The organism is Streptococcus bovimastitidis (assembly GCF_001885095.1).
Classification (GTDB): domain Bacteria; phylum Bacillota; class Bacilli; order Lactobacillales; family Streptococcaceae; genus Streptococcus; species Streptococcus bovimastitidis.
Genome location: NZ_LZDD01000002.1, coordinates 403,701 through 461,371, shown reverse-complemented (window position 1 = coordinate 461,371; position 57,671 = coordinate 403,701). Strand labels below are relative to the sequence as shown.

Annotated in this window: 54 protein-coding genes and 1 tRNA gene (2 of these 55 cut by a window edge); 44 read left to right on the top strand and 11 right to left on the bottom strand. The window is 38.0% G+C overall.

Going from position 1 to position 57,671, the window contains the following annotated elements:
- The 6 genes from A9Q68_RS07985 to A9Q68_RS07960 form a co-directional block, all read left to right on the top strand.
- Window positions 1–290 carry the 3' portion of an acyl-CoA dehydrogenase family protein gene (locus A9Q68_RS07985; protein ID WP_071794183.1) on the top strand. The gene continues 928 nt to the left of window position 1, outside the view, so 290 of the gene's 1,218 nt are visible here — the last part of the coding sequence; the start codon falls outside the window, past its left edge; the stop codon is at window positions 288–290.
- Between the two features lie 84 nt (window positions 291–374).
- Window positions 375–1,625, top strand: coding sequence for a thiolase family protein (locus A9Q68_RS07980; RefSeq protein ID WP_071794182.1), 1,251 nt, complete (start codon window positions 375–377; stop codon window positions 1,623–1,625).
- A 23-nt stretch (window positions 1,626–1,648) separates the two neighbouring features.
- A complete protein-coding gene (locus tag A9Q68_RS07975; protein WP_071794181.1) occupies window positions 1,649–3,697 on the top strand; it encodes a 3-hydroxyacyl-CoA dehydrogenase/enoyl-CoA hydratase family protein in 2,049 nt (682 codons plus the stop codon).
- A 40-nt stretch (window positions 3,698–3,737) separates the two neighbouring features.
- The gene (fadD, locus tag A9Q68_RS07970; RefSeq protein ID WP_071794180.1) at window positions 3,738–5,273 is read left to right on the top strand and encodes a long-chain-fatty-acid--CoA ligase FadD; all 1,536 of its coding nucleotides are present in this window, start codon (window positions 3,738–3,740) and stop codon (window positions 5,271–5,273) included.
- A gap of 26 nt (window positions 5,274–5,299) precedes the next feature.
- Window positions 5,300–6,871: an acyl CoA:acetate/3-ketoacid CoA transferase gene (locus tag A9Q68_RS07965; RefSeq protein ID WP_071794179.1), complete on the top strand. Its 1,572-nt coding sequence runs from the start codon at window positions 5,300–5,302 to the stop codon at window positions 6,869–6,871.
- 123 nt (window positions 6,872–6,994) lie between these two features.
- Window positions 6,995–9,196, top strand: a complete 2,202-nt coding sequence (locus tag A9Q68_RS07960) for a helix-turn-helix domain-containing protein (protein ID WP_071794250.1) — start codon at window positions 6,995–6,997, stop codon at window positions 9,194–9,196.
- A 30-nt stretch (window positions 9,197–9,226) separates the two neighbouring features.
- Here A9Q68_RS07960 and A9Q68_RS07955 read toward each other — a convergent pair whose 3' ends face one another.
- Window positions 9,227–10,069: a DUF368 domain-containing protein gene (locus tag A9Q68_RS07955; RefSeq protein WP_037593090.1), complete on the bottom strand. Its 843-nt coding sequence runs from the start codon at window positions 10,067–10,069 to the stop codon at window positions 9,227–9,229.
- Window positions 10,070–10,271: 202 nt separating this feature from the next.
- Between A9Q68_RS07955 and A9Q68_RS07950 the strand changes: the two genes are divergently transcribed.
- Complete coding sequence (locus A9Q68_RS07950) at window positions 10,272–10,856, top strand: helix-turn-helix domain-containing protein (RefSeq protein WP_071794178.1); 585 nt, start codon at window positions 10,272–10,274, stop codon at window positions 10,854–10,856.
- Window positions 10,857–10,886: 30 nt separating this feature from the next.
- On the opposite strand, the gene A9Q68_RS07945 is transcribed toward A9Q68_RS07950, so the two are convergent.
- The 4 genes from A9Q68_RS07945 to rpmF form a co-directional block, all read right to left on the bottom strand.
- Window positions 10,887–11,381 (bottom strand): NAD(+) diphosphatase, encoded by a 495-nt coding sequence (locus A9Q68_RS07945; RefSeq protein WP_071794177.1) that lies wholly within the window; start codon window positions 11,379–11,381, stop codon window positions 10,887–10,889.
- An 82-nt stretch (window positions 11,382–11,463) separates the two neighbouring features.
- Complete coding sequence (locus A9Q68_RS07940; RefSeq protein WP_071794176.1) at window positions 11,464–12,024, bottom strand: GNAT family N-acetyltransferase; 561 nt, start codon at window positions 12,022–12,024, stop codon at window positions 11,464–11,466.
- A gap of 161 nt (window positions 12,025–12,185) precedes the next feature.
- Window positions 12,186–12,335, bottom strand: a complete 150-nt coding sequence (rpmG, locus tag A9Q68_RS07935; RefSeq protein ID WP_071794175.1) for a 50S ribosomal protein L33 — start codon at window positions 12,333–12,335, stop codon at window positions 12,186–12,188.
- A gap of 15 nt (window positions 12,336–12,350) precedes the next feature.
- Window positions 12,351–12,533, bottom strand: coding sequence for a 50S ribosomal protein L32 (gene rpmF, locus A9Q68_RS07930; protein ID WP_003085054.1), 183 nt, complete (start codon window positions 12,531–12,533; stop codon window positions 12,351–12,353).
- A gap of 255 nt (window positions 12,534–12,788) precedes the next feature.
- On the opposite strand from rpmF, the gene hisS reads away from it, so the two are divergent.
- From hisS to A9Q68_RS07905, 5 genes are all read left to right on the top strand, one after another.
- Window positions 12,789–14,066 (top strand): histidine--tRNA ligase, encoded by a 1,278-nt coding sequence (hisS, locus tag A9Q68_RS07925; RefSeq protein ID WP_071794174.1) that lies wholly within the window; start codon window positions 12,789–12,791, stop codon window positions 14,064–14,066.
- A gap of 133 nt (window positions 14,067–14,199) precedes the next feature.
- A complete protein-coding gene (gene aspS / locus A9Q68_RS07920; protein ID WP_071794173.1) occupies window positions 14,200–15,948 on the top strand; it encodes an aspartate--tRNA ligase in 1,749 nt (582 codons plus the stop codon).
- The gene (locus tag A9Q68_RS07915; protein ID WP_071794172.1) at window positions 15,941–16,882 is read left to right on the top strand and encodes a YitT family protein; all 942 of its coding nucleotides are present in this window, start codon (window positions 15,941–15,943) and stop codon (window positions 16,880–16,882) included. Before aspS ends, A9Q68_RS07915 begins: the two co-directional genes overlap by 8 nt.
- Before the next feature lie 24 nt (window positions 16,883–16,906).
- Window positions 16,907–17,785 (top strand): YitT family protein, encoded by an 879-nt coding sequence (locus A9Q68_RS07910; protein WP_071794171.1) that lies wholly within the window; start codon window positions 16,907–16,909, stop codon window positions 17,783–17,785.
- Window positions 17,786–17,838: 53 nt separating this feature from the next.
- Window positions 17,839–18,720, top strand: coding sequence for a YitT family protein (locus A9Q68_RS07905; RefSeq protein ID WP_071794170.1), 882 nt, complete (start codon window positions 17,839–17,841; stop codon window positions 18,718–18,720).
- 51 nt (window positions 18,721–18,771) lie between these two features.
- Here the strand turns inward: A9Q68_RS07905 and argS are convergent, their stop codons facing one another.
- Window positions 18,772–20,460, bottom strand: a complete 1,689-nt coding sequence (gene argS / locus A9Q68_RS07900) for an arginine--tRNA ligase (protein ID WP_071794169.1) — start codon at window positions 20,458–20,460, stop codon at window positions 18,772–18,774.
- 286 nt (window positions 20,461–20,746) lie between these two features.
- Here argS and argR point away from each other — a divergent pair, with 286 nt between their 5' ends.
- The 19 genes from argR to nrdG all read left to right on the top strand — a co-directional run bounded on the left by argR (window position 20,747) and on the right by nrdG (window position 39,535).
- Window positions 20,747–21,184 (top strand): arginine repressor, encoded by a 438-nt coding sequence (gene argR, locus A9Q68_RS07895; protein ID WP_071794168.1) that lies wholly within the window; start codon window positions 20,747–20,749, stop codon window positions 21,182–21,184.
- Window positions 21,181–21,534, top strand: coding sequence for a YlbF/YmcA family competence regulator (locus A9Q68_RS07890; RefSeq protein ID WP_071794167.1), 354 nt, complete (start codon window positions 21,181–21,183; stop codon window positions 21,532–21,534). The genes argR and A9Q68_RS07890 overlap by 4 nt, the downstream gene beginning before the upstream one ends.
- Window positions 21,521–24,070, top strand: coding sequence for a DNA mismatch repair protein MutS (mutS, locus tag A9Q68_RS07885; protein ID WP_071794166.1), 2,550 nt, complete (start codon window positions 21,521–21,523; stop codon window positions 24,068–24,070). The genes A9Q68_RS07890 and mutS overlap by 14 nt, the downstream gene beginning before the upstream one ends.
- 303 nt (window positions 24,071–24,373) lie before the next feature.
- The gene (mutL, locus tag A9Q68_RS07880; RefSeq protein WP_071794165.1) at window positions 24,374–26,341 is read left to right on the top strand and encodes a DNA mismatch repair endonuclease MutL; all 1,968 of its coding nucleotides are present in this window, start codon (window positions 24,374–24,376) and stop codon (window positions 26,339–26,341) included.
- 10 nt (window positions 26,342–26,351) lie between these two features.
- Window positions 26,352–27,575, top strand: a complete 1,224-nt coding sequence (locus A9Q68_RS07875) for an MDR family MFS transporter (protein ID WP_071794164.1) — start codon at window positions 26,352–26,354, stop codon at window positions 27,573–27,575.
- A gap of 1 nt (window position 27,576) precedes the next feature.
- Window positions 27,577–28,170 carry a Holliday junction branch migration protein RuvA gene (gene ruvA, locus A9Q68_RS07870; RefSeq protein WP_071794163.1) on the top strand — a complete coding sequence of 198 codons (594 nt, stop codon included), beginning with the start codon at window positions 27,577–27,579 and terminating at the stop codon, window positions 28,168–28,170.
- A gap of 3 nt (window positions 28,171–28,173) precedes the next feature.
- On the top strand, window positions 28,174–28,728 hold the full coding sequence (locus A9Q68_RS07865) for a DNA-3-methyladenine glycosylase I (RefSeq protein ID WP_071794162.1): 555 nt from the start codon (window positions 28,174–28,176) through the stop codon (window positions 28,726–28,728).
- 121 nt (window positions 28,729–28,849) lie between these two features.
- A complete protein-coding gene (locus A9Q68_RS07860) occupies window positions 28,850–30,103 on the top strand; it encodes a competence/damage-inducible protein A (RefSeq protein ID WP_071794161.1) in 1,254 nt (417 codons plus the stop codon).
- Window positions 30,104–30,193: 90 nt separating this feature from the next.
- Window positions 30,194–31,330: a recombinase RecA gene (gene recA / locus A9Q68_RS07855; RefSeq protein WP_071794249.1), complete on the top strand. Its 1,137-nt coding sequence runs from the start codon at window positions 30,194–30,196 to the stop codon at window positions 31,328–31,330.
- Window positions 31,331–31,670: 340 nt separating this feature from the next.
- Complete coding sequence (gene spx / locus A9Q68_RS07850) at window positions 31,671–32,069, top strand: transcriptional regulator Spx (protein WP_071794160.1); 399 nt, start codon at window positions 31,671–31,673, stop codon at window positions 32,067–32,069.
- 112 nt (window positions 32,070–32,181) lie between these two features.
- Window positions 32,182–32,451 (top strand): IreB family regulatory phosphoprotein, encoded by a 270-nt coding sequence (locus A9Q68_RS07845; RefSeq protein WP_071794159.1) that lies wholly within the window; start codon window positions 32,182–32,184, stop codon window positions 32,449–32,451.
- Window positions 32,448–32,867, top strand: a complete 420-nt coding sequence (ruvX, locus tag A9Q68_RS07840) for a Holliday junction resolvase RuvX (protein ID WP_071794158.1) — start codon at window positions 32,448–32,450, stop codon at window positions 32,865–32,867. The genes A9Q68_RS07845 and ruvX overlap by 4 nt, the downstream gene beginning before the upstream one ends.
- A 10-nt stretch (window positions 32,868–32,877) precedes the next feature.
- Window positions 32,878–33,189: a DUF1292 domain-containing protein gene (locus A9Q68_RS07835; protein ID WP_071794157.1), complete on the top strand. Its 312-nt coding sequence runs from the start codon at window positions 32,878–32,880 to the stop codon at window positions 33,187–33,189.
- Window positions 33,190–33,334: 145 nt separating this feature from the next.
- On the top strand, window positions 33,335–34,888 hold the full coding sequence (locus A9Q68_RS07830; RefSeq protein ID WP_106404007.1) for a glycosyltransferase family protein: 1,554 nt from the start codon (window positions 33,335–33,337) through the stop codon (window positions 34,886–34,888).
- A gap of 102 nt (window positions 34,889–34,990) precedes the next feature.
- Complete coding sequence (gene nrdD, locus A9Q68_RS07825) at window positions 34,991–37,186, top strand: anaerobic ribonucleoside-triphosphate reductase (protein ID WP_420806788.1); 2,196 nt, start codon at window positions 34,991–34,993, stop codon at window positions 37,184–37,186.
- A 104-nt stretch (window positions 37,187–37,290) separates the two neighbouring features.
- Window positions 37,291–37,446 carry a hypothetical protein gene (locus A9Q68_RS10785; protein ID WP_165605230.1) on the top strand — a complete coding sequence of 52 codons (156 nt, stop codon included), beginning with the start codon at window positions 37,291–37,293 and terminating at the stop codon, window positions 37,444–37,446.
- Window positions 37,447–37,469: 23 nt separating this feature from the next.
- Complete coding sequence (locus A9Q68_RS07820) at window positions 37,470–38,402, top strand: Gfo/Idh/MocA family protein (protein WP_071794248.1); 933 nt, start codon at window positions 37,470–37,472, stop codon at window positions 38,400–38,402.
- Window positions 38,403–38,410: 8 nt separating this feature from the next.
- The gene (locus tag A9Q68_RS07815; RefSeq protein ID WP_071794154.1) at window positions 38,411–38,908 is read left to right on the top strand and encodes a GNAT family N-acetyltransferase; all 498 of its coding nucleotides are present in this window, start codon (window positions 38,411–38,413) and stop codon (window positions 38,906–38,908) included.
- A gap of 12 nt (window positions 38,909–38,920) precedes the next feature.
- A complete protein-coding gene (nrdG, locus tag A9Q68_RS07810; RefSeq protein ID WP_071794153.1) occupies window positions 38,921–39,535 on the top strand; it encodes an anaerobic ribonucleoside-triphosphate reductase activating protein in 615 nt (204 codons plus the stop codon).
- 124 nt (window positions 39,536–39,659) lie between these two features.
- On the opposite strand, the gene yaaA is transcribed toward nrdG, so the two are convergent.
- Window positions 39,660–40,391 carry a peroxide stress protein YaaA gene (gene yaaA / locus A9Q68_RS07805; protein WP_071794247.1) on the bottom strand — a complete coding sequence of 244 codons (732 nt, stop codon included), beginning with the start codon at window positions 40,389–40,391 and terminating at the stop codon, window positions 39,660–39,662.
- On the opposite strand from yaaA, the gene A9Q68_RS11155 reads away from it, so the two are divergent.
- Window positions 40,346–40,447, top strand: coding sequence for a glutaredoxin domain-containing protein (locus A9Q68_RS11155; RefSeq protein WP_420806780.1), 102 nt, complete (start codon window positions 40,346–40,348; stop codon window positions 40,445–40,447). The genes yaaA and A9Q68_RS11155 overlap by 46 nt on opposite strands.
- Here A9Q68_RS11155 and A9Q68_RS07800 read toward each other — a convergent pair.
- Window positions 40,444–41,298, bottom strand: a complete 855-nt coding sequence (locus A9Q68_RS07800; protein ID WP_071794152.1) for a VOC family protein — start codon at window positions 41,296–41,298, stop codon at window positions 40,444–40,446. The two genes, A9Q68_RS11155 and A9Q68_RS07800, sit on opposite strands and share 4 nt — an antisense overlap.
- A gap of 204 nt (window positions 41,299–41,502) precedes the next feature.
- Between A9Q68_RS07800 and A9Q68_RS07795 the strand changes: the two genes are divergently transcribed.
- Complete coding sequence (locus A9Q68_RS07795; protein ID WP_071794151.1) at window positions 41,503–41,826, top strand: winged helix-turn-helix transcriptional regulator; 324 nt, start codon at window positions 41,503–41,505, stop codon at window positions 41,824–41,826.
- 97 nt (window positions 41,827–41,923) lie between these two features.
- On the opposite strand, the gene treR is transcribed toward A9Q68_RS07795, so the two are convergent.
- Window positions 41,924–42,637 (bottom strand): trehalose operon repressor, encoded by a 714-nt coding sequence (gene treR / locus A9Q68_RS07790; protein ID WP_071794150.1) that lies wholly within the window; start codon window positions 42,635–42,637, stop codon window positions 41,924–41,926.
- A gap of 215 nt (window positions 42,638–42,852) precedes the next feature.
- Here treR and treP point away from each other — a divergent pair, with 215 nt between their 5' ends.
- From treP to A9Q68_RS07750, 8 genes are all read left to right on the top strand, one after another.
- A complete protein-coding gene (gene treP / locus A9Q68_RS07785) occupies window positions 42,853–44,853 on the top strand; it encodes a PTS system trehalose-specific EIIBC component (RefSeq protein ID WP_071794149.1) in 2,001 nt (666 codons plus the stop codon).
- A 64-nt stretch (window positions 44,854–44,917) separates the two neighbouring features.
- Window positions 44,918–46,546: an alpha,alpha-phosphotrehalase gene (gene treC / locus A9Q68_RS07780; protein WP_071794148.1), complete on the top strand. Its 1,629-nt coding sequence runs from the start codon at window positions 44,918–44,920 to the stop codon at window positions 46,544–46,546.
- Between the two features lie 205 nt (window positions 46,547–46,751).
- Complete coding sequence (locus A9Q68_RS07775) at window positions 46,752–48,794, top strand: BglG family transcription antiterminator (RefSeq protein ID WP_071794147.1); 2,043 nt, start codon at window positions 46,752–46,754, stop codon at window positions 48,792–48,794.
- Between the two features lie 4 nt (window positions 48,795–48,798).
- The gene (locus tag A9Q68_RS07770) at window positions 48,799–49,083 is read left to right on the top strand and encodes a PTS sugar transporter subunit IIB (RefSeq protein ID WP_071794146.1); all 285 of its coding nucleotides are present in this window, start codon (window positions 48,799–48,801) and stop codon (window positions 49,081–49,083) included.
- A gap of 12 nt (window positions 49,084–49,095) precedes the next feature.
- The gene (locus tag A9Q68_RS07765; protein ID WP_071794145.1) at window positions 49,096–50,439 is read left to right on the top strand and encodes a PTS ascorbate transporter subunit IIC; all 1,344 of its coding nucleotides are present in this window, start codon (window positions 49,096–49,098) and stop codon (window positions 50,437–50,439) included.
- A 2-nt stretch (window positions 50,440–50,441) separates the two neighbouring features.
- Window positions 50,442–51,299 (top strand): transketolase, encoded by an 858-nt coding sequence (locus A9Q68_RS07760; protein WP_071794144.1) that lies wholly within the window; start codon window positions 50,442–50,444, stop codon window positions 51,297–51,299.
- Window positions 51,296–52,222 (top strand): transketolase family protein, encoded by a 927-nt coding sequence (locus A9Q68_RS07755; protein WP_071794143.1) that lies wholly within the window; start codon window positions 51,296–51,298, stop codon window positions 52,220–52,222. The genes A9Q68_RS07760 and A9Q68_RS07755 overlap by 4 nt, the downstream gene beginning before the upstream one ends.
- Before the next feature lie 225 nt (window positions 52,223–52,447).
- Window positions 52,448–54,343 carry a M13 family metallopeptidase gene (locus A9Q68_RS07750; RefSeq protein WP_071794142.1) on the top strand — a complete coding sequence of 632 codons (1,896 nt, stop codon included), beginning with the start codon at window positions 52,448–52,450 and terminating at the stop codon, window positions 54,341–54,343.
- A 78-nt stretch (window positions 54,344–54,421) separates the two neighbouring features.
- Here the strand turns inward: A9Q68_RS07750 and tsf are convergent, their stop codons facing one another.
- Both tsf and rpsB read right to left on the bottom strand, forming a co-directional pair.
- Window positions 54,422–55,462 (bottom strand): translation elongation factor Ts, encoded by a 1,041-nt coding sequence (gene tsf / locus A9Q68_RS07745; RefSeq protein WP_071794141.1) that lies wholly within the window; start codon window positions 55,460–55,462, stop codon window positions 54,422–54,424.
- 133 nt (window positions 55,463–55,595) lie between these two features.
- The gene (gene rpsB, locus A9Q68_RS07740) at window positions 55,596–56,363 is read right to left on the bottom strand and encodes a 30S ribosomal protein S2 (RefSeq protein ID WP_071794140.1); all 768 of its coding nucleotides are present in this window, start codon (window positions 56,361–56,363) and stop codon (window positions 55,596–55,598) included.
- A 344-nt stretch (window positions 56,364–56,707) separates the two neighbouring features.
- Here rpsB and A9Q68_RS07735 point away from each other — a divergent pair.
- The 3 genes from A9Q68_RS07735 to A9Q68_RS10955 all read left to right on the top strand — a co-directional run.
- A tRNA-Cys gene (locus tag A9Q68_RS07735) sits at window positions 56,708–56,778 on the top strand.
- A 258-nt stretch (window positions 56,779–57,036) separates the two neighbouring features.
- On the top strand, window positions 57,037–57,582 hold the full coding sequence (locus tag A9Q68_RS10960) for a DNA/RNA non-specific endonuclease (protein ID WP_240494215.1): 546 nt from the start codon (window positions 57,037–57,039) through the stop codon (window positions 57,580–57,582).
- Window positions 57,579–57,671 carry the 5' end (the start) of a hypothetical protein gene (locus A9Q68_RS10955; protein ID WP_240494214.1) on the top strand. 312 nt of this gene lie beyond the right edge of the window, so only the first 93 of its 405 coding nucleotides appear in the window; its start codon is at window positions 57,579–57,581; its stop codon lies off the right edge, out of view. Before A9Q68_RS10960 ends, A9Q68_RS10955 begins: the two co-directional genes overlap by 4 nt.

Sequence of the window (57,671 nt, the reverse complement as noted above, 5' to 3'; positions counted from 1 at the left end):
CTATGAATGCTCAAGCTACCTTAGCAATTGCCGTTCGTCTTGCTGAGCAACAAGAACAAGGTATCTACCGTGAAGAAGCTTCATCAATGGCTAAACTTCATAATGGTTTCCGTGCTCGTGAAACAGCAGCTTTAGCGCGTGAGGTTGGTGGTGGTAACGGAATCTTACTAAAATACGATATTCCAAGATTCTTTGCCGATATCGAAGGTATGTACACTTATGAAGGAACTCATGAAGTGAATTCATTGATCATTGGTCGTCACTATACTGGACTTTCTGCCTTTATTTAAAACTTAAAGAAAAAGTGAGATTGTGTCGGGTCTAAAAAGCTCGACCAATCTTGTCATTAGATAAAATAAGAGAAGAGGATAAAAATGTTAACTACTAAACAAGAAGAAATCGTAATCGTTGGTGCTGCAAGAACTCCTGTTGGAGCTTACCTTGGTGATTTAAAAACAGTTCCTGTTGAAGTTCTTGGTGAAGTGGCTTTGAAAGAAGCCGTTGACCGTGCTAAATTAACTGTTTCTGATATTGATGAGGTTATTGTTGGACATGTTACAGGTTCACAAACAACTAACAACCTTGGAAATATTATCGGTATCAATAGCGGTCTTCCAGATACTTCAACTGGTATGACTGTTAACCGTATTTGTGGTTCAGGTATACAATCAGCTGTCTCTGCATCACTTGAACTCTTACATTCAAATAAAAAAATCATCGCTGCTGGTGGTGCTGAATCTTTATCACGTGCCCCTTATCAACTTCCTGACAGTGCTCGTTATCAAGCCTTCCGTATGGGGGATGTCCAAATGATCGATGCTAACTTAGAAGGTCATCGTTCAGCATCAGGTCGTAATTCTGGTATTGCACACATGGGTAATACAGCTGAAAACGTTGTTCGCAAATACAATATTTCACGTGAAAAACAAGATCAATTTGCTTATGATTCACAACAAAAAGCAGCTAAAGCTATTGAAAGTGGACGCTTTGCTCAAGAGATTGTTCCAGTTGAAGTTCCTGGACGTAAAGGTCAAGTAACTGTTGTTGAAAAAGATGGACATCCACGTCCTGATACAAGCTTGGAAAGTCTTGCTAAATTACGTCCTGCTTTTGAAAAAGATGGTAGCGTAACTGCTGGTAATGCATCTGGTTTAAATGATGGTGCTGCCTTTGAAATCTTTACAACTGAATCATTAGCTAAAGAAAAAGGCTTAGAAGTTATGGCTAAAGTTGTTGACTATCAAATTTCTGGTTGTGCTCCTGAAACAATGGGCTTAGGACCTGTTTATGCAATTAATGACTTATTAGAACGTCAAGGACTTGACCTTGTTAAGGATATCGATGTTCTTGAAATTAATGAAGCCTTTGCTGGTCAAACAATTGGATGTTTAATCGAGCTTGGTATTGATATGGATACTGACTTCTATAAAAACAAATTCAATCCACATGGAGGAGCAGTTGCTCTAGGACACCCACTTGGTATGTCAGGTGCACGGATTATTACATCACTCTTATATGAGTTCAAGAATAACCCAGATAAACGCTATGCCATTGCTTCAGCATGTATCGGTGGTGGACAAGGTATTGCTTTACTTCTAGAAAATGGCTACTACACTGGTAAATAAGATTTAGAGAAGGGAGAGGTTTTATGTCACAAGAATTTACAGTTGCCGTAATTGGCGCAGGAACTATGGGCTCAGGAATCGCCCAAAAAATCGCTCAAGAAGGCATTAAATGTTACTTAGTTGACGTTTCGCAAGAGGCTGTTGACCGTGGTATGGGCATTATCAAGACAATGTTGGACCAAGGGAAAGAACGTAAAGTTTTCACAGATGCTTTTGTTGAAGCAACTTTAGGTAATCTTATTCCAACAACAAACTATGAAGATGTGAAATCAGTTGATTTTGTTATCGAAGCTGTTTTTGAAGATGAAAAAGTTAAAGCTGATGTTTTAAGCAAACTTGATCAAATTTGTGATGAAAAAACTATTTTAAGTTCAAATACATCAAGTTTCTATATTAAAAACTTGGCTAAAGCAACTAACCGTCCAGACCGTTTTATCGGAATGCACTATTTCTTCCACCCAGCTAAAAACCGTTTATTAGAAATCATTTCGCATGAAGGAACAAGTCCAGAAACTGTCGCAATTGCTAATAAATTCTCTGATATGCATGGTAAAACAGCTATTACGGTTAAGGATGCTCCTGGTTTTGCGGTAAACCGTTTCTTTGTTCCTTGGTTAACTGAAGCTGTTAAACTTTTTGAAGAGGGAGTTGCTAATAAAGCAACAATCGATGCAGCGGCGCGTGCTGCTTTCAAAATTGGCATGGGCCCATTTGCCTTGATGAATGCTACAGGTATCCCAGTAGCTTACCACTCAGCAAATACCCTTGGTCGTGAAGTTAGTGATTCATACTACCCATCACAACTTTTGAAAGAACAAACAGAATCTCGCCAACTTTGGGATTTGGAAGATGGTCCTATTGACGAAAGCAAATTCCAAGCTGTTCAAGATCATTTACTTGCAACTGTTATCAGTGTTGCTGGTAAATTAGTTGACGAAGGCGTGGCATCAATTGAAGATGTTAACCGTGGTGCCGTTGTTGGTCTTCGTTGGAAAGTTGGACCATTCCAATTAGCTAACCAAATTGGTGTTAAAAAAGCTTATGAAATGGTTGAAAAACTTGCTGAAAAACGTCCAGGTTTTGAAGTAAGTAGTCTATTGAAGAAACAAGCAGAACTTGATAAAGACTTTGACTTTAGCTTTGTTGACTATTCAGTCGTTAATGGTATTGCTCGCATTCGCATCAACCGTCCAGAAGCAATGAACGCTCTTAACCCAACTGTCGTTGGTCAAATTGAAGAAGCCTTTAACAAAGCTGAATCAGATGATGCTGTTCGTGCAATTGTCTTCTCAGGAGCTGGTAAAGCCTTTGTCGCTGGAGCAGACTTAAAATTCTTCGTAGATGCTATTAAGACGAATTCACTTGATAAAAACTATGCTTTCACTTCAGGTGGACATAAATTATTACGTCGCATTGAATTAAGCAAGAAATATACGATTGCTTTACTTGATGGCTTGTCATTAGGTGGGGGTTCTGAATTAGCACTTGCTTGTCAAGCAATAATCGCTACTGAAAAAGGTTCTATGGGATTCCCAGAAAGTGGACTTGGTATTTACCCAGGTTTAGGTGGAATGCTCCGTACCAACCATCAAATTGGTAAAGAATTGACTAAATACTATGTGCTTACTGGCCGTGGAATTACAGCTAAAGATGCAGCAGATTTAGGAATTGTTACAAAACTTGCTGAAGCAGGAAATCTTAACGAAGCGATTGAAGAACTGATAACTGCAGGACGTCCTGATAAATACCGTGACCGTCCATTACCAGAAAAATATGCTGAAATTAAAGCCGCCTTCTCAGATGCAAACTTTGCTAATACGGTGAATGGCCAAGCTTCTGAGGGAGTTAGTCCTGAATTTGCAGCTAAAATGGCGAAAACAATTTCATACAAAGGGCCTGGCATTGTGAAATTAATTCCTGAAATGATTGATCAACAAGCTGAATTAACTTTGGATGAAGGTATTGCTTACGAACTTTCACTTTTAAATGAAACATTTGCTAAAGAAGAAGCATTGATTGGTTTAGAAGCATCCTTAGCAGGTAAACGTCCAGACTACAGTGGATTAAAATAGAAAGAAGGGTTAAGCCCTTATAGAGATAAAGGAGCCAATAGTGAAAAATGATTGGTTAGCTGAAAGAGCTCGCTTAAGCGGCTCAAGAATCGCAATAATAGAAGCTGAAAAAGGCCATCGTTGGACTTTTCAGCAAATGAATCAGCGTGCTATTAATCTAGCATACTATTTACAATCGCAAGGTATTGAACCTGGTGATCGCGTTGCTCTTTTTTCATCAAATGATATTGCCCATTTTGATTTACTCTTTGCTTGTACCAAAATTGGTGCTATCTTCATTCCACTGAATTGGCGGTTAAGAGATACTGAAGTCGAACATATTGTTGAGGATTCGGCTCCCAAAATCATTCTTTACTCGCGTATTCATAAAACAAGATTGTCTTTAGTTAATGAACAGTTACTTGACCTTGATATTGATTCCGAAGAATACAATGATGTTGTCCATCCTGATATCAAACATGAGATAGAGCAAAAGGCATTTCCTCAGGAAGACATTGCCGTACTCATTTACACCAGTGGAACAACTGGTCAACCCAAAGGTGCTATGATTAGCCATAAGGCAATCATTACTAATGCTTTGACCAGTATTCCAAGCTGGCATTTATCTGCTAAAGATCGTGGTATGACAACAACACCAATGTTCCATACAGCAGGTTTGTTTTGCTTCACGATACCTATCCTGGTAGCAGGTGGTCAAATTGTTATACAGCGCTTTTTCTACACCGATGAAACCATAAAGATCATTAGAGACTTTAAGCCGACAAAAGCTTTCTTTGTTCCGACTATGTGTTACATGTTAGCTGACTCGGATTTATTTGTTAAAGAAAATTTCGAATCTTTAGAAATGGTTATATCGGGTGGAGCTCCGCTTTCGGAAAAAGTTTATCGCTTATTTGCAGACCTTGATTTACCACTGGTTAATTCCTATGGATTGACAGAAATTGGTCCAAATAATTTCTCAATTCACCCAGCTTTACAAAAAAGTAAACCAACTTCAGTTGGTAAACCAATTCTTTTCAACACAGTTCGTTTAGTAGATGAGAATGGTCAAGATGTGGCTGATGGGGAAATTGGAGAATTGATTATTAGTAACGAGGCGCGTTTCTCGGGTTATTGGAATAAACCTGAAGAAACTGCTAAAACGCTTAAAGAGGGTTATGTTTATACAGGGGATCTAGCAAGAATAGATGCTGATGGAGATTATTTTATCGTTGGCCGCAGTAAAGATATGATTATTACGGGTGGTGAAAATGTATACCCTAGTGAAGTAGAAACAGTTTTGAACAAATTCCCTCAAGTCATGGATTCCACGGTCTTTGGAATTCCAGCGGAACAATGGGGAGAGAGTGTTGTAGCAGCTATTATTCTAAAAGAAGATAGCGGTGATATTCTTGAAGAATTGAAAGAATTTGCTAGAGAACACTTAGCTGGCTACAAAACACCAAAACGCTATTATATCTTAGCAGAGTTTCCAAAATCACCAGTTGGAAAAATAGATAAAAAAGCTTTAATTGCAATGGCTAAAGAAGAAGAAAGACATGCAAGTCGTGAAAAAGTACAACAAATTATTATGTAAAAGAAAATATCTGAAGAGGGATAACTATGGAAAAATTGATTAGCTACAGAGAAGCAGCCAATCTCATTAAAGACGGTGATTTACTTGCAACCTTGACCTTTGGTCTAGGTGGTTTGCCTGAGCAATTACTTATTGGTGTTGAAGAACGTTATGCAGAAGAACAACATCCAAAAGATATTACTTTTATGTGGTCATGTGGTATTGGGAATAACCAATATGGACGTGGTGCCGATCATATGACTGCACCAGGTATGGTTAAACGCATTATCGCTGGACACGTTGGTTCATCACCAGGTATGGTTGAGAAAATTGTTAACAACGAATATGAGGTTTATTTGTGGCCACAAGGTGTTATCACTCAACTGTATCGTTCAATTGCTGGACGTAAACCTTATCTTTCAAAAGTAGGTCTCAAAACATTCGTTGACCCTCGATTGGAAGGTTCAAAATCAACCTCTATCACCAAAGAAGAATTGATTAAACTCGTTGAATTTAATGGTGAAGAATGGTTACATTATCCTAACCTAAAAATTGATGTTGCCTTTATCCGTGGAACATATTCTGATGAAAATGGAAATATTTCACTAAAAGATGAAACATGTAAACTAGAACAATTAGAACTTGCAATGGCTACTAAAAATTCTGGTGGCATTGTTGTCTGCCAAGTTAAAAAAGTGGTTCAAAATGGTCAAATTCATCCGAAAGATGTTCAAATTCCATTTGGCTTAGTTGACTATGTATGTATTGGTGAAGACGAATACCATAAACAAACAATGGGAACTATCTATGACCCAGTTCTATGTGGTGACGTTAAAGTACCAGTTAACCAAGATAAAGTTGTTCCTGCACCATTAACAACACGTAAAATTACTGCACGTCGTGCAGCCATGGAATTACGTCCTGGGGATACCATTAATTTAGGTTTTGGTTCACCAGATATGGTTGCCCAAGTGGCTGCCGAAGAGGGTGTTAGTGACCGTTATAATGCAACTCTTGAAATGGGTCTTTGGGGAGGAATCCCTGCAGTTGGTTTAGACTTCGGTTCGGCATTGAACCATGAAGCTTCTATTCCAATGACTAACCAGTTTGACTTCTATGATGGTAATGGATTAGACTTAACAGTTCTTGGTATTGGAGAAATTGACCAATATGGTAATAATAACGTTACTAAATTTGGTCCTAAAGTTCCTGGACCTGGTGGTTTCATTAATATCTCTCAAAATACCAAACGGATTGTCTTTATCGGAACCTTTACAGTAGGTGGTAAAGTTCACTGTGAAGATGGTAAATTGGTCATCGATGATCAAGGTCGTGGACCAAAATTCATCAAAAATGTTGAGCAAGTAAGCTTCTCTGGTGAATACGCAACTGAATCTGGTCAAGAAGTTCTTTATGTTACTGAACGTGGTGTCTTTGATTTACATAATGGTCAAGTTCGCTTGATTGAGATTGCTCCAGGTGTTGATTTACAAAAAGACATTTTGGATCAAATGGAATTCGAGCCTGCAATTTCTGAAGACCTAAAAGTAATGGATTCTGGTATTTTCAGTGAAAACTGGGGTAAACTAGCTAACATTATTGATTCTAAAAATGCATAAATGAAATAGTGAAAAACAGCTTCCTCTTAAGTAAAGGAAGCTGTTTTTCCATGCTAAATAGTTGTTGAAACGGCTTTCATTGTTTACAATAGAAGAGAATGATGAAAAAGGATGGCTTTAAAAATGACAAAAGTAATAAATAGTAAAAGCCGTGAAAAATTTATTGAGAACATTGAAACTCACTTAAAAATGACTTCACGTCAATTATTAAATCGGAATTCTCGGGATGAAATTTTAACAATAGTTGGCCAAAGTTTTAGGGAGCTTCTCTCAGCTGATTTTGTTTGCATTGGCATTAATGTCAAAGATTATTTGCGACTTCATTACCTAAGCGGGGTTGAGTCTATTCGGGAATTATTCCCTTATCCTACTGATCAAGTAGATCCAATTCTTTATCAGCAAAGTATTAAGTCAGATGATAATCTCCTAAGAGAAGATTCCGTCCTAACACAGTATTTCAGAAATCATCAGGTTGATTCATGGTTTACCATTCCAATTACTGAAAATCAATCTAATCAAGGTTTAATCATCGTCGGTTATTATGATGAAAGACCTTTCATTGATGAAATGCGGACGGTTTTCAAGGAATTGGGTGAGTATGTAGCCATTGCTATGGACATGATTCAAAAGAATGAAAATAGTCAGAAGAATTTACGTCTGATTGCCCATTCAGCCCACCAGTTGATGATGCAAGATTCCATCGAGGACCTCTTAGCTCAGATTGTCAACTTGTCAGGCCGGGAAGCAAAAACCCACTATACTGGCATCTATTTATTAGATGAAAGTCGGGAAGCTATGCTCTTGCAAAAACCAACTTTTGGTTATGTACCAAAGGACCATTATATCCGCCTCAGTCGTGGTAACGCCCTACGTGATTACTTTCCTCACGTGGAACAAATTGGTTTCCGGGAAATTACCCTGCCCATCAGTTTAAACGGTCAATTAGTTGGAGCTCTTTACTGCAAAAAATCAGGAAATAACATCTTTTCTGCAAAGGATTTTGAACTCCTTCAGACCTATACCAATTATTTTAGCGCCATGTACGAGAACTTGTCTCTGCGTCGGAGTGAATATGAACGTCGTCAGGCCTTGGAAGAATTGCTAGCGCTGCAAACCAATTTAATCAAAAAATCCATAGATCAAGTTGACATCGATGAGATGAACCGAGTACTGTCAGAATTTATAATGAACGATGTACTGGTTTTTGATCCATTTTTTAACCTGTCAGCCTATAATCAGTTAAAGGATAGCCAATTGCCCTTGGATTTAGTGGTGGCAGAAATACAAAAGGAAAAAAGCTCCTATCAGAATAAACCAGCAACCTTTACGTTACAAGTAGCTGAAGAAGAACTGGTCTTTAATAAAATAGAAGGGGACCGTGAAGTTCTAGGTTATTTAGTTTATAGCCAAAAGAACCGTCCAAGAAATCAAGAGAACTTTAGCCTAGCCATTTCCATGGCTATTAGTATTTACGCCACCTTCTTCATGAAATATAAGATTGAACGCGAGGCTCTCAATCAATTGAAAAATTCCTTTGTTGGGGCTCTCTTATCAAGCAAGGCGCGTGATGAAATGGACCAAATCATTGATTATGCTTCTTATTTCAATTTTGATATCAATCAATATCATACAGTGGCTGTAGTTGATGTTCACAGCCAAGAAGTTGACCACCAAGATCTCATTAATCAACGAATCCAGCGCAATAAACTCTTTAACGAGATGGTTTACCATCTCAATAAGTATGACAAACACCTGGTTTCAGCCATTTTTAAAGGAAAACTCCTGCTCTTTAAACCACAAGAAAGCCTGTCAGATAATACATACTGGGAAAAACTTTATGATTATCTGCAAGACCACCAATCTGAACAAGTCAATCTTTGGTTGGCGGTTGGTAGTAGCGTTAAACAAATCGTGGATTATCGAGACAGCTATAAAAAAGCTCAACATGTTCTAAATGTTATGCAGAATACGGCTTATGGAAGACAGGTGGCTTCCTTTAGCGAGCTTGGTTCTTATTCTCTGCTAAATACCTTAACCCGTAGTGATGATTCCAAACTCTTTGTAAAAGCCCAATTGGGTGGCATTTGGTCATTTTCAAAAGAGCAATCCTTAGATTTATTCCAGACCCTCCGTGTCTATTTGGAAAATCAGTGCCAGATTAAAGCCAGCTCTGATCAACTCTATATCCACCGTTCAACCCTGCTTTATCGCTTGGAAAAGATTAAAGATATCCTTGGTTTTGATATCAATGAGGATCACTCACATTTTAATCTCTTACTGGCCTACCATTTGTTTGACTTGTATGGCCCAAGCATCTTCGACTAAAGAAAAAAAGTTGGAATTTATTCCAACTTTTTATTTGTATTTACTTTCTAATTGACTCATCCAAAGTCCTAGCCAGATGCCTAGGCCAAATAGAAGCAAAGCTAATCCCCAGGTCAGTAATCCTGCTCCGCTATAGTCAATAGCCTCAGGACTATTAGGAACGGGAATCAGAATCAACAAGGTACTGGATAAAATGATCCCGATAATCAAGTGATAAACCCGGGAGTGGTAGTGGTCAAGGGCGTAATCCATGACTTTTGAGAAGGCAGCCATAGCTAATAGCCCACCAATGGCGATAGGTAAAAAGGTTCCAGTTAAGTCAAGTCCTTTAAAGCCTTTGAGCATGGGAGTGTAGAGCCCCATAATCAATAAAAGATTAGAAGGACTTAAACCAGGAACAAGGACACCCAGTGCAATCAAAGCTCCTGCTAATATGAAGGTCATAAAATTAGCTGGAATTGTTCCAGTCAAGTCGTTGAGGAAATAGAGAAAAAGTCCAGAAATGACAAAAGTTGCCACTAAAAAGATGATATCGACCTTATCTCTTTTTGATTTTTGTGTTGATTCTTCAAATAAACTTGGTAGGGTTCCAATAATGGCCCCCGCAAAGCCCCATAAAACTGGAACTTGGTAATGGCTAAGCAAGTATTCTACTGGAAATGAAAAGAGGGCAATTCCCAAGATACCGCCGATACCAACGGGGAAAAAGAAGATAAGATTCTCCCAAAAATTATCACGGATATGGGCAATAAAGCGAATTAAGCGTTCATAAATGCCTAAAACAGCTGCCAGAACACCACCAGAAACACCGGGTAATATAAAACCTAAGGCAATAATCATACCTTTAAGAAGACGACCTAAAAATGAAACCATTATTTCCTCCTAGATGATAGTCTATTTATTGTAACATATTGTTTTTATTAAATACATTTTGGACTAGGCTTGTCAATTAGTTGACGATGGTGTAAAGTAAAAGCAATTAGACAAGAAATAAGGTCTGAATCAAGCCAATGTCAAAGACATTTGATAGTTAAGAAACCTCCACTAAGATAAACTTAAGCTGAAAGGAGAAAAAATGGAACTTGGAAAGAAACTGAGCTCTTGTCGTAAAAAGGCTGGGCTCTCTCAAGAAGACTTAGCAGAAAAAATATATGTTTCACGTCAAACCATTTCAAATTGGGAAAATGACAAATCCTATCCGGACATTCACAGTTTGATTGTTTTGGCGAACCTCTTCCAGCTAAGTTTAGATCAATTAGTAGAAGGAGATATTGACGAAATGAAAAAACTTGTTCAAAGTGACGATTTAAAACAATTTAACCGAGATGGCTGGGTCATGACCATAGGTTCTCTTTTGATGGCTATTACTGCCTATCCCTTAGTTCATTTTTGGGGGAAATCTGGCTTTTTGGTTCTTGTTTTAGAATGGCTTGTCCTCATGTACTTTGCTTTAAGGTTAGAAAAATTCAAAAAAGAGAATAAGGTCCAAACTTATAAAGAAATTTTAGCCATATCTAAAGGAGAAACTCTTGATAAGGTTGAAAGTATTGAAGAAAAAGCCAAATATCCCTATCAGAAACCACTGATAGTAGTTGCTTACACCCTTGTCTTTTGTCTAATTATGGGACTGTCAACTTTTATCATTAATAGTTTTTTCTAAATAGAAATAGGTGCCTTTAGGCACCTTTTTTTAACTCTTTTTCTGATCTAAATAATGATTTAAAAAAGCCGCTGCTAAACTATTTGGGAATATGTTTTGACGGGCTTCTTCAGGGCTGTACCAGTAGTAGGCATCAATCTCGTGATTGGCTTTAAAGTCGCTATCATCTTTAACAAAGACTGTAAAGTTACACATAAGCGTGTTGGACGGCTCAAAGAACTGGCTTTTGTTAAAAGAGATTGACAAGCCTGTCAAACCGGTTTCTTCCTTTAATTCACGTAGGGCAGTTTCTTCAAGGTTTTCACCTTTGCCAACATATCCGGCCACTAAAATTTTACGAGGACGACCATATTGTTGGATGAGCAGAATCTTATCGTTGCTTTGATTAACAACAATTAAGCTAACGGCAGTATTGAAACCTGGGAATCGAAATTGGTCGCAAGACTCACAAAAAGGGATTTGCCCTTCATTTTCCAATTCTTTAGCAATGAGTATAGTACCGCATTCTTGACAGTGTTTTTGCATGAGTAACTTCCTTATATTATTAATGTCTTTGATTATTATAGCATTTTTGCAAAAAAGAAGCCCTAAAGGACTTCTTCAATAACTAATCTAAAGGCTGCTCATGTAAATTCTTACTGTAAATATCCTTGTCAACCCACTGACCTGCTTCAAAGGCAAACTTGGGACGGCGACATTCATAGACAAAACCTAATTTCTCAGCCAATTGCTGTGACGCTCTATTCTCCGGGGAAATCTGAGCTTCTAAGTGATGAAAGCCCAGCTCCTTCCAGCTGGCCTCTACTAAAGCTGATAAAGCCTCGTAGGCAAAGCCTTTACGCCAGTGCTGGTTATGAATGAAATAGCCCAGTTCGCCCCACTGCATGTTGGTGCGGGCTAAGGTGGCGATATTGAGCATGCCAAGGTGCTGGCCACTCTTATCAAAAGCAGCAAAGATATAGGTATCATCCTTATCCCAAAGCTCCTGATGCCGTGCCACTAAGCTCTGAAACCACTGGGGATCACAGACGGTCATGTCCAGACGACCGTCATCAAAAGCATGTTGTGAAACCTTACGACTATCAAAGCCTTGATACCAGGCATCATAATCTCCTAGAGCAAGTGGGCGAATAACTAGGCGGTCTGTTTCAATTGAAAATTTTTCCAAAAATAATCCTCTTTCTTCATAAAACTATAAATTATTGAGTCCGTTTTCTTTGAATGTCATTGAAACATAGGCTTGCCTCCGTAATATTATTGCTTTAATTGTAGCATAAGGAGCACAAAAAAGTCCTTGAAAGAATCTTTCAAGGACTTTTTGTGTTTCAATTATTTGATCTCAGTAAAAGTTACGTGTTTACGTAATTTTGGTGAGTATTTTTTCAATTGAAGACGGTCTGGAGTGTTACGTTTGTTTTTTGAAGTAAGGTACAAGCGTTCACCAGATTCTTTGTGTTCAAGTGTAATATTTACGCGCATGGTATCTCCCTTCTATTATTTAGCTTCGTTAGCTTTAGCGATTTTACGTCCTTTGTAGTATCCTTTAAGTGATACGCGGTGAGAACGTGAGAAATCTCCAGTGGTTTCGTCGAATTGTACAGACGGTGCTGTTAATTTATAATGTGTACGACGTTTGTTCTTTTTAGCTTTTGACGTGTGACGTGCAGGAACTGCCATTTTTTCTATCCTCCGATTAAAATGTTTGAGCCTTTATAGTAGGCTTTAAGGCCTTTGGCTTAGTCTAATGTTTGTGTCTATGGCTTTCGCCAACTTTAATATAGTAACACAACTTTTTTGTAAAGTAAAGTTACTTGACAAAAAAGTTTTTTAAAAGCGCAGCTATTCCCAAAAAGCCTAGAAAAATGCTAAAATAGTATAGATTACTGTCAAAGAAAGGATGGGTCGGAGTTTTTGCGGCCTTGTATCGTTATTATGAAATTACAAAAACCTAAGGGAACTCAGGATATTCTGCCTCAAGAAGCTGCTAAATGGCAATATGTGGAAAATCTTGCACGTGAAACTTTCAAAAAATATAATTATGGCGAGATTCGCACGCCTATGTTTGAGCATTATGAGGTCATTAGTCGTTCGGTTGGCGATACTACTGATATTGTGACAAAGGAAATGTATGATTTCCACGATAAGGGTGATCGTCATATTACCCTTCGTCCGGAAGGGACTGCCCCTGTTGTTCGTTCTTTTGTTGAGAATAAACTTTTTGCACCAGAGGTTCAAAAGCCTGTCAAAATGTATTATATCGGCTCTATGTTCCGTTACGAGCGCCCTCAAGCGGGTCGTTTGCGCGAGTTCCACCAAATTGGTGTGGAGTGTTTTGGTTCTGCCAATCCTGCCACTGATGTGGAGACCATTGCCATGGCTAAAGACCTTTTTGAAACCCTCGGGATTAAAGATATTACGTTACATATCAATAGTTTGGGAAATCCTTCTAGTCGTGCGGCCTACCGTCAGGCCTTGATTGATTATTTGACGCCGATGCGTGAGCAACTGTCAAAGGATAGTCAACGCCGTTTGGATGAAAATCCTTTGCGTGTTTTGGACTCTAAAGAAAAAGAAGATAAAGTGGCAGTTGAAAATGCGCCATCAATCTTGGATTATCTAGATGAAGAAAGTCAGGCTCACTTTGAGACTGTGAAAGCTATGTTGGCAGTTCTTGGTATTGAGTATGTGATTGACACCAACATGGTTCGTGGTTTGGATTATTATAACCACACTATTTTCGAATTTATGGCGACTGTTGATAAATCAGAGTTGACCATTTGTGCCGGTGGTCGTTATGACGGATTGGTGAGCTACTTTGACGGGCCGGAAACGCCAGGTTTTGGTTTCGGTCTTGGTCTTGAGCGCCTTTTGCTGATTTTAGAAAAGCAGGGCATCACATTGCCAGTTGCATCTGAGATGGATGTTTATATCGCTGTATTGGGAGATGCTGCCAACAGCAAAGCTTTAGCATTAGTGCAAGCACTTCGCAAACAAGGCTTTAAAGCGGAACGGGATTACTTAGGGCGTAAAATTAAGGCTCAATTTAAATCAGCAGACAGCTTTAAAGCTAAGGTGATTATGACTTTAGGGGAAAGCGAAGTTGAAGCTGGTAAAGTCAGTCTTAAGAATAACCAAAGTCGTCAAGAAATTGAAGCGACATTCGAACAAATTAGTCAAGATTTTGCTGGCTTGTTAAGTCAATTAGTATAAAGTGAGTCTTCGGCTCGTTCTACATAATAAAAAAGTCCAATAGAATCAAGAATCTCACCCCAAATGGGTGGGGTTTTTGTGTGCTTTTTGTTATAATAGAAATTGACAAAAAATGTATGGGAGATATATACAGATGAAACGTAGCATGTATGCTGGTCATGTGCGATCAGAGCACATTGGACAAGAACTTACTTTAAAAGGTTGGGTTGGACGTCGTAGAGACTTGGGCGGCCTTATTTTTATCGATTTACGCGACCGTGAGGGCATCATGCAACTTGTTATTAATCCTGAAGATACAAGTGCAGAGGTGGTTGCTCTTGCTGAGAGTATTCGTAGCGAGTACGTCATTGAAGTGACTGGTTTGGTTCAGGCCCGTCAACAGGCTAATGACCAATTGGCTACTGGTGCGGTCGAACTAAAAGTAACTGCTTTGGCAATTTTGAACGCTTCTAAAACAACACCTTTTGAAATTAAAGATGATGCTGAAGTGAGTGATGAGACGCGTTTACGCTACCGTTATTTGGACTTACGTCGTCCGCAAATGTTAGAAAACTTCAAGTTGCGTGCAAAAGTAACCCATTCTATCCGCAATTACCTTGATGGTTTAGACTTTATTGATGTGGAAACACCAATGTTGACTAAATCAACACCGGAAGGTGCGCGTGATTATTTGGTTCCTAGTCGGGTTAGCCAAGGTCATTTCTATGCCTTGCCACAAAGTCCACAGATTACCAAACAATTATTGATGAATGCTGGTTTTGACCGTTACTATCAAATCGTTAAGTGTTTCCGTGATGAAGACTTGCGTGGTGACCGTCAGCCTGAATTTACTCAGGTCGATTTAGAAACATCATTCTTATCTGAGCAAGAAATCCAAGACATCGTTGAAGGCATGATTGCTAAAGTCATGAAAGATACAAAAGGAATTGAAGTTACCTTACCATTCCCACGCATGGCCTACAATGACGCTATGAATCTTTACGGATCTGATAAACCAGATACCCGTTTTGAGATGCTTCTACAAGATGTTACAACTGTAGTAAAAAGTGTAGACTTTAAAGTCTTTTCGGAAGCTGAAGCAGTCAAAGCTATTGTTGTCAAAGGCAAAGCAGACCAATTCTCTCGTAAAGATATTGATAAATTGACTGAATTCGCTAAACAGTTTGGGGCAAAAGGCTTAGCTTGGGTTAAAAAAGTCGATGGCTCCCTAACAGGACCAGTAGCCAAATTCCTAACGGAAATTGACCAAGATTTGACAGACGCTTTACAACTAGCTGAAAATGATTTAGTCCTATTTGTCGCTGATGCATTAGAGGTTGCTAATAACACACTAGGTGCCCTCCGCAGCCGCCTTGCCAAAGAACTTGACTTAATCGATAACAGCAAGTTCAACTTCCTATGGGTTGTTGATTGGCCAATGTTTGAGTGGTCAGAAGAAGAAGGCCGTTACATGTCGGCACACCACCCATTCACATTACCAACTGAAGAATCAGCCCATGAACTAGAAGGTGATTTGGCCAAAGTTCGTGCCATTGCCTATGACATTGTACTCAATGGTTATGAATTAGGCGGCGGTAGTCTCCGGATTAACCAAAAAGAAATGCAGGAACGCATGTTTAAAGCCTTAGGCTTTACAGCGGAATCGGCAGCTGACCAATTTGGTTTCTTATTAGAAGCTATGGATTATGGGTTCCCACCACACGGTGGTTTGGCAATTGGTCTTGACCGTTTTGTCATGTTGTTAGCTGGAAAAGATAACATTCGTGAAGTTATTGCTTTCCCCAAAAACAATAAAGCAAGTGATCCAATGACCCAAGCGCCTAGCTTGGTATCTGACAAACAATTAGAGGAATTAAGTCTTCAAGTAGAAAGTCATGATTAGAAAAACAACTTACAAGAAAAAAGTTAAATACGTTATTAGCCGTGGTGCTAAAAAGGTAGGATTATTAAAAGCCTTACGCAGTATCTCTAAAGAGAAATATGCTGAAAAAATTTCAGCCTCAATCTTATATGGGATTTTGTCTAGTATTGCCGTCAACTTCTTCTTTCAACCTGGTCATGTTTATTCCAGTGGAGCAACAGGTTTAGCCCAAGTTGTTTCGGCAATTTCGGGACGTTTTCTTGGATTTACGATTCCAATTTCACTAGCTTTTTACGCTATTAACATTCCACTATTGTTGTTAGCTTGGTATAAAATTGGTCATAAATTTACCATTTTCACCTTCATTACAGTTTCCATGTCCTCCTTCTTTATCCAAATCATGCCCCAGGTCGTTTTAACTAAGGATCCTCTCATTAATGCCATTTTCGGTGGATTAATCATGGGTCTTGGTATTGGACTTGGCTTGAAATCTCGGATATCAAGTGGTGGGACTGATATTGTCAGCTTAGCTATTCGCAAGAAGACTGGCAGTGACGTTGGTAAGATTGCTTTAGTTGTTAATGCAACCATTATGGTTTTTGCCGGCCTCCTGTTTGGATGGCAATATGCTCTTTATTCTATGGTGGCAATCTTTGTAAGTACTCGTATCACTGATGCTATTTACACCAAACAAAAGAAAATGCAAGCCATGATTGTGACAGAATATCCTGAGAAAGTCATCAAAACAATTCATCACAAGCTGCATCGTGGGGTGACCTGTATCAATGACGCTGAAGGAACCTATAAACATGTTCATAAGGCAGTCTTAGTTACCATTTTGACGCAAGAAGAATATAATGATTTTAAATTTTTAATGTTAAGAACCGATCCAACGGCCTTTATCTCCGTTGCTGAAAATGTCCGCATTATCGGGCGCTTTGTAGAGGATGATTAGCATTTAGAAAAACTGGAGGTTGGGATGCCATTCGATAGTAAAGTTGAAATCAAAAAATTTGCATATATATTAGCTGGTTCAGCGGTCTACGCCTTTGCCTTTGTTTATTTTTACATGGCAAATCGTATTGCCGCAAACGGCATGGCTGGTTTAACTCTTGTTGGGAAAGCTGTTTTAAATATTGATCCAATTATTTCCGGTTATGCTATTAACCTGCCTTTAGTTTTTATTGGCGCCCGGTTTTTTGGAAGACGTTCAACCATTTATACGGTATTTGGTGTTGTATCACTCTATTTCTTTATCTGGCTCTTTCAAAGGTTACCATTAGCCATCGATTTAGATCACGATAAGTTGGTCATCTCTTTAATGGCCGGGATTATTGGTGGTCTTGGGGGCGGACTAGTTTTCCGAAGTGGTGGCACCATCGGCGGTGCTGATATTATTGGTAAGCTGATGGAGACTAAGTTAGGTTTACAACTCAATCAGGCACTTCTAGTCATCGATATTTTTGTGATGATCCTATCCTTAACCTATATTTCCATTCCAGATATGATGTATGCTTTAATTGCCAGTTTTATGTATGGCCGTATTGTTCATCTGGTGCAAAATGGAGGTTACTCTGTTAGAGGTACTATTATTGTCTCAGATAATGCTCTCGAGATTGCTAAATTCATCATGGAAGAGTTAGGGCGAGGAGTAACCTATCTCAATGGTGAAGGTGCCTACTCTGCAAGAGAGAAAAAAGTTATCTATACTGCCCTTAGTCGTACAGAAGTCAGGGAAGTTAAAGAAGTTATTAACGTGATTGATCCTAGGGCCTTTGTTTCTATCTTTGATATGGATGAAATTAATAGCCCAGATTTCTTCATTCCCAAGAAGAAAAAACGAAAGAAAAAGATATAGCTAGTTTGCTTCTTTTTGAAGCAACTAGTTTTTTGTAAAAATAAGGAGTTGAAATGACACAATTTAATCTTTGGTTATCTCGGATACGCGCTTTAGTAATTATTACTATTGGGGTTGCCATCTATTCGTTTGGCTTTGTAAACTTCAATATGGCTAATAAATTAGCCGAAGGCGGCGTATCGGGCTTAACCTTGATGTTACACGCACTTATGGGTATCAACCCTGCTTATTCTTCATTAATTCTGAATATTCCATTATTTATCATTGGAGCTATGATTTTTGGTCGCCGTTCACTAGCCTTAACCATTTATGGCACAGTAACCATGTCTATTTTTATTTGGATTTGGCAAAAAATTCCAATTGAGCTGGGACTTGAGCATGATATGATGTTGGTCTCTGTGGTAGCAGGTCTTTTTGCAGGTGTTGGTTGTGGCCTAGTTTTCCGATATGGGGCGACAACTGGTGGTACTGATATTATTGGTCGTATTGCAGAAGAAAAAATGGGAATCAAACTTGGGCAAACCTTGCTTGCCATTGATGCTGTTATTTTAACGGCCTCATTAACCTATATTGACTTGAAACACATGCTTTATACTCTGGTTGCTAGCTTTGTTTTTAGCCAAGTCTTGACTGTTGTTCAAAATGGTGGTTATACCATCCGTGGGATGATTATTATTACTAAACACTCCAAGGCTGCCGCACAGGCAATTCAAACAGAGATTAATCGTGGTGTTACTTACTTGAAAGGTGAAGGAGCATACTCAGGTAATGAATACAATGTCATGTATGTCACAATGAGCCCAAATGAAGTCAGAGAAGTGAAACGCATTTTAGCAGACTTAGATCCAGATGCCTTCATCTCCATCGTTGATGTGGATGAAGTTGTTAGCTCAGATTTCAAAATTCGTCGTAAAAATTATGATAAACCAGTATAAGAAAAAAAGTTCTATTCTTTCAAGAATAGAACTTTTTTGTATTAAGATGGATTACATTTTTTCTGGAGCTTGAACACCTAAGAGGCGAAGAGCTTCTTTGAGGACGATTGCTGTAGAATAGCAGAGCGCCAAACGGCTTTCGCGTTCATCAGATTCGTCAAGGATGCGAGTATGGGCATAATATTTATTGAAAGCTTGTGCCAATTGAATAGCAAATTTAGCAATGATAGATGGGTCATATTTATCTGCAGCACGTTCAACGTTAGCAGCAAAGCTTTGAAGCAATTTAACGATTTCCCATGATTCAATGTCGTTTAAAGAATAATCTTTGTTAGCATCGGGTGTGAAATCAGCTTTACGAAGGATTGATTGGATACGTGCATATGTGTATTGAACGTAAGGTCCAGTTTCTCCTTCAAATGAGACCATAGCTTCTAAGTCGAAGTCATAACCATTGTCACGGTCTGTTTTCAAATCGTAGAACTTAACAGCCCCAACCCCAACAGCATGAGCAACAGCTTCTTTGTTTTCTAAGTCTGGGTTTTTAGATTCAATTTGTGTTAAGGCACGAGCAACAGCCTCGTCAAGAGTTGGTTCAAGACGGATGATATTCCCTTTACGTGTTGATAATTTTTTCTTGTTTTTAGTTACAAGACCAAATGAAACGTGGATCATATCATCAGACCAATCAAATCCCATTTCTTTAAGAACAGCTTTTAATTGTTTGAAGTGATGAGATTGTTCTTGTCCAACAACATAAATATTTTTAACAAAGTTAAAAGTACGTTGACGGTACATTGCAGTTGCCATATCACGAGTGATATAAAGTGTTGCACCATCTGATTTTTTAATTAATGCTGGTGGAAGGTTGTATTTTTCAAGGTCAACAATTTGAGCACCTTTAGATTCTTTAAGAAGGTTTTTGTCTTCAAGAATCTTAATACCTTCATCCATTTTATCATTGTAGAAAGCTTCACCGTGGAAGTGGTCAAATGAAACATCTAATTTATCGTAAATACGGTTGAATTCAACAAGACTTTCGTCACGGAACCATTGCCATAAATCCCAAGCTTCTTTGTCGCCATCTTCCAATTTCTTGAACCATTGGCGGGCTTGGTCATCTAATTCTGGTTTTTCTTCAGCTTCTGCATTGATACGAACATAAAGCTTAAGCAATTCATCAATTGGATTCGCTTCAACAGCTTCACGATCACCCCAAAGTTTGTAAGCAACGATCAACATACCAAACTGTTTACCCCAGTCCCCAAGGTGATTGATACGGATTGAGTTATAGCCAAGTTTAGAGTAGATATGACCAATTGAATCCGCAATAACAGTTGAACGCAAGTGACCAACTGAGAAAGGTTTAGCAATATTAGGACTTGACATATCAAGTGTTACATTTTGGCCATCACCAATATGTTGTTGACCATAGTCAGCTTTTTCTGAGATAACGGCATGGAGAACATCTTTAGAGATGGCCGCTTTATCTAAGAAGAAGTTGATGTAAGGACCTACTGCCATAATCTTTTCAAATTGGCTTTGGTCGATTTTTTCAGATAGCTCAGCAGCAATAATTTGTGGAGCTTTGCGGAGCACTTTAGCAAGGCTAAAAGCAGGGAAAGCAATATCTCCCATGTCAGAATTTTTTGGTGTTTCAAGCAAGTTATAGATTGTTTCTTGGTCCAACTCAGGAACCACTTTTGCAATTTCGCTCGCAATTAATGATTTAGTATCCATCTTGTTTCTCCTAAAATAGTTTGTCACTCCATTCTATCACATTTTCTCAAAATAAAGAAGAAATGATTTGGGAAATTATACTAAAATCACTTTTTGTCGAAAAATGTGATAAATCTTACACTTACTTTTTGGTCGAAAGTTTAAAATAGAATGGTTAAGTTTAATTTTAAAGGGTTTTCAGGCTAGCTAAAAGCTAGGGAAATCTAAAACAAATGATAAGTTAATGAAAAATTAAGTATTTTTTGATATAATTTAAAAGGATAATTATACAAGAGGGTGGGAACAGATGAATAAAATTGAGCGACAAAATCAAATCAAGCGCATCATCCAATCGGAACATATTGGTACGCAAGAAGAAATCAAAAATTTTCTCAGTAAAGAAGGCATTAGAGTAACACAAGCAACCCTATCTCGTGATTTGCGTGAAATTGGTTTATTAAAACTTCGTAATGAAGAAGGAAAACTTTATTACAGTTTATCAGAACCAATGGCTTCTCCATTTAGCCCAGATGTACGTTACTATGTTTTAAAAGTGGACCGTGCTGGCTTTATGCTTGTCCTCCATACAAATTTAGGTGAAGCAGATGTTTTAGCTAATTTAATTGATAATGACGATATCGACGAAATCATTGGTACTGTTGCAGGAGCTGATACGTTATTGGTTATTTGTCGCAACGAAGAAATTGCAGAGCGTTTTGAAAAAGATTTGGTCTTAAGCATATGACACTTTATGATGACTCTCTCACTCAACTCTTGACTGCTATTGCTAAACACCCCAGTATCCAAGCCTTTAAAAGCATTGAAAAACAAATGCAGGAGCATCCTGAATTGCAAGCATTAGCTTTTGAAATGAAAAAAAAACAACAAGATGCCATTCTTTTTAAGCAGATTGAAAAAGAGAGAGCAGCAGATCAATCCGGTAAACTTGCAGAAACGATTGAAGGAGAACTCGAAAACCATCCTTTGGTCGAGGATTATCGTGAAAAGATGCAAGATGCTAGTGATTTGATACAATATATTACAAAGACAATAGAAGAAAAAGTTAATAAGGAGGTTGGGGATGTCCAATCCTAAGATTTCTCCTGGAATGCAACAGTATCTGGACATAAAAGCAGATTATCCAGATGCTTTTTTGCTTTTTAGAATGGGAGATTTTTACGAATTATTTTATGAGGATGCGGTTAAAGCGGCGCAAATTTTAGAAATCGGTTTAACCAGTCGTAATAAAAATGCTGAAAATCCAATTCCAATGGCGGGAGTACCTCATCATTCCGTTCAACAATATATTGATGTTTTAATTGAATTGGGTTATAAAGTGGCCATTGCAGAACAGATGGAAGACCCTAAAAAAGCTGTTGGAGTGGTTAAGCGTGAAGTTGTTCAGGTCATTACTCCGGGAACAGTTGTCGACTCTGCTAAACCCAACTCAGCCAATAACTTTTTAGTAGCCATCGATAGCAATGGCAATCAATTTGGACTTTCATACATGGACTTGGCCACAGGTGAATTTTATGTGACGACCTTGTCAGATTTCACCAGCCTTAGTAGTGAGATTCTCAATCTTAAAGCCAAAGAAGTCCTTGTGGGCTTTGACTTAAGTGACAGTCAAGAAAAACTATTGAGACAAGACCATAACTTGTTGCTGACATTCAGTCAAGCTGTAAGTGATGAGACGACTCTTTTAGATGCCGATATATCAGAGCTTGAGAAGACAGTTGCTGCTAAATTGTTAGCCTATATTCAAGAGACGCAAATGCGAGAATTATCCCATTTGCAAAAGCTTGTTCATTATGAAATCAAGGACTACTTGCAAATGTCCTTTAGTACCAAAGCAAGTTTAGACCTGATTGAGAATGCTAGAACGGGTAAGAAACACGGCTCTCTATATTGGCTATTGGATGAAACCAAGACGGCAATGGGCATGCGTCTCTTAAGAACCTGGATTGACCGTCCTTTAATTAATGAAGAGGCTATTGCAAAACGTCAAAATATCATTCAAATACTCTTAGAAAACTTTATTGAACGTGCTGACCTGAGTGACAGTCTAAAAGGTGTTTATGACATCGAAAGATTATCCAGTCGCGTTTCTTTTGGTAAGGTTAATCCTAAAGATCTTCTTCAATTAGGACAGACTTTAGGCCAAGTACCATATATCAAGGCCGTTCTAGTTGCCATTGGCCATACGGAATTGGATGATTTGATTAGCCAAATTGACGAGATTCCAGAACTTGAAAGTCTAATCCGCTCGGCTATTGCCCCAAATGCCCAAGCAACAATCAGTGAAGGCAATATTATTCGGACTGGCTTTGATGAACGTTTGGACCATTATCGCAAGGTCATGAAGGAAGGTACTGGCTGGATTGCCGAGATTGAGGCTAAGGAGCGCGCGGCTAGTGGCATCAATAACCTCAAGATTGACTACAACAAAAAAGACGGTTACTATTTCCACGTAACCAACTCAAATCTTTCCATGGTTCCTGACCATTTCTTTAGAAAAGCAACGCTGAAAAATTCGGAGCGATATGGCACAGCCGAGTTAGCCAAGATTGAAGGGGAGATGCTGGAGGCGCGTGAAGAATCAGCTCAATTAGAATATGATATCTTCATGAGGGTGCGAGCTCGGGTAGAATCCTACATTTCACGTTTGCAACTCTTAGCCAAAGCCATTGCCACAGTCGATGTCTTACAAAGTTTAGCTCAAGTGGCTGAAAACAACCATTATGTACGGCCACAGTTTAACCATAGTAAAGAGGTTTCCATTATTAATGGTCGTCACGCTGTTGTTGAAAAAGTCATGGGTGTTAGAGAGTACATCCCAAATAGTATTGATTTAGGTGATCAAGTAACCATTCAATTGATTACTGGACCAAATATGAGTGGTAAGTCGACTTACATGCGCCAACTGGCTTTGACAGTCATTATGGCCCAAATGGGTTCCTACGTATCGGCTGATCAAGCCAACTTACCATTATTTGATGCAATATTTACCCGAATTGGTGCTGCTGACGATTTGATTTCCGGGCAATCAACTTTCATGGTTGAGATGATGGAAGCTAATCAAGCTATTAAGCGAGCTAGTCAAAATTCCTTGATTCTTTTTGATGAACTTGGTCGGGGAACAGCGACATACGATGGTATGGCACTTGCCCAGTCAATCATTGAATATATACACGATAATGTTGGAGCTAAGACCCTGTTCGCTACTCATTATCATGAATTGACAGCCTTGTCTCAAGAATTATCAGGTCTGCATAATGTTCACGTTGCAACTTTGGAAAAAGCAGGAGAGGTGACTTTCTTGCATAAGATTTCTGAAGGGCCAGCCGATAAATCCTATGGTATCCATGTCGCCAAAATTGCTGGTTTACCACAAAATCTTTTACAAAGAGCTGATAAGATATTAAGGGAGTTAGAAAGCCAATCCAAATCAGTGGCTACACCTTGGTCTGATAAAGCAAAAGTAAATACTACTGAAAGTAATCAACAGTTAGATTTATTCGCAAATGATAGTTACGAGCATATCATTGAAAAACTAAAGGAAATTGATGTCATGAATCTGACGCCTATGGAAGCAATGACCATCCTTTATGACTTGAAAAAAGACCTTTAAAAACAATCCTATGGATTGTTTTTTTGGTAGTTATTAGTAACTTTACAGAACTGTCAATTGACTGCTTAAATGCTTATATATTAAGGTTTTGGATTCTTAAGTTGACAGTGAAAACCCTGTAAAGATGCTTTTCAAACAACAAGTGTGACTAAAGTGAAATTAGTATACATAAGTAACCAGTTTGATCTGATTTGTACAAAATTGAAAAAGAAGTAAAGTGCCTCCATTTTCTGGAATTAGAAAAGCCCAAAGTCTCTTTACCTTTTATGTTATAATATTCCTTAAGAATGTGAGGTCAAGTCAATGAATAAAATAGTCGAGCTACCAGAAATATTGGCCAATCAAATTGCGGCGGGTGAAGTTATTGAACGGCCCGCTAGTGTCGTTAAAGAATTGGTCGAAAATGCAATTGATGCGGCTAGTAGTCAAATTACTATTGAAATAGAAGAGTCTGGCTTAAAATCAATCAAAATCACGGATAACGGGGAAGGCATGTCAGCTCAAGATTTGCCCAAAAGTATCTTGAGACATGCCACCAGTAAAATTAAAAATCAAAGTGATCTTTTCCGGATTAGAACGCTGGGCTTCCGCGGTGAAGCTCTACCCTCTATTGCTTCCATTAGTGAATTAACCATTGAAACGGCAACAGAAACTGCCCAATCTGGTTCGCGGATTTTTGTACGTGGCGGGAAAATTGAAAAAAAAGAGGATTTTTCAACGCCTGTCGGAACTAAAATCACGGTTGAGAACCTTTTTTACAATACCCCTGCTCGTCTCAAGTACATGAAGAGTATGCAGTCGGAGTTGGCTCATATTGTCGATGTGGTTAATCGTTTGAGTTTAGGGCATCCTGAGATTGCTTTCCGTTTAATTAGTGATGGTCGGGAAATGACCAATACATCTGGATCAGGTCAATTAAAGCAGGCAATTGCTGGCATTTATGGCTTGCAAACGGCTAAAAAGATGGTGGAAATTTCCAATGCTGATTTGGACTTTGAAGTGTCTGGTTACGTTAGCTTGCCAGAATTAACCAGAGCTAATCGTAACTATATCACCCTATTAATTAATGGTCGCTACATCAAAAATTTCCTCTTGAACCGGGCTATTCTTGATGGTTATGGATCTAAGTTGATGGTTGGTCGTTTTCCAATTGTGGTTATTGATATTCAAATTGATCCCTATTTAGCTGATGTCAATGTTCACCCTACCAAACAAGAAGTGCGTATTTCTAAAGAAAAAGAATTGATGGCACTCATTTCTGCAGCTATTGCGGACGCTCTTAAAGTCCAAGATTTGATTCCAGATGCTTTAGAAAATCTGGCTAAATCATCTACTAGAACAAAGGTTAAAGTGGAACAAACACGTTTACCTTTACAGTCTAGTAAACTTTATTATGACCCTCAACGCAATGACTTTTTTGTGGAAAAAAACGAAGTTAGCGAGGATAGACCGGTCTATAATGATGACATGGGAGATGTTTACAAGGCAGTCAACCCTGTTGAAGAAGGCCCAGCTGTAAACATGCAGTCTTCTGTTAAGCATGCTAGTCGCCCCGATATTGAATTAGAAGATGGGGACCATTCCGACCAAATCCTAAAAAATAAAAAGAAATTGGAACAGCTGGTTGATAAGCTAGAAAATGAAGAGGCGTCAACCTTCCCTGAACTCGAATATTTTGGTCAAATGCACGGGACTTATCTGTTTGCTCAAGGCAACCAGGGCCTCTTTATTATTGACCAACATGCGGCGCAAGAACGTGTCAAGTATGAATACTATCGGGAAAAAATTGGGGAAGTTGACAGTAGTTTACAGCAGCTTTTAGTGCCTTATTTATTTGAGTTTTCAGGGGCTGATTTCTTAAATCTGCAAGAAAAAATGCCTTTACTGAATGAGGTTGGCATTTATCTGGAGCCTTATGGTAACAATACCTTTATCTTGAGGGAGCATCCCATTTGGATGAAGGAAAGTGAGATTGAATCAGGGGTTTATGAGATGTGCGATATGCTGCTCTTGACCCAGGAAGTTTCGATTAAAACCTATCGTGCTGAGTTGGCCATTATGATGAGTTGTAAAAAATCTATCAAGGCAAACCATACACTAGATGATTATTCAGCGCGACAATTACTCCTACAACTAGCTCAATGCAAAAATCCCTATAATTGTCCTCATGGCAGACCAGTATTGATTCATTTTAGTAAAGCAGATATGGAAAAAATGTTCCGACGAATTCAAGAGAATCATACCAGCTTGAGGGATTTAGGCAAGTATTAGAAAGGAAGTCATGAAAGAGTTTTTTAACTTATCTAAGCAAATACAAATCAGGCAATTGGTCCGTTTTGTGACCATTACCTTGGGTTCAAGCATTTTCCCTTTCATGGCCATGTACTACACCAGTTATTTCGGGACATTTTGGACAGGGATTTTGATGATGGTGACCAGTTTAGCCGGCTTCTTTGGAAGCCTTTATGGCGGTCATTTATCTGATGCCATAGGCCGGAAAAAGGTTGTCATCTACGGCTCAATTGGCTCAACTTTAGGTTGGCTCCTAACAATTATTGCCAATCTTCCCGGCCACGTCTTGCCAACAGTCATGTTTCTTGGCATATTGCTAGTAGAATTAGCTTCTAGCTTTTACGCCCCAGCCTATGAAGCCATGTTGATTGATCTAACGGATTTGAGTAATCGTAAATTCGTTTATACCATTAATTATTGGTTTATCAATATTGCTGTCATGTTTGGTGCAGGAATTTCGGGCCTTTTCTATGACTATTACTTTTTAGAATTATTGATATCCCTATTAATTGCCAATATTATTTGTTTTTATATTGCCTATCGCTATTTTGATGAAACGAGACCTGACGATGACAACTTTAGCCATAGTTTGGGGCTAAAAGGAACTTTTGGCAACTATAAAGAGGTTCTCGTTGATAAGGCCTTTCTCCTCTTTACCTTAGGTTCTATCCTTTCTTCAAGTATTTGGCTACAAATGGATAATTACGTTCCCGTCCATTTAAAGCTGGCATTTGAGCAAATAGAACTTTTGGGGTATACCATAACCAGTGCAAAAATGTTGTCAATCATGGTATTTATCAATACTGTATTGATAGTCACTTTAATGTCCCTAACCAACAAATTAACAGAAAAATGGCCCCTTATGAGACAGTTCGTAATCGGAACGACCCTTTTTACCTTAGGAATGTTTTTAGCCTTTTCACTAAGTCATTTTTGGGGGATTGTGATAGCAGTTGTTCTATTTACTATTGGTGAAATGATTAATGTTCCAGCAAGCCAGGTCTTGCGAGCAGATATGATGGATCAATCTAAAATTGGTTCATATACCGGATTTATTTCAATGGCCCAGCCTTTGGGAGCAATCTTAGCGGGCTTAATCGTTTCTTTGAGTCATTTTACAGGTTTACTAGGCGTTCAAATCGTCTTCTTAATCATTGCTATTATGGGAATGAATCTGATCATTTTAGCAGCAAAACAGAAAGCAAAGGTATAACATGTTTGATTACATAAAAGGGCAGTTAACTAAAATTACTGCCAAATATATTGTCGTTGAGACAAGTGGCTTAGGATATATTATCTATGTTGCCAATCCCTATAGTTTTACAGATAGTGTCAACCAAAATGTGACCATTTATCTGCATCAAGTTATCCGGGAGGATGCCCACCTATTATTTGGTTTCCATACCGAAGATGAAAAGGATGTCTTTTTAAAACTGATTTCGGTTTCAGGAATTGGCCCAATGACAGCCTTAGCGATTGTTGCAGTTGATGATAACCAAGGCTTGGTTACTGCCATTGATAATAGTGACATTAAGTACTTGATGAAGTTCCCTAAAATTGGTAAGAAGACGGCACAGCAAATGATTCTTGACTTGGCCGGCAAGTTTGTGGAAGCACCCGCAAATGCTCAGAAGCAGAGCCAAAGCCAAACATCTGCAAATCAGCAACTTGATGAAGCCATTGAGGCACTATTGGCGCTCGGCTATAAAGCAACAGAGCTTAAGAAAATTCGAGCATTCTTTGAAGGTACCGACGAAACGGCTGAGCAGTACATCAAGTCAGCCCTTAAAATGTTGATGAAGGGGTAACAAATGACAAAACGCTGTGCATGGGTCCCTGTGGATAACCAACTCTATTGCGACTATCACGACAAGGAATGGGGCAAGCCCATATATGATGATCAAAAGCTTTTCGAACTTCTCTGCTTAGAATCCTATCAGTCTGGCCTTTCTTGGCTGACTGTTTTGCGAAAACGCTCTGCTTTCAACCAGGTTTTCCACAATTATGAGATTGCTAAAGTGGCTCAGTTCACCGAAGACGAAATGGCTGACGCCTTACAGAATCCAGGCATAATCCGCCATCGATTGAAGTTGGCAGCGACCGTCAACAACGCACAAGCCCTGCTAAAAATGCAGGAAGCAGGTCTATCTTTCTCAGACTATCTCTGGGGATTTGTTGATGGTGAGCCCATCAACAACTTGGTCGACCAGCAGCATCCAGTTCCTGCCCAAACCGATCTATCGGTAGCCTTAGCTAAAGACTTGAAAAAACGCGGCTTTAAATTCTTAGGACCAACCACTATTTACTCCTTTATGCAAGCCTCAGGAATGGTTAATGATCATGAATGCACATGTAGTTTTAAATAAATGACAAAATAGTAAAGTAATAACTTTACTATTTTCTTGTTTTCGGCTATAATTAATAAATGATTTTAGATTTTTTATGATAAAATGAAATAAAATTACGAATGATTAAGTAGGTGGTTAAATGAATGCTGAAATAATTGCTGTTGGAACGGAAATTCTAACCGGACAAATTGTCAATACAAATGCACAGTTTATTTCAGAAAAGATGGCTGAGATTGGAGTTGATGTTTATTATCAAACAGCAATAGGTGATAATGAAAAGAGGTTACTAGATGTCATTGAAATGGCTAGTAGAAGGAGCGATTTAATCATTTTGACTGGTGGCCTCGGTCCCACAGAAGATGACTTGACTAAACAAACCTTAGCTAGATTTTTAGGAAAAACACTAGTCTTTGATCAGCAAGCGAAGGATAAACTGGATCAATTTTTTGCTTCGCGGCCTAAGAGTTCAAGAACATCCAACAATGAAAGACAAGCACAGATAATAGAAGGTTCAATTCCTATTCAAAATATTACAGGTCTTGCTGTTGGGGGATTATTAGTAGATGGGGAAAAAACTTATGTTGTCTTGCCAGGGCCACCTAGTGAATTAAAACCCATGGTAACAAAACATTTAGTGCCTTTGCTAAGTAAAGGAAATGAAATCCTTTATTCTAAAGTCTTAAGATTTTTTGGAATCGGTGAGAGTCAGTTAGTAACAGTTCTATCGGAATATATCAAGAATCAAACTGACCCGACGATTGCTCCTTATGCAAAAACTGGAGAAGTTACTTTACGACTATCCACTAAATCAAATAGTGAGCAAGAGGCTAATGAAAAATTAGATGCTCTTGAAAAAGAATTACTCTCTGTAAGGAGTTTAGATAAGACTCCTTTATCAGAGTACTTGTATGGATATGGTGAAGACAATAGCCTTGCAAAAGTTGTCTTCGAAAACATCCTTAATAGAAAATTGACAATAAGTGCGGCTGAAAGTTTAACGGCTGGTATGTTTCAAGCGAAGATTGCTGATTTTTCAGGTTCATCGCAACTATTTAAGGGTGGTTATGTTACCTATAGCATAGAAGAAAAAGCAAGAATGTTAGGTATACCACTTGTCGATTTACAAAAGCATGGCGTTGTCAGTCACTTTACCGCTCAGCAAATGGCTCTGAAATCACGTCAGTTAATGCAATCTGATATTGGTGTTGGCTTAACAGGAGTTGCGGGCCCAGGTGAATTAGAAGGACATCCAGCTGGAACGGTTTATATTGGTATTTCAACTACCGAAAAAACAGAATCCATACAAGTATCAATTGGTGGAAGAAGTCGGTCAGACATTCGCTATATCGCAATGATGCATGCATTCAATTTGGTCCGAAAAACTTTATTATAAAGTTGTAATTTGATATAATAACATAAGTCTGGGAGCCTTTTATCATAAAAAATCAATATGATGGAGCTTCCAATGAAAGAGGAGAAAGAATTGGCAAAAAAAGTTAAAAAAACAGAAGAAATCACTAAAAAGTTTGGCGATGATCGCCGCAAAGCTTTAGACGATGCCTTAAAGAATATTGAAAAAGATTTTGGTAAAGGTGCTGTTATGCGTCTTGGTGAAAGAGCTGAGCAGAAAGTACAAGTTATGAGTTCTGGAAGCCTTGCTCTAGATATTGCTTTAGGTGCTGGAGGTTATCCGAAAGGACGCATTATCGAAATCTACGGACCAGAATCTTCTGGTAAAACAACAGTTGCACTACATGCTGTTGCTCAAGCACAAAAAGAAGGAGGCATTGCTGCCTTTATCGATGCTGAGCATGCTTTAGATCCTGCTTATGCAGCTTCACTTGGCGTTAATATTGATGAATTACTTCTTTCTCAACCAGATTCAGGTGAACAAGGTCTTGAGATTGCTGGTAAATTGATTGATTCAGGTGCCGTTGACCTTGTTGTTGTGGACTCTGTTGCAGCCTTAGTACCTCGTGCTGAAATTGATGGGGATATCGGTGATAGTCACGTTGGTTTGCAAGCACGTATGATGAGTCAAGCTATGCGCAAACTATCAGCTTCAATCAATAAAACAAAAACAATTGCTATTTTCATTAACCAATTGCGTGAAAAAGTTGGGGTTATGTTTGGTAATCCTGAAACAACACCTGGTGGTCGTGCTTTGAAATTCTACGCTTCAGTCCGTTTAGATGTTCGTGGAAATACACAAATTAAAGGTACTGGCGATCAAAAAGATAGCAATATTGGTAAGGAAACAAAAATCAAAGTTGTTAAAAACAAAGTTGCTCCTCCATTCAAAGTTGCAGAAGTTGAAATCATGTATGGTGAAGGTATTTCACGTACAGGTGAACTTATTAAAATTGCCTCTGATTTAGATGTAATTCAAAAAGCTGGAGCTTGGTTCTCATACAATGGTGAGAAAATCGGTCAAGGTTCCGAGAATGCTAAAAAATTCTTAGCAGATCATCCTGAAATCTTTGAAGAAATTGACCATAAAGTCCGTGTCAAAGTAGGCTTGTTGGAAGATGAGACAGAGGAAGTATTAGATTCACCTGCTGAGGTAGAAGCAGATGACCTTTTTCTAGATCTAGATGATGCCATCGAAATTGAAGATTAATAAAAAAGACCTAAGGGTCTTTTTTTGTGTTCTGTGTCTAAGTAATGAAGCATACTTTCTCAAATTGCTACCAATTGCCTCGGAATTTGGAGAAATCATTCGACTAGGTGACCATAGAGACATGTGATTTATATTTGGAATTGGAGTTTGGAGGACTTCGATCGGAGAAGTTTAAAATTGTGTAAAAGCGATTACAAGCCTGTTACAATGGGAGAAAAATCACAAAAAATCGGGCAATTTAGCCAAAAAAGGACAAAAAAATAGGTCCAAAGACCTATGTTCATGATTTCTAACTATGTTACAATTATCATATCACGAAATAGAAAGTGAGAACAACAACATGATTAAAATTTATACGATTTCAAGTTGTACGAGCTGCAAAAAGGCGAAAACATGGTTAAATGGCCACAAGCTCCCATATAAAGAACAGAACTTAGGAAAAGAACCTTTAACAAAAGAAGAAATTTTAGCAATTCTATCAAAAACAGAAAATGGTGTAGAGAGCATTGTCTCTTCTAAAAACCGTTATGCTAAGGCACTAAATTGCAATATTGAAGAATTGAGTGTGAGTGAAGTCATCGACTTAATCCAGGACAATCCTCGTATTCTTAAAAGTCCTATTTTAATTGATGATAAACGATTACAAGTTGGTTATAAGGAAGATGACATTAGAGCTTTCTTACCTCGCTCTATACGTAACATCGAAAATACGGAGGCACGCTTGCGTGCAGCCTTGTAAAAAAAGCTCTTCTTAGAGCTTTTTTTCTTGTCTCATAACTAGATTTCTTGTTAAATTTCTAAAAATAAGCTATAATAAATCATAGCACTTAGTTTAGAAAGAAGGTGTCAGTATGGGATTTACAGACGAAACAGTCCGCTTTAAATTAGATGATGGAGATAAGAAAGAGATTAGTGAAACTTTAACTGCTGTCTACCATTCATTAGAGGAAAAAGGTTACAATCCAATCAATCAAATCGTTGGTTATGTATTAAGTGGAGACCCTGCTTACGTTCCAAGATATAATGATGCCCGAAACCAAATTCGCAAATATGAACGTGATGAAATTGTAGAAGAACTCGTTCGTTATTATCTAAAAGGAAATGGTATCGACGTTAAATGAGAGTAATGGGATTGGACGTAGGTTCAAAAACAGTAGGAGTTGCTATTAGTGACCCCCTAGGTTTTACTGCTCAAGGACTTGAAATTATTAAGATTGACGAAGAGAAAGAAATTTTCGGTTTCGATCGCTTGGGAGAGCTTGTAGAACAGTATAAGGTAGATCGATTTGTTGTTGGCTTACCTAAAAATATGAACAATACAAGTGGTCCCCGAGTTGAAGCTAGTCAGGCCTATGGCCAAAAAATTGAAGAACTTTTTAAGATTCCTGTGGAATATCAGGATGAACGTCTAACTACTGTTCAAGCAGAAAGAATGTTGATTGAACAAGCGGATGTTAGTCGCGGGAAACGCAAAAAAGTTATTGATAAACTAGCTGCACAGCTTATTTTACAAAATTATTTAGATAGAACCTACTAAGGAGAAAAAAATGGCACATAATCACGACCACGATCATGATCACGAACATGAAGTTATTACGCTTGTTGATGAACAAGGTAATGAATCATTATTTGAAATCCTATTAACTATTGATGGTAAAGAAGAATTTGGTAAAAACTATGTTCTTTTAGTACCAGCTGGTTCTGAAGAAGATGAATCTGGTGAAATTGAAATTCAGGCTTACTCATTTACTGAAAATGAAGATGGTACTGAAGGCGATTTACAACCAATTCCTGAAGATTCAGATGCTGAATGGGATATGATTGAAGAAGTTTTCAATAGCTTTTTAGACGAAGAATAATAGAAGGCCCTGAGGGGTCTTTTTTTTGTTTTCCTTTTTATCATTTTGGACTAGAATTTTTACAATTTGGGATCTGAAATTGACTATGGCCATTAATCTGATATACTTGTTGTATGACATTTCAAGGAGAAGATAAGTGAGTCAAATGACTGATGATTATATGCCGGATTTAGCAGATATTCCAATGGATGACGGCCCAACAATTCATACTACAAAATACGAAACTAAGGTACCAAATTTACATAAAGGCTATATTTTATGCTTTAGTATTTTTCTAGCTTTTTTCAGTGTCGCTAATCCTTTTTTTCTACACTTTGCAAATCCTTTGCAATCGCAAAATCTTTATATCGGGATGATGTTGGCAAAAGGACAAATTCCTTATAGTGAAGTCTTCACTAGTGGGGGAATGCTCTATTTTGTTTTGATTGCCTTAAGTTATTTCTGGGGTTCTAGCTTCTGGTTACTGATTTTTGAAGGTATCGCATTTTATATGTCAGGTATTTACTTCTATAAGTTGGTTCATTTTATAGTTGGTAATCGAAAGGTATCACTCAGTTTTACCTTATTATTATATATGTTTATGGCTACGCTTGGATTTGGTGGGATGTACCCTGTCCAATTTGCCATGCCTTTCCTTTTAATGGCACTTTGGTTCTTAACCAAATATTTTGCTGAATTAACCAAAGATGAGTCTTTTATTCTATTTGGTTTGGCCGGTGGTATGTCAATGCTCTTAGAACCTAAAACGCTGGTTTTTTGGCTCTTTGTTGCCATTGCTATTATTATCTATAATCGAAAACAAAAACACTTGGCTCGTGGCTTTTACCAATTATTAGCCATTATCTGGGGTTTATCATTAGTTTTTTACACTGCTGGTTATTTCATTCTTGATTTACAGATTTTAGGGCCCTATATTTCTCAGGCCGTTGCCTATCAATTCACCTATTTTAGGGTAGGAGATTTGCCAGTTTTACTTTCACTAGTAATTCAATTCGCCTTTCTATTTGGTCTCGGTTTCCTCAACGGTTATTATTATTTCTTTAAAACAAAAAATCAAGTCAATGACTACTATATCAAGTGGTTATTAGTTTCAGTCACAATCACTTATTTTGTTTTTGCTGCATTCAGTGGTGACTTTTACCCTTTTCATTTACTAGGTTTACTTCCTTTTGCTTTGTTATTGACAGTATTTCCCTTTGCTAATTATTACGCTGATGCTTTAAAATTAAATAGTCATCGACGTGGAAGAAGACGCAAATATGGCATTCTCACTTTAATCAGCCTTTATTTTAAAAAGAATTATTATTTACCTTTAGTTGTCATTATTTTGTCACTAGGGCTATCGATGTATTCTTATCATGAGCTTAATCTTCTAGTAAGGGATAGAGAATCTGTTATTACCTTTGTGAAGAAAAAGGTCGCAAAATCAGAAAAAATTTATGTTTGGGATCAGACCTCACAAATTTATTTAGAGGGTCAGCGAAAAACAGCTTCCCAATTTGCTTCTCCGTCTGTTAATGTGAAAAAAGCTGAGAACAAACGCATTTTAGTTGATGAACTTTTACAGAATAATGCTAGCTATATTATTGTCAATGATAAGATGACTTTACCTAAAAATCTAAAAAAACATTTAAAAAATGACTATCGAATGATAGATAGAGCTGATACGACAAGCTTTCATATCTATCAACAAAAATAAGTTGAAAATCAATATGTTGTGCTTGAGCAAATTTCTTGACACAAGATATTGATTTTTTTTCTTGTCGTGATATAATAGTCCAAGTAAGGAGAAATGAAAATGATGACAGAAGAAAAAGAAACTATATTTGTTCAACCTGATATAAAAGTAATTAAACGTGACGGTCGTTTGGTGTCTTTTGACACGACGAAAATCTACAGTGCCTTATTGAAAGCTAGTCTTGAAGTTACTAAGATGTCACCCTTGGTTGAAGCTAAACTAGAGGCTGTTTCTGATCGTGTCATTGCGGAAATTCAAGATCGTTTTCCAAACAATATTAAAATTTACGAAATTCAAAATATCGTAGAGCACGAATTATTATCAGCAAATGAGTATGCCATTGCCAAGGCTTATATTAATTATCGAACTCAACGTGATTTTGCGCGCTCTCAAGCAACTGATATTAACTTTACCATTGATAAACTGCTTAATAAGGATCAAACAGTCGTAAATGAGAATGCAAATAAGGACAGTGATGTCTTTAACACGCAACGCGATTTAACGGCTGGAATTGTCGGGAAATCAATTGGCTTAAAAATGTTACCTCCTCATGTCGCCAATGCCCATCAAAAGGGTGATATTCATTATCATGATTTGGATTATAGTCCTTATACGCCAATGACCAACTGTTGTTTAATTGACTTTAAAGGGATGTTAGCCAATGGGTTCAAAATTGGTAATGCCGAAGTTGAAAGTCCAAAATCAATTCAAACAGCGACTGCACAAATCTCACAAATCATTGCCAACGTTGCTTCAAGTCAGTACGGTGGCTGTACTGCTGATCGTATTGACGAATTCTTAGCCCCATACGCCGAGCTCAATTACAAGAAACACATGGCTGACGCTGAAAAATGGGTTATTGAAGATAAACGTGAAGCTTATGCCTATGAGAAAACACAAAAAGACATCTATGATGCCATGCAATCATTGGAATATGAGATTAATACTCTTTTCACTTCTAATGGGCAAACACCATTTACATCTCTTGGATTTGGCTTAGGGACATCTTGGTTTGAGCGTGAAATTCAGAAGGCTATTCTTGAGATTCGGATTAAAGGGCTTGGTAGTGAACATCGAACTGCTATTTTCCCCAAATTAATTTTTACTGTAAAACGAGGTTTAAACTTAGAGGAAGATACACCTAACTACGATATTAAACAGTTAGCCTTGGAATGTGCTACAAAACGCATGTATCCAGATATGCTTTCCTATGACAAAATTATCGATTTAACAGGCTCTTTCAAGGCACCAATGGGATGTCGTTCATTCTTACAGGGATGGAAAGATGAAAATGGTCAAGATGTGACATCTGGTCGGATGAACTTAGGGGTCGTCACTTTGAATCTTCCACGTATTGCTTTGGAATCTAATGGTGATATGGATAAATTCTGGGAGCTTTTTAATGAGCGTCTTGGAATTGGTAAAGACGCACTTGTTTATCGTGTTGAACGTGTTAAGGAAGCCAGTCCAGCCAATGCTCCAATTCTTTACCAATATGGTGCCTTCGGCAAACGTCTGAACAAGACAGATTCCGTTGACGAACTATTCAAAAATCGCCGAGCTACCGTTTCTTTAGGCTATATTGGTCTTTATGAAGTTGCATCTGTTTTCTATGGTGGAGAATGGGAAACAAATGATGAAGCAAAAGAATTTACAGTATCCATTATTAAAGCCATGAAAGAGGCTTGTGAAGATTGGTCTAACACTTATGGCTATCATTTCTCAGTCTATTCAACACCGTCGGAAAGTCTTACAGATCGTTTCTGTCGTTTAGATACTGAAAAGTTTGGTGTTCTTGAGAATATCACAGATAAAGAATATTATACAAATTCTTTCCACTATGATGTTCGAAAAAATCCAACACCATTTGAAAAATTAGACTTTGAAAAGATTTATCCTGAAGTGGGTGCATCTGGTGGCTTTATTCACTATTGTGAGTACCCGGTATTGCAACAGAATCCTAAGGCTTTGGAAGCTGTTTGGGATTATGCTTATGACCGAGTTGGCTATCTAGGAACAAACACGCCAATTGATAAGTGCTACCAGTGTCAATTTGAAGGTGATTTCAAACCTACTGAAAGAGGCTTTACATGTCCAAATTGTGGCAATAATGACCCGAAAACAGTTGATGTGGTTAAGCGAACATGTGGTTATCTTGGGAACCCACAGGCACGTCCAATGGTTAATGGTCGTCATAAAGAGATTACGTCACGTGTTAAACATATGAATGGGTCAACCATTAAATACCCAGGCTTGTAAGATTAGTCTCAATAGCAATTTTTAAAAAATGATGTTATGCTTAAAAGGTTGCTTACCAAAAGCAATCTTTTATTTATATCAGATGTCAGAAAAGAGGAAGTAAAATGGGAAAATATCAATTAGATTATAAAGGCATGCAGCAAGTAGAGCGTTTCCATGAGAAACAATCACAAAAGTCTGCTACGAAAAAAGATAAATCAAAAGACTTAAAACCACAATTCTTGGAAAAACTAAAGAAACAAGCTAAAAAAGATAAGTAAGACCAAAGAAAGAGGCATTCATGATGTTAAAACTTGGTATTGTTGGATTAGGTGGTATTTCTCAAAAAGCCTATTTACCTTATATGCGCCAGCTTAGTGGTATTGAATGGCATTTATTTACACGTAATCAAGAAACCTTAGCTAAGGTTGATCAACTATTTGGACAGTCAAAAACTTATGCAAAGGTTGAAGAACTTGCTGCTAGTGATTTGGATGGGGTCTTTATTCATGTGGCTACAAAAGTCCACTATCAGATGGCTAAACTCTTTCTTGAGCGTGGTATTCCTGTCTATATGGATAAACCATTAACAGAGTCCTTTCATGAAAGTCTAGAGCTCTATCAATTAGCTGAAGAACATAATACCTTTTTAATGGCTGGCTTTAATAGACGTTTTGCACCCCGTGTCAAAGAATTGTCAACCTTGTCAAATAAGCGTAAAGTTCATGTTGAGAAAAACGATAGTGACAGACTGGGTGATTTCGTCTTTAAAATTTTTGATTTCTTTATCCACCCCCTTGATACAGCAATCTTTTTGGCGGACGAACCTCTTGAATCAGGAAGTTTTGATTATCAACTAGAAGATGGGTTGCTCTGTCAAGTTTCTGTCAACTTGAATACGAAAGATTCTCGCATTACGGCTGCCATGAATTTACAGTCTGGAAGTCGACGCGAAGTAATGGAAGTTCAAGGTCCGGAAATGACCATGCACCTGGAAAATCTTGATGAATTAACGATTTTTACAGCTACTGATCAAGAAAGAAAAGGCTTTAGTTCTTGGGATACAACCCTTTACAAGAGAGGCTTTGAAACCATTATTGATGCCTTCATTGAAGCAATTACAAGTGGTGTCAACCCTGTCAACCCAGAAACAAGTCTACTAAGTCATTGGATCTGCCATCAAATCGTGACTTCCCAGGAAAGTTCCGGAAACTTAGAGCTCAATTTACCAAAATAGGAGTTTTTATGGAATTAAGAAGACCAAATTTAAAAGATAAATCGGCAATTCTTGAGATGATGCAAGAATTTGAATTGGAAAAGTCAGCTCACGATGGTGGTTTCTGGGATAGGGAAGATTTCAATTATGAAGCATGGCTCGAAAGGAACAAGGAGTTTGAGGCTGGGATTGGTGTTCCTAATCATTTCGTTCCATCGATTCAATTTGTCGCTTTTGATGAAAATAGTCAAAAGGCACTTGGATTTTTAAGTTTACGTCTTCGGTTGAATGATGCTCTCCTCAAAGAAGGAGGCCATATAGGTTATTCCGTCCGGCCAAGTCAAAGACGAAATGGCTACGCTAAAGAAATGTTAAGTCAAGCAATAGAGATCGCTCGAGACAAGAATATTCGTGAAATTTTAGTGACCTGTAAAAGGACTAATCCTGCAAGTCGATCAGTCATCCTTGCAAATGGTGGTCATTTGGAAGATATTCAGAATGATACGGAGCGTTATTGGATTAAATAAAAGGTAGGTTTCATGTCAGAAAAATGTTGGAATAATCCTAAACCAAAAGAATGGCAGGCTAAAGACCTTAGTAAAGGTCGTGTCATTGACTATAAAGCTTTTAATTTTGTTGACGGTGAAGGGGTACGAAATTCATTATATGTTTCAGGATGTATGTTTCACTGTAAAGGCTGCTACAATGCGGCTACCTGGTCTTTTAATGCCGGAATGCCATATAGTGAAGAACTTGAAGAACAAATTATGACTGATTTGGCGCAACCCTATGTCCAAGGATTAACCCTTTTAGGTGGGGAACCATTCTTGAATACAAACTTTTTAATCCCCTTGATAAAACGTATTCGAAAAGAATTGCCAAAAAAAGACATTTGGTCATGGACTGGCTACACTTGGGAAGAAATGATGGGAGAATCAGAGGATAAGCTAGAGATGCTTTCTTTGATTGATATCTTAGTAGATGGACGTTTTGATATTACTAAGAAGAATTTGATGCTCCAGTTTAGAGGTTCCTCAAATCAACGGATTATTGATGTTCAAGAATCTTTAAAGTCTGGTCAAGTCGTTATCTGGTCAAAATTAAATGATGGAGACCAGTCTTTTGAACAAGTTAGTCGAGATCATTTACTATAAACTAAGGACTACTTTTCTGCTCCTAGATAGTATGGAAACTAAGGACTTTATCATCTTATCCTCAAACTTATCCACAAGCTGTGCATAAGTCATAAAAATGTGGATGAAAGCAAAAAAAAGAGGCCTAGGCCTCTTTTTTGATATAGACGAAATGTTTGCTATCAGATTCTTGGTCATCAAAGCGAAAACCACTGAATTCAAGCTTTTTAAGGTCTTTTAGGGTCTTACAGTTAGCCTTGCAGGCAGCCGTTAAGAAATCACCTCGTCCTTTTTTAGAGATTGTTGAGTGGCTTTTTAAAAGGCCATTTTTTTCCTCTAAAAAGGTGACACTTATCCACAGTTGTCTCTTTTCTGGACTGAAAACATCCTCGAATTCACTAGATAAGAGAGAGATGAAAGGTCCTTTTCGCTCCAGAAAAGCATCATAGGAATGTCGCCAATAGCTTTTTAATGATTCTTCTTTTACTTTGATTTTTGTTTGAAAGTCTAATCGGTGTTCTGCGATAGGGTAATCAAAGGGTATGATACCGTAGAGAGAAGAGGTGATGTAGGTATTTTTGATTAAATACTTTTCTTCTTTCTTAGTTAAGTCATCACGTTCGATATGTCGGTACATGAGACCGTTGAAGAGTCGGTAAGCTGGATAGGTTGGGGCTTGTTCCTTGTGGATAGCATGGATTCTATCAGACTCTTTTGAAGCGGCTTGAGGACTTATTTTATAAGCGGCAGCCAGTTGCTCAACTGATAAAGAGGCCAGTTCATCGATGATTGCTCGGCTATTTTCCGAAAGGGAAGGGGGGAACTTCTCTTTTGATATGGCCATTTCTTTGGCACTTGGTATTATATAAGTTAACATGTCCTTATTGTAGTAAAGTAAAAGCCTTTCTGTCAAGAAAGGGCTTATCATTTTAGGCTTCTAAGGTTACTTTGCTTGTGATGCCATCAGTATCAGTCGTTAAGAAGCTATTTTCTGTTTTCTCACTAACAGTCATGCCATGAAGTTGTGCTTTTTTGTAAGTAGCTTCAAAGGCAAGTGCATCAGCAAAGGTAATAGTAAGGTATTTTAATCCAGGGATGCCAGCTTTTTTAGCTCCCAAATTTGGTCCAGCCCAATGGTTAAAGGCCAAGTGGTGATGGTAGTCTCCAGATGCAATCCATGATGCTGTAGGAATAGTCATTTTGTCTGTCATCCCAAATACTTTTTGATAAAGTTGAGAAGAAGCTAGAGCATCTTTAACGCTTAAATGAACGTGTCCTAAGATAGTTCCTTGAGGCAATTTGAAGTTTGCTGGAATTTCAGTCAATTCGTCCAGCATTCCTTGAGCATCCATTGGGTCAGTAACACCAATAATATGGCCGTCTTCGCGAATATCCCATTGACTCATGTCTTTGTCACGATAAATTTCAATACCATTCCCTTCCGGGTCGCTGAGGTAAATCGCTTCGCTATAACCGTGATCTGCAGCGCCTTCAAGTGGTGCATGGCTAGTTGCTAAGTGATGAAGCGCCAGCCCAAGTGACTGACGGTCAGGAACTAGGATTGCAGTATGGTATAATCCATAAGTCAATTGACGTGGTGACGTTGATTTAAGAAGTTCAAGAAAAACAGTTTGGCCGTCAATAGTTAAATGTGTTTTGGTCTCATCTTGGCTGAGAATAGTAAAACCAATCATGTCAGTGTAAAAACGGGTCATGTTTTCTAGGTTATTAACATAAAGGGAAACTGTACCTAAGGTAATTTGTGATTGATATGGGTAAGTCATAGTAAATCCTCGTTCTTTTAGTTCTTAAGTATATCTTATCCCCTAAGTTTCTTTTTGAAAAGTAGGCACTTTATTGTGGTATAGTTACTTATAAGTAACAATTGTGTGTTTTCGGCGTTTTTAATGGGGACTTGCATTAAATTTTATTTAGGATATAATAGTTTCTAAGTTACTAAAAGAAACTATTAAGAAAGAAGTGATGACATGCCTGAAGAAAATGTCCAATGTCCTGTTGAAACAACTTTGGCTCTGATAGGCGATAAATGGAAAATTTTGATTTTACGAGACTTGTTAAAAGGCACCATGCGTTTCGGTCAATTGAAGAATTCCATTGGCACAGTCAGTCAAAAAGTTTTGACCAGTCAGTTACGTGATATGGAGGCTCATGGCTTGGTTGATCGCAAAGTCTATGCGGAAGTACCACCACGGGTAGAGTACTCTTTGACTGAGACTGGGTTAAGTTTGGAACCTGTTATTAATGCCATGCTTGACTGGGGTCAAGATTATCAAGATAAGTTTTTATCATAACAACCTTTATGAGGATCATTTGTTTAGAACAAGTGATCATTCTCATAAAGGTTTTTCTTATATTCTGCTAGCCAAAGGTTGATTTATAGCAGGTTCTTTATTTTGGTTTACGTCTAGCGAAGTCAACAAACTTGAACTTCTCTAATTTATGCCGGCTTTCCGTAAATTGGAACTGCTCATTTGATGATAAGTAGACTTTTGATTTAACGGAGACCACATGTCGATCGGACCCTAGGTCTAATAAGATTTTATCCTTATCATTCACTTGGTCAATGGTTACTTCTTTTAAAGCAAAATCAATGGCTAACTTTAGCTCTTTTTCTAGGTATTCATAGAGAGATTTTTCGGCAATTTCTCGGCTTATTTTAGGAACAATCGTTTTACTCAAATAGTCTATGTCAAGGACTGAAGCTACGCCGTCAACAACCCTTTGACGGGTGATTCGCCATACCAGTGAATTAACTGGAAATCCTGTTAATTTAGCCATTTTTTCATCAATAATCAGTTTGTCAATAGCAATGACATTGGTTTTGGAATTCATGTTAAAGTAGGAAACCAATTCTTGATAACTGGTCAATTCTGAGATTGGAAAAAGAATTTGGTGATGTTTAATGACTTGAGTTCCTCTACCTTGTTGTTTTTGGACTAATCCAGCCTTAGCCAAGAGAGTTAAAGCTTTTCGAATGGTGTCTCGACTGGCTTGGTATTCTTGACTTAATTCAATTTCGGTTGGTAAAAAGTCGTCGATAGCATAAATTTCTTTGGATATTTTTTCTTCCAAATCTTTAAAGATACGTTCGTATTTTTTCATGGAGTGTGACTTCTCTTTCTAACTTGTCTGATTTTCAACATACAAGATAACATATTTCAGGGAAAAAAGTCAATTTATTGAGCAAACAACTTGCATACAAATTTGGAATCGATTACAATTGAGGGGTAGATTAAATTCTCTACTAGAATTTATAAAAATTAATTTTTGCTTGCTTTACTTGAGTAAGTATGGAAAAAGGATTTAGGGGAAATCAAATGGGAAAATTTGAAAACGAAGCTAAGACGCTCCTAACTGCTATTGGCGGTAAGGAAAACATCAAGGCTGTCACTCACTGCGCAACTCGGATGCGTTTTGTTTTGAATGATAATAGCAAAGCTAACATCAAAGAAATTGAAAAAATTTCTGCTGTTAAAGGAACATTCACTAACGCTGGACAATTCCAAGTTATCATTGGTAATGATGTTCCAATTTTTTATAATGACTTTACCGCAGTTTCAGGTGTAGAAGGCGTTTCAAAAGAAGCCGCTAAATCCGCAGCTAAAAGTAATCAAAATGTTTTCCAACGTGTGATGACAATGTTGGCTGAAATCTTCACGCCAATCATTCCAGCAATCATCGTTGGGGGTCTTATTTTAGGTTTCCGTAACTTAATTGACAGTGTTCCTTGGAGTTTCCTTGATGGAAAAACTGTCGTAGAAGTTTCTAAATTCTGGGCTGGTGTTGATGCCTTCCTATGGTTACCAGGTGAAGCGATCTTCCACTTCCTTCCAGTTGGTATTACTTGGTCAGTAACACGCAAAATGGGTACAACTCAAATCCTCGGTATCGTTCTTGGTATCTGTTTGGTATCTCCACAGTTACTTAATGCCTATGCAGTAGCAAGCACTCCAGCATCTGAAATTGCTAAAAACTGGGTTTGGGATTTTGGTTTCTTCACTGTTAACAAAATTGGTTACCAAGCACAAGTTATCCCTGCTTTACTAGCTGGTTTATCTCTTGCTTATTTGGAAATCTTCTGGCGTAAACGTATTCCTGAAGTTGTTTCAATGATCTTTGTACCATTCTTATCATTAGTACCTGCTATTATCTTAGCACATACTGTTTTAGGCCCTTTAGGTTGGACAATTGGTAAAGGAATCTCATTTGTCGTTCTTGCTGGTTTAACTGGACCTGTTAAATGGTTGTTTGGTGCTATCTTCGGTGCCTTATATGCGCCACTTGTTATCACTGGTTTGCATCACATGTCAAATGCCATCGATACTCAGTTGATTGCCGATACTGCAACTCATACCACTGGTTTGTGGCCAATGATTGCCCTTTCAAATATTGCTCAAGGTTCTGCCGTGTTTGGTTATTACCTCATGAACCGTCATAATGATAAAGAAGCAGAAATTTCGCTTCCAGCAGCAATCTCAGCTTACCTTGGTGTTACTGAGCCTGCCTTATTTGGGGTTAATGTTAAATACATCTACCCATTTGTTGCCGGTATGATTGGTTCAAGTATTGCTGGTTTATTATGTACAACAATGAACGTCCAAGCTAACTCAATTGGTGTTGGTGGACTTCCAGGTTTCATGGCGATCAATGTTAAATACATGGTACCATTCTTCATCTGTATGGCAGTAGCTATTGCTGTACCGATTGCTCTTACATTCTTCTTCCGTAAATCAAATATCATGACTAAAGCTGAAGATGAAGCTATTGCTGCTCGTTTAGCTGACGAAGCAGTTGAAGCTCCAGTCGCTGAAGCAGCAACTACAGCAGCTGCTGGTTCAGCACTTGCTGAAGCAGGTTCATCTGTTGCCTTAGTTAGCCCACTTACTGGTGAGGTTAAACCTTTAAGTGAAGCTGTTGACCCAGTCTTTGCCCAAGGTGTTATGGGACAAGGTGTGCTGATTCAACCAACTGAAGGTGAATTAGTTTCTCCAGTTGATGCGCAAGTATCTGTTTTATTCCCTACAAAACATGCGGTTGGTTTAGTCTCTACTGATGGTGTTGAACTCTTAATGCATATTGGTATGGATACAGTCAATCTTGAAGGAAAAGGCTTTACTGCTCATGTTAGCCAAGGTGACTATGTTAAAGCGGGTGACAAATTAATCTCCTTTGATATGGATGCTATTAAAGAAGCAGGTTATCCAACTGAAACTCCGGTTATTGTAACTAACCAAGATGCATATACTGTTGACGTTGAAGGTGACATACCTCGTCAAATCGTTCGTAACGAAGCTATGATGAAAGCAGTCAAAAAATAAGTTTGAAAAACGGACATCAGGAACTGGTAACAGTTCCTGATGTCATTTAAGGGAAAGGAAACCTATGACTATCGATAAACGTAAAGTTGTCTATCAAATTTACCCTAAATCTTATAAGGACACTAGTGGTAATGGTGTCGGTGATTTAAAAGGGATTATTGAAAAAATGCCTTACTTGAAAGAACTGGGTATTGACATGATTTGGTTAAATCCATTTTATCCAAGTCCTCAAAGGGATAACGGATATGATGTTGCAGATTATACTGCTGTCAATCCTGATTTTGGTACAATGGCTGATTTTGAAGAATTGATTGCTGTTGGGCAAGATCTTGGCATTGATTTCATGCTGGATATGGTACTAAACCATTGTTCGACAGAACATGAGTGGTTCCAAAAAGCTTTGGCAGGGGATGAGTACTACCAAGACTTCTTTATTCTTCGTGACCAACCAACGGATTGGGTTTCCAAATTTGGTGGCAATGCTTGGGCTCCTTTTGGTAATACAGGTAAATATTATCTCCATTTATTTGATGTCACACAGGCTGATTTAAATTGGCGTAATCCAAATGTTCGTGAAGAACTCTTTAAAGTGGTTAATTTCTGGCGTGATAAGGGTGTTAAAGGCTTCCGTTTTGATGTGATTAATTTAATTGGTAAAGACGAAGAGTTGGTTGATTGCCCGGTCAATGATGGTAAACCTGCATATACTGACCGTCCTATCACGCATGACTACCTTAAAATGATGAATAATGCCAGCTTTGGTCAAGATAGTTCCTTCATGACAGTTGGTGAAATGTCAGCGACAACTATTGAAAATTGTATTCTTTATACTGCTCCAGAACGCGAGGAGCTTTCAATGGCCTTTAATTTCCACCATTTGAAAGTGGATTATTTGGATGGCCAAAAGTGGACAATCATGGACTTTGATTTTGTCGCGTTACGCGATCTCTTCCATTCATGGGGTGAGGGAATGAGCAAGGGGGACGGATGGAATGCCTTGTTCTACAATAACCATGATCAACCAAGAGCGCTAAACCGTTTTGTTGACGTGAAAAACTTCCGGAATGAAGGGGCGACCATGTTGGCGGCATCGATTCATTTGTCGCGTGGGACACCTTACATCTATATGGGAGAAGAAATTGGGATGATTGATCCGGATTATAGTTCCATGGCAGATTATGTCGATATTGAAAGTTTAAATGCCTACCAAATCATGTTGAATGAGGGTAAAACGCCCGAGCAAGCTTTTGCCATTATCCAAGCCAAGTCCCGCGATAATTCACGGACGCCAATGCAGTGGGATGGTAGCGAAAATGCTGGATTCACCACAGGCACACCATGGTTGAAAGCCGGTAAATCATATCAAGAAATCAATGTTGAAAATGAGAAAAAAGGTAAAATTTTCCCGTTCTATCAGCAACTGATTAAACTTCGTAAGGAAATGCCACTGATTGCTGAAGGTGATTATAAGGCTACTTACAAGGACAGCACAAGTGTCTATGCCTTTGAGCGTCATTTAGATGACCAAAAACTCTTGGTTCTAAACAACTTCTATGCTGATCAAGTGACTTTAGATTTAGAGGAAGCTTATCAAAATGGCCAAGTGTTGATTAGTAACTATACTGGTGAAGCAACTGTGGGTCAAAAGCTTACCCTCAAAGCTTATCAAACAATTGCTATTTTAGGAAAATAAATTCAAAATGAAAAAGCTTTCTGACTAGTTGTCATTAACTAGTTGGAAGGCTTTTTATTATTCTCAACTTGCTCTTTCCAATGTATAATATGACTATCTGCATTGAGCACAATCTGACGTTAATGATGAATGGTCAAAATTGTGCTCAATAGGGTCTTGGCTCTAATGGTACAATAGGCTAAAATGAAATAGGAAAGGCAAGGTCATGGTTGATAATAAATCACTGGTAATACTGATGACACTCATTAGAAATCAACAACTATCTCTTTATGAGTTATCCGTCAAAACTAAGTATCCCATAAAGGTTTTAACAGAAGAAATTGAGGTAATTAATGACTTTTTCCAAGAGCGAGATTTGCCTAAAATTATCTTAAATAAAGGCAATTATAGTCTAGCAAAAGAACTTGAAAACAAGTCTCAACTTATTTTTAGGTTGCTAGATTCTGAGCATATTGCATTAGCACAAGAAGAACGGATTGCATTTATCTATCTCTACACTTTCTGTCGAAAGGACTTTGTTTCGAATAATCATTATCAATTCTTTTTAAAGGTTAGTAAGAATACGACACTTACCGATATAAAAGAACTGAGAGCTTTGTTAAGGAATCATGGGATTCAATTATCTTACTCACGCCAACTAGGTTATACCTTACATGGTAATGAAGAAGATAAGCATCGCATGGCAATTAAAATTATTACAGAGCTTCTACAATCTCCAAATGGTCGTTGGGCTCTGGATTATATTCTCTCTGAATGGGATTATAGGGTTTCCTATGATTTATTAGAGAAGAGAGTTGCTGATTACTATCATACTTTTCAAATGTCTCCCATACTAAATCGTTTAAAAGAGTGTCTCTACATAATAATCTTTATATTGAGTCGCTACCAACGACCTGTCATCAGGATTGAAGATAATCGGGCACCTATTTCTAAAGAAATTGAAGATTTAATAGAACTTGTTTCCACTGATATTATGTTACAAGAAGGTATTGATTTAGGTTTAGAGGATGCTCAAAAAAATTATCTGAGTTTGTTACTATCAGGCTCTTTTGAAGGGGATCAAAATAGTAAAGACCTATATTTTAATAACTTAACTTTAGAAATTATTAATTGCTTAGAGGGTATTTCACTCTTAAATTTTGACAATAAAAAAGAGTTAATTGCTAGTATGGAGCGTCACTTGATTCCAGCCTACTATCGTCTTCAATTTGGCTTATCTAGCTGTAACGACTATACTCAACGCATTAAGAAAGACTATCCAGAGTTATTTGATATGGTTAGTCAGGCTTTATTACCTTTGGAAAGAGAAGTTGGGTATCCCATTCCAACAAGTGAAATTGCTTATTTCGTCCTCCATTTTGGAGGTTACCTTTATCAGCAAAAACCAATTTCTGAAAGTCATTATAAGGCAGTCATCATATGTCCCAATGGGTTTAGTTCTTCTTTGATTGTGAAAGACAATCTGAAAATCCTTTTTCCTCAACTTAGTTTTCAAGGAATATCTCGAATTGACCAGTTAGAGCAAATGAATCATAAAGATTACGATATGATTTTTTCTACTATCAAATTGACTAGAGATAAACCTAGTTATCTGGTCCCCATGGTCATGTCTGAGGAACAATCTTTTCAGCTAGTGGATATGGTCAGTCAAGATTTTCCTGGAATAGCTGAAGAGGATTTAACCGTTGAGACTATACTATCCACCATTAAGCACTATGCCACTGTGACTAAGGAAAAAGAACTACGATTTGCCTTGAGAAAAATACTTAAACAAGATTTAATACGAAAGGACGTGAGGCCCTTGCTGCACGAATTAATTACTGAGAAAACTTATCAAACAAGTGCACAAAAAATGAATTGGAAAGAAGCAATTCATTTAGCTGCTCAGCCATTACTAGACCAAGGAAAAATTAGTAAAGACTATTCGCAGGCGATGATTAATAAGGTGGAAGAATATGGTCCATTTATCAACTTAGGAAAAGGCATTGCTATTCCACATGCTAGACCAGAAGATGGTGTTCAAGATGTTGGTATGACAATGTTAGTTTTGGAAAATCCAATTTACTTGTTAGATGATCCAAAGCAAGAAATATATTTGCTAATTTGTATTGCTGCTGTGGATAATGAGACACACCTAAAGGCTTTGTCACAATTGACAACTATTTTAAGAGAGAAGGAGCAAGTTGAAGTCTTGCTAGCTTCGAGAAGTTATCAAGATATAAAAGATATAATAAATCAGGAGGCATAAATTTATGTTAAGAATTGGTACTGCATGTGGTTCAGGTTTAGGATCAAGTTTTATGGTTCAGATGAATATTGAATCAATTTTGAAAGATTTGGGTGTAACAGAGGTTGAAGTAGAGCACTATGATTTAGGTGGAGCGGATCCTTCAGTAGCTGATGTGTGGATTGTTGGACGAGATTTGGAAAATTCAGCTGGTCATTTAGGTGATGTTCGCATTTTGAATAGTATTATTGATATGGATGAATTAAGAGAATTAGTAACTGCAATCTGCCAAGAAAAAGGACTTATTTAAAAGGAGGAAATCATGAAATTTTTAGTTGATATAGCAAGTACCCCAGCTATTTTAGTAGCTCTAATTGCTATTATTGGTCTTCTATTGCAAAAAAAAGACACTCCTAACATTGTTAAAGGTGGCATCAAAACTTTTGTTGGTTTTCTAGTTGTATCTGGCGGAGCTGGTATTGTTCAAAGTTCATTAAATCCATTTGGTACTATGTTTGAACATGCCTTTAATCTTTCAGGGGTCGTTCCAAATAATGAAGCTATTGTGGCTGTCGCTTTAACAAAATATGGATCAGCTACGGCATTAATTATGTTTGCAGGTATGATTTTCAACATTTTGATTTCCCGTTTCACAAAATTTAAATACATCTTTTTAACTGGTCACCATACATTATATATGGCCTGCATGATAGCTGTCATTATGACTGTTTCTGGTTTTAAATCAGCTACCTTGATTATTTTTGGTGGACTTGCTTTGGGAATTATCATGAGTGTGTCTCCTGCATTTGTTCAAAAATTTATGGTTCAATTGACGGGCAATGATAAGGTCGCTTTAGGACACTTTAGTTCTCTTGGTTATTGGTTGAGTGGGACTATTGGTGGTTTAGTTGGAGATAAATCAAAATCAACAGAAGATATCATATTTCCAAAAAGTTTATCTTTCTTACGTGATAGTACAGTAAGTATCACTATTTCAATGACTATCATTTATTTGATTGTTGCTATCTTTGCTGGTCCAGCATGGATTGCTAAGGAATTGAGTAATGGCACACATGGTCTAGTCTATGCTCTTCAGCTAGCTGGTCAATTTGCCGCTGGTGTCTTCGTTATCCTTGCTGGAGTTCGTTTAATCTTAGGTGAAATTGTTCCTGCCTTTAAAGGAATCTCAGAAAAGTTGGTTCCAAATTCCAAACCTGCTTTGGATTGTCCAATTGTTTATCCATATGCACCTAATGCTGTTTTACTAGGTTTTATTTCAAGTTTTGCGGGTGGCTTGGTGAGTATGGCTATTATGATCTTAACGGGAACAACAGTTATTCTTCCAGGTGTTGTCCCTCACTTCTTCTGTGGTGCTACAGCTGGTGTTATCGGAAATGCTTCTGGTGGCGTTAAAGGTGCTACAGTGGGTGCCTTTATGCAAGGTGTCCTTATTAGTTACCTTCCAATTTTCTTAATGCCTGTTCTCGGTGGTCTTGGATTTGAAGGCTCTACCTTCTCAGATGCTGATTTCGGTTTGACTGGTATTATTTTAGGAGCTCTCAACAAAATGGGAGGATCAATGACCATTGCTATCGGTCTAGTTGCCATTTTAGTGGGATTAGTACTTGTATCATTTATTGGTAAAGAGAAAACTAAGGAGGTATAAGAATGCCTTTAAGCGAAGATAAATTACAAGAATTACAAGTTTTTGCGAATCAAATTCGCTTGACGATTCTCGAAAGCCTTAATCATCTTGGCTTTGGTCATTATGGAGGAAGTCTTTCGGTTGTAGAAACTTTAGCAGTTCTCTATGGAGACGTCATGCCAATGACGCCAGAACTATTTGCGAAAAAAGAACGGGATTATTTTGTCTTATCGAAGGGTCATGCTGGGCCAGCTTTATACAGTACCTTATATCTAAAAGGCTTTTTTGACAAATCGTTTTTATTCTCTTTAAATACGAATGGAACGCGTCTTCCTTCCCATCCAGATCGTAATTTGACGCCTGGTGTAGATATGACAACCGGTTCATTAGGACAGGGGATTAGTGCAGCTACAGGAATTGCATATGGTCAAAAAATAAACCAGGAGCCCTTTGTAACCTATACCATTGTTGGTGATGGAGAGTTAAATGAGGGACAATGTTGGGAGGCTATCCAATTTGCTGCTCATCAAAAATTATCAAATCTCATTGTTTTCGTTGATGATAACAAAAAACAGTTAGATGGATTAACATCAGAAATTTGTCAAAGTGGGGATTTTGTAGCTAAATTTGAAGCCTTTGGTTTTGATGCTATACGAGTTGATGGACAAAATATCGCAGTTATCCATCAAGCTCTAATGGATTTCAAAAATAGCGCCTCAGAAAAACCAAAATGTATTGTTCTCGATACGGTCAAAGGCCAAGGCGTCAAAGAAATTGAAAACATGGCATCAAACCATCATTTACGTCCAAGTCAGAGTGAAAAAGCGATGCTAGAAGAAATTGTTAAAGATATGCAACAGCAAATGGGGGTGATAGAATGACGAGAAACAGTAAAGAAATGCGCCATGTATATCGTGACTTTTTAAAAGAAGCCAATAACACCCATAAAGACTTACTTGTCTTAGAAGCAGATTTATCAAGTTCGATGTCAACCAATAGCCTAGCAGCAGATTTTGGGAAACGTTATGTTAATCTTGGTATCATGGAAGCGCAAATGATTGGTTTAGCTGCCGGTCTTTCTGTTAAAGGATTTCATCCTTATGTTCATACCTTTGGCCCTTTTGCAAGTCGTCGTGTTTTTGATCAGCTATTTATTTCTTTAGGTTACGCTCGTTTGAAAGCAACTATTATTGGTTCAGATGCGGGAGTTACGGCTGAGATGAATGGTGGAACTCATATGCCTTTTGAAGAACTAGGTCTTATTCGGTTAATCCCAAACACAACTTTATATGAAGTTAGTGATGATATTCAATTTGAGGCAGTTCTGAAAGAGACATTAGATTTAGAAGGGTTATCTTACATCCGAACAACAAGGAAATCTCCAAAGCCGGTTTATAAAGGACATGAAGATTTTAAAAAAGGATATATTTCTTTACGACAAGGTCAAGATATTGTAGTAGTTGCTTCTGGTATTATGGTGGCAGAAGCATCAGAGGTTGTTGATAGACTTGCTGAGGAAGGTTTTAAGGTAGGACTTATTGATCTCTTTAGAATCAAGCCTCTGCCAGATGGATTAAGAGATGAATTGAAAGGAAAGATTATTGTAACCATTGAAAACCATAATAGAATTGGAGGAATAGGTAGTGCTATCTGTGAACTAATGGGAGATGATGCTGATACACGTGTTCATCGAATGGGAATAGATGAATCATTTGGTCAAGTGGGAAAAGTAGATTACCTATTGCAATATTATGGATTGTCCCAAAGTGCTATTTCTAAAAAAATACGTGAATTGATTGAATGATGGATATTCGAAATATATTTCTTTTTTAAAAGCAATGTCTACGAGGACATTGCTTTTAAAATAATTTGTTATTACAAAATTAGATAGGATGATGCGGAAGTTGAGTTTTTAAAGAATTAAAATACAGATAATAGAGATAGATGTAAAAATGCAATTAAAGAGCTTTTTTGGTACAATGGGAGAGATGATACTCCTATGTTTTAGGAGAATAGAAAAGGAGACATGATGGTCGATTATAAAGAGAATTTTTATGAAGCTGTTAATGGGGAATGGGCTGAGACAGCTGTGATTCCTGATGATAAACCAAGAACGGGTGGCTTCTCTGACTTGGCTGATGAAATTGAAAACTTGATGCTTGAGACAACGGATCAATGGCTTGAGGGTAAAAACTTGCCTGAGGGCGATATTTTAGCCAACTTTGTTAAGTGGCATAAGATGACTTCTGACTACGATAAGCGTGAAGAAGTGGGTGTTGCTCCTGTCTTGCCTTTGATTGAGGAATACCAAGCTTTAGAAAGCTTTGCTGATTTTGCGGCTAAGATTGCAGATTATGAGATGGTAGGGAAACCTAATCTCTTCCCATTTGGTGTTGCTCCTGACTTTATGAATGCCCAACTTAATGTTCTTTGGGCGGAAGCTCCTTCTATTTTACTTCCAGACACAACTTATTATGTTGAAGGGCACGAAAAGGCCGATGAATTGCGTCAGGTTTGGCGCCAATCGCAAGAAAAAATTCTGCGGAATTTTAATTTTTCAGAAGAAGAAATTTCAGACTTATTAGATAAAACACTTGAACTGGACAAGCAAGTGGCTCAATATGTTCTTTCTCAAGAAGAATCGTCTGAATATGTTAAACTTTACCATCCTTATGAATGGGCAGACTTCACTAAATTAGCTCCAGAATTGCCTTTAGATGCCATCTTTACTCAAATTTTGGGTCAGGTGCCAGATAAAGTTATCGTTCCTGAGGAACGCTTCTGGACCCAATTTGCGTCTCAATACTATTCAGAATCTAATTGGGACTTGTTGAAGGCAGACTTGATTATCGGGGCCACTAATGCTTATAATTCTTATCTAACTGATGCTATTCGGGTTGAATCAGGTGTTTATGGCCGTGCGCTATCAGGTACACCACAAGCTATGAATAAGAAAAAAGCGGCTTATTATCTAGCTCAAGGCCCATACAGTCAGGCTTTAGGCCTTTGGTATGCTGATGGTCATTTTTCGGCAAAAGCAAAAGCTGATGTGGAAGCTAAGGTTGCAACTATGATTGATGTCTATAAAGCACGTTTGGAAAAGGCCGACTGGCTGGCAGAATCAACACGTGAGAAAGCAATCGTGAAATTGAACGTGATTACCCCACATATTGGTTACCCAGAACAATTGCCTGAAACCTATGCTAAAAAGATTATTGATGAAAACTTATCATTAGTTGAAAATGCGCAAAAATTAGCAGCTATCTCAATTGCACATAGTTGGAGTAAGTGGAATAAACCTGTAGATCGCAAAGAATGGCATATGCCAGCTCACATGGTCAATGCTTACTATGATCCACAACAGAATCAAATTGTTTTCCCAGCAGCTATTTTACAAGCACCTTTCTATTCACTCGAACAAAGTTCTTCTGCCAACTATGGTGGTATCGGTGCGGTTATTGCCCATGAGATTTCACATGCTTTTGATACCAATGGTGCATCATTCGACGAACATGGCTCATTGAAAGACTGGTGGACTGAGGCAGACTATAGTGCCTTTAAAGAGAGAACTGATAAGGTTGTTGAGCAATTTGACGGCTTAGACTCATATGGCGCTAAGGTTAATGGTAAATTAACTGTTTCGGAAAACGTTGCTGACTTAGGTGGTGTTGCTTGTTCTTTAGAAGCGGCTAAGAAAGAAAGTGATTTTTCAGCGCGTGAATTCTTCATTAACTTTGCTCGTATTTGGCGAATGAAAGCCCGTCCTGAATTTATGCAAATGATGGCAACTGTTGATGTCCATGCTCCAGGTGAGTGGCGAACAAATGTTACATTAACCAACTTTGATGATTTCCATCAAGAATTTGGGATTACTGAAGGTGACTTGATGTGGCGTCGTCCGGAAGACCGGGTTATTATTTGGTAATATTAAAAAGGTTGAGCAACAGCTCAACCTTTTTGAATAAAGAAAAAACCTTGAAAATTTTCAAGGTTTTTGTGATTCTTAGTTATTAAGAGCAGCAGCCATAGTTGCAGCAACTTCTGATTCGAAATCGTTAGCTTTTTTCTCAATACCTTCACCAACTTCGAAACGAGCAAAGTCAATAGCTTTTGCATTTACTGAGTTAAGGTAAGCTTCAACTGTTTTGCTGTCGTCCATGATGTAAACTTGAGCAAGAAGAGTGTAAGCTTGGTCAACTTTAGTGTTGTCAAGCATGAAGCGGTCCATTTTACCTGGGATGATTTTGTCCCAGATTTTTTCTGGTTTGCCTTCAGCAGCTAATTCAGCTTTAATGTCTTCTTCAGCTTTAGCAATAACATCTTCTGACAATTGAGCTTTTGAGCCATATTGTAAGAATGGAAGTGGAGCTTTATCAACCATTGCACGAGATTCGTTGTCTAATTCGATGTCATGGTTAAGTTTAGCAAGTTCATCTTTCACAAATTGTGGGTCAAGTTCAGTGTAAGAAAGAACAGTTGGTTTCATTGCTGCGATATGCATTGAGATTTGTTTAGCAAGGGCATCATCGCCACCTTCAACAACTGAAATAACACCGATACGTCCACCGTTATGTTGGTATGCACCAAAATGTTGCTCATCAGTTTTTTCAAGAAGTGCAAAACGACGGAATGAAATTTTTTCACCAATTGTAGCAGTTGCGTTAACATATGCTGAAGCAAGTGTTTCACCTGAAGGCATCACTAATGCTAAAGCTTCTTCGTTGTTTGCAGGTTTACCTTCAGCAATAACTTTTGCAGTTTCGTTAACCAATTCAACGAATTGAGCATTTTTCGCTACGAAGTCAGTTTCAGCGTTAACTTCAACAACAGCAGCATGATTACCACTTACATAAACGCCTGTAAGTCCTTCTGCAGCAACACGGTCAGCTTTTTTAGCTGCTTTTGCCATACCTTTTTCACGTAAAAGTTCAACGGCTTTATCCATATCACCATCAGTTTCAACAAGTGCTTTTTTAGCGTCCATAACGCCGGCACCAGATTTTTCACGTAATTCTTTTACAAGCTTAGCTGTAATTTCTGCCATTAGTAGAATCCTCCAAATATTTTTGATATTAAAATTTAAAAAAACGAGACAGAGCGGTTTGCTTTCTGCCCCGTTTTGGTATTGCGAATGTCAAAGTCCTCTTAAATGAGATTTAAGGGTAAATTTGTCAAACTTAGTTGTTGTCGCCTTCTACAACTTCAACGATTTCTTCGATTGAATCTGCTTTAGCTTCAGCTTCGAAAGAAACTTCTGCATCTTCACCTTGACGGCCTTCGATAACAGCATCAGCTAATTTAGAAGTGATTAATTTAACAGCGCGGATAGCGTCGTCGTTAGCTGGGATGATAACATCGATATCATCTGGATCAGCGTTTGTATCAACCATAGCTACAACTGGGATACCAAGTTTTTTAGCTTCTTTAACTGCGATTTGTTCTTTATGTGGGTCAACAACGTACATAACGTCTGGAATACGAGGCATATCTTCGATACCACCTAGGAATTTTTCAAGACGAGCACGTTGTTTGTTAAGAAGTGCAACTTCTTTTTTAGGAAGAACTTCGAAAGTTCCTTCTTCTTCCATACGTTTGATTTCTTTCAAACGAGCGATACGTTTTTGGATTGTTCCCCAGTTTGTAAGAGTTCCCCCCAACCAACGGTGGTTGATAAAGTATTGACCTGCACGAGTTGCTTCGTCAGCAACTGCTTCAGCAGCTTGTTTTTTAGTACCAACGAACAAGATAACAGCGTCGTTAGCAGCAGCGTCACGAACGAATTCGTAAGCTTGATCAGCTAATTTAACAGTTTGTTGTAGGTCGATAACGTGGATGCCGTTACGTTCTGTAAAGATGTATTTAGCCATCTTAGGGTTCCAGCGACGAGTTTGGTGACCAAAGTGAACACCAGCCTCAAGAAGTTGTTTCATTGAAATTACTGCCATGAGTAGTTTCTCCTTTATAATGTTTTTTCCTCTCTCAGACGTCGACTTGCAGTCCAACCCGAAGGCAACAAGACCACAATTGATCAGAGATGAGTATTTGTCGACAGACGACAAAATAATTCTAACAGAATTTAGAGAGAAAAGCAAGTGAATTCTATCAGATATTTCCTTGTTTTCTGTGGTTATAGGCTTTAAAGGGACACCTATGGAAGTGCTGGTCTCAGTTGGGAAATGCGCAGCGATTTTGTAAAAAATGAAACGAAAAGCTAGTTTATAGGGGGCTTAAGAATTTGAAAATTTATCTTGACCTTTACTTACATTTAAGGTAAAATAATTACTGTTGTGGCGGTATAGCCAAGTGGTAAGGCACGGCTCTGCAAAAGCTTGATCGTCGGTTCAAATCCGTCTACCGCCTTAAAGTAACAATTCATTCATTTTATAAAAACAAGAAGCTTGAGTAATCAAGCTTCTTTTTTTTTGCATCAAAAAAAGTCATTGAGTGAGCCAAAAGTTTTAGGGTGGAAAAACTATTGACGAAAGGGTTTTCCTGGCTTATGATAGAAGTGATAAGAGTATATAGTAAGAAGGTGACATGATGAAAAGGGGAAGGATTAGAGTTTTCGTTAAGCTCTCATATGCTTTTCTTTTTTTGGTGCTACTTGTAGTTTCCGGTATGTCAAGTACCGTAGATGCACGCGTTCAGGCACAAAATGATAAACATGAGCTACAAGAGTCTGGGGTGATGCTTTTTAAGGGGCAGAAGCAACTTTATTTAGAACCCTTAGATACTTTAGGGAGAGCCTCTTTAGCCCATATTCAATTACGGGATCAGGATGAGCCTAAACAAAAGAGAAAAGCCCGTCTTAACTATAACCCTGTAGGTTGGCATAATTATAAACTCTATTATGGGGATGGTAGTCGGCAGGATTGGTTGATGAATCGTGGTCATCTAGTGGGGTATCAATTTTCAGGTTTAGAAGAGACAGCTGAAAATATTGTGCCCATGACGGGGTGGCTAAATAAAGGTCAATATGTTGGTATGGATAAAGGGAATAACCAGTCTATCTTATTCTATGAGGCAAAACTCGATAACTGGGTAGCCAACCATCCCAACTATTGGTTAGACTATCAAGTTAGAGCCATCTATTCTGGTGATGAATTAATTCCACGCAAATTGAATTACAATATGCCGGTCTCGATGATAAGGGTCAAATTATGACCATTCAATTAGGTAGCGATCGTGAAGAAGTGGACATTTATGGGGTAACCAGGGTTCTTTTAGAGAATGCTTCGCCAAATGCTGTCATT

What these genes read in the sequence shown, in the direction of transcription:
- A9Q68_RS07980 (WP_071794182.1), top strand. Translation starts at nt 375, where the DNA reads ATGTTAACTACTAAACAAGAAGAAATCGTAATCGTTGGTGCTGCAAGA.
- A9Q68_RS07975 (WP_071794181.1), top strand. Translation starts at nt 1,649, where the DNA reads ATGTCACAAGAATTTACAGTTGCCGTAATTGGCGCAGGAACTATGGGC.
- A9Q68_RS07965 (WP_071794179.1), top strand. Translation starts at nt 5,300, where the DNA reads ATGGAAAAATTGATTAGCTACAGAGAAGCAGCCAATCTCATTAAAGAC.
- A9Q68_RS07960 (WP_071794250.1), top strand. Translation starts at nt 6,995, where the DNA reads ATGACAAAAGTAATAAATAGTAAAAGCCGTGAAAAATTTATTGAGAAC.
- A9Q68_RS07955 (WP_037593090.1), bottom strand. Translation starts at nt 10,069, where the DNA reads ATGGTTTCATTTTTAGGTCGTCTTCTTAAAGGTATGATTATTGCCTTA.
- A9Q68_RS07950 (WP_071794178.1), top strand. Translation starts at nt 10,272, where the DNA reads ATGGAACTTGGAAAGAAACTGAGCTCTTGTCGTAAAAAGGCTGGGCTC.
- A9Q68_RS07945 (WP_071794177.1), bottom strand. Translation starts at nt 11,381, where the DNA reads ATGCAAAAACACTGTCAAGAATGCGGTACTATACTCATTGCTAAAGAA.
- rpmG (WP_071794175.1), bottom strand. Translation starts at nt 12,335, where the DNA reads ATGCGCGTAAATATTACACTTGAACACAAAGAATCTGGTGAACGCTTG.
- rpmF (WP_003085054.1), bottom strand. Translation starts at nt 12,533, where the DNA reads ATGGCAGTTCCTGCACGTCACACGTCAAAAGCTAAAAAGAACAAACGT.
- hisS (WP_071794174.1), top strand. Translation starts at nt 12,789, where the DNA reads ATGAAATTACAAAAACCTAAGGGAACTCAGGATATTCTGCCTCAAGAA.
- aspS (WP_071794173.1), top strand. Translation starts at nt 14,200, where the DNA reads ATGAAACGTAGCATGTATGCTGGTCATGTGCGATCAGAGCACATTGGA.
- A9Q68_RS07915 (WP_071794172.1), top strand. Translation starts at nt 15,941, where the DNA reads ATGATTAGAAAAACAACTTACAAGAAAAAAGTTAAATACGTTATTAGC.
- A9Q68_RS07910 (WP_071794171.1), top strand. Translation starts at nt 16,907, where the DNA reads ATGCCATTCGATAGTAAAGTTGAAATCAAAAAATTTGCATATATATTA.
- A9Q68_RS07905 (WP_071794170.1), top strand. Translation starts at nt 17,839, where the DNA reads ATGACACAATTTAATCTTTGGTTATCTCGGATACGCGCTTTAGTAATT.
- argS (WP_071794169.1), bottom strand. Translation starts at nt 20,460, where the DNA reads ATGGATACTAAATCATTAATTGCGAGCGAAATTGCAAAAGTGGTTCCT.
- argR (WP_071794168.1), top strand. Translation starts at nt 20,747, where the DNA reads ATGAATAAAATTGAGCGACAAAATCAAATCAAGCGCATCATCCAATCG.
- A9Q68_RS07890 (WP_071794167.1), top strand. Translation starts at nt 21,181, where the DNA reads ATGACACTTTATGATGACTCTCTCACTCAACTCTTGACTGCTATTGCT.
- mutS (WP_071794166.1), top strand. Translation starts at nt 21,521, where the DNA reads ATGTCCAATCCTAAGATTTCTCCTGGAATGCAACAGTATCTGGACATA.
- mutL (WP_071794165.1), top strand. Translation starts at nt 24,374, where the DNA reads ATGAATAAAATAGTCGAGCTACCAGAAATATTGGCCAATCAAATTGCG.
- A9Q68_RS07875 (WP_071794164.1), top strand. Translation starts at nt 26,352, where the DNA reads ATGAAAGAGTTTTTTAACTTATCTAAGCAAATACAAATCAGGCAATTG.
- ruvA (WP_071794163.1), top strand. Translation starts at nt 27,577, where the DNA reads ATGTTTGATTACATAAAAGGGCAGTTAACTAAAATTACTGCCAAATAT.
- A9Q68_RS07865 (WP_071794162.1), top strand. Translation starts at nt 28,174, where the DNA reads ATGACAAAACGCTGTGCATGGGTCCCTGTGGATAACCAACTCTATTGC.
- A9Q68_RS07860 (WP_071794161.1), top strand. Translation starts at nt 28,850, where the DNA reads ATGAATGCTGAAATAATTGCTGTTGGAACGGAAATTCTAACCGGACAA.
- spx (WP_071794160.1), top strand. Translation starts at nt 31,671, where the DNA reads ATGATTAAAATTTATACGATTTCAAGTTGTACGAGCTGCAAAAAGGCG.
- A9Q68_RS07845 (WP_071794159.1), top strand. Translation starts at nt 32,182, where the DNA reads ATGGGATTTACAGACGAAACAGTCCGCTTTAAATTAGATGATGGAGAT.
- ruvX (WP_071794158.1), top strand. Translation starts at nt 32,448, where the DNA reads ATGAGAGTAATGGGATTGGACGTAGGTTCAAAAACAGTAGGAGTTGCT.
- A9Q68_RS07835 (WP_071794157.1), top strand. Translation starts at nt 32,878, where the DNA reads ATGGCACATAATCACGACCACGATCATGATCACGAACATGAAGTTATT.
- A9Q68_RS07830 (WP_106404007.1), top strand. Translation starts at nt 33,335, where the DNA reads ATGACTGATGATTATATGCCGGATTTAGCAGATATTCCAATGGATGAC.
- nrdD (WP_420806788.1), top strand. Translation starts at nt 34,991, where the DNA reads ATGACAGAAGAAAAAGAAACTATATTTGTTCAACCTGATATAAAAGTA.
- A9Q68_RS10785 (WP_165605230.1), top strand. Translation starts at nt 37,291, where the DNA reads ATGGGAAAATATCAATTAGATTATAAAGGCATGCAGCAAGTAGAGCGT.
- A9Q68_RS07820 (WP_071794248.1), top strand. Translation starts at nt 37,470, where the DNA reads ATGTTAAAACTTGGTATTGTTGGATTAGGTGGTATTTCTCAAAAAGCC.
- A9Q68_RS07815 (WP_071794154.1), top strand. Translation starts at nt 38,411, where the DNA reads ATGGAATTAAGAAGACCAAATTTAAAAGATAAATCGGCAATTCTTGAG.
- nrdG (WP_071794153.1), top strand. Translation starts at nt 38,921, where the DNA reads ATGTCAGAAAAATGTTGGAATAATCCTAAACCAAAAGAATGGCAGGCT.
- yaaA (WP_071794247.1), bottom strand. Translation starts at nt 40,391, where the DNA reads ATGTTAACTTATATAATACCAAGTGCCAAAGAAATGGCCATATCAAAA.
- A9Q68_RS07800 (WP_071794152.1), bottom strand. Translation starts at nt 41,298, where the DNA reads ATGACTTACCCATATCAATCACAAATTACCTTAGGTACAGTTTCCCTT.
- A9Q68_RS07795 (WP_071794151.1), top strand. Translation starts at nt 41,503, where the DNA reads ATGCCTGAAGAAAATGTCCAATGTCCTGTTGAAACAACTTTGGCTCTG.
- treR (WP_071794150.1), bottom strand. Translation starts at nt 42,637, where the DNA reads ATGAAAAAATACGAACGTATCTTTAAAGATTTGGAAGAAAAAATATCC.
- treP (WP_071794149.1), top strand. Translation starts at nt 42,853, where the DNA reads ATGGGAAAATTTGAAAACGAAGCTAAGACGCTCCTAACTGCTATTGGC.
- treC (WP_071794148.1), top strand. Translation starts at nt 44,918, where the DNA reads ATGACTATCGATAAACGTAAAGTTGTCTATCAAATTTACCCTAAATCT.
- A9Q68_RS07775 (WP_071794147.1), top strand. Translation starts at nt 46,752, where the DNA reads ATGGTTGATAATAAATCACTGGTAATACTGATGACACTCATTAGAAAT.
- A9Q68_RS07770 (WP_071794146.1), top strand. Translation starts at nt 48,799, where the DNA reads ATGTTAAGAATTGGTACTGCATGTGGTTCAGGTTTAGGATCAAGTTTT.
- A9Q68_RS07765 (WP_071794145.1), top strand. Translation starts at nt 49,096, where the DNA reads ATGAAATTTTTAGTTGATATAGCAAGTACCCCAGCTATTTTAGTAGCT.
- A9Q68_RS07760 (WP_071794144.1), top strand. Translation starts at nt 50,442, where the DNA reads ATGCCTTTAAGCGAAGATAAATTACAAGAATTACAAGTTTTTGCGAAT.
- A9Q68_RS07755 (WP_071794143.1), top strand. Translation starts at nt 51,296, where the DNA reads ATGACGAGAAACAGTAAAGAAATGCGCCATGTATATCGTGACTTTTTA.
- A9Q68_RS07750 (WP_071794142.1), top strand. Translation starts at nt 52,448, where the DNA reads ATGGTCGATTATAAAGAGAATTTTTATGAAGCTGTTAATGGGGAATGG.
- tsf (WP_071794141.1), bottom strand. Translation starts at nt 55,462, where the DNA reads ATGGCAGAAATTACAGCTAAGCTTGTAAAAGAATTACGTGAAAAATCT.
- rpsB (WP_071794140.1), bottom strand. Translation starts at nt 56,363, where the DNA reads ATGGCAGTAATTTCAATGAAACAACTTCTTGAGGCTGGTGTTCACTTT.
- A9Q68_RS10960 (WP_240494215.1), top strand. Translation starts at nt 57,037, where the DNA reads ATGTCAAGTACCGTAGATGCACGCGTTCAGGCACAAAATGATAAACAT.